Genomic DNA, 56479 nt, shown 5'->3' with positions numbered 1-56479 from the left:
TGGAACGGTCGCGGGTGCCAGCGCGGGAGTGGGCGACAGCGTGGGGGCGGGGCTGAACGCGGGTGCAGACGCGGGAGCGGGTGCTGGCGTGGAGGCGAACGGCCGGATGTGCTCGTGCGTATTCGGCGGTGCGTCCCTGGACATCGCCGGGGTGACGTCGGCCGACGACGCCTCTCCCCTGGCGCCGTGGACGGTGGTGCCGTGGTGCGCGACCAGCGGCCCCGCTCGTGCGGAGGTCTGGCACGAGGCGGTGCTCTACCTCGGCGCCGGGGAGCCGGTCGAGCGACCCGTCGTCACGTGGCCCGGCCCTGCGGCCGACCCCGGGTCCGGCCCGGTTTCCGGCAGCGCGTCCAGCCCCGGGTCCAGTTCCGCGCCCGGCCCGGCTTCTGGCCCCGGGACCGGCCCGGACTCCGATCCGGCCCCTGGTCCGGAGGTCCCGTCGGATGTCCGGATCGTCTGGCCAGACGGGACCGTCGACAACTTCGACGTCTCCCGTCTGCTCGGCTGACCGCCCCGGCACCGACAGGTCCACCACAGAAGGCCAGCCGCCGGGCGTGACCGGCACCGCCTCACCGGCATCGGGGGCCCGGTGAGGCGGCCCGCTGAGGCAGCGCACTTAGGCAGCCCAGCGAGCCAGCCCAGCGAGCCAGCGCGGTGAGGCGGTGCGGGGTGGTCAGGTGGAGGAGTTGCGGACGATCAGTTGGGGGCCTACCACCACGCGATGGGCCGGACGGCGTGGGTCGCGCAGGCGTTCCAGGAGCAGGGTGAACGCGGCGCGGCCGATGGCGGCCTTGGGTGGGCGGATCGCGGTCAGTGGCGGGTCGCACAGCTCGGCCACCTCGTCGTCGTAGGTGACCACGGCCAGGTCGGCGGGCACTCGGATGCCGCGATCCTGGCAGCGTTCGACCAGCGAGATCGCCTCCGGGTCCGAGTGCACGAGCAGGGCGCGCGTGCCCGTGGCCACGCAGGCGTCGAGGAGCTCGTCCAGCGCCCGGCCCCAGCCGGGGTCGCGCCGCTCGACCGTGTGGGCGTCGGGTGTCGCCTCGGTCTCCAGCCCCAACTCCTCGCAGGCCATCCGCCAGCCGGCCCGCACGTGCGGCGACGTCGGGCTGGTGATCGTGGTCATGATGCCGACCCGCCGGTGGCCCAGGACCGCCAGGTGCCGTACGGCCATCGCCGCCCCCAGGGCGTGATCGCTGACGACCGACTCCATGGCCTCGCGGTACGGCCCCACGGTCGCGGCCCGCTCGATGAGCACGACCGGCACGCCGGCCGCCTGCAGCCAGCGGACCAGTTCCTCGCCCTCGTCGCTCTCCGTCGTGGGTGCGACCAGCAGCCCGTCCACCCCCACGGACTCCACCAGCGAGGTCAGCTGCCGCCGTTCGTCGGCCACCTGGTACGTCGCCCCGCGCAGCACGACCCGGACCCCGGCCGCCGCGGCCGCCTCGCGCACGCCGCGGATGACGTCGGGATAGTAGTAGTCGAGCGAGGGCACGACCATGCCCACGGTCAGCTCCGGCGCGTCCCCCGTCTCGGCGGCGACGTCGCGGGCGAACCCGCCGGCCCTCGCCCCGCCCGCTCCCCCGAACCCACCGGCCGGCCCGGTCACGTCCGGGCCGCCTCCGCTGAAACCGCCGGTTCCCGTGAACGTGCCCGCCCCGCCGAGGCCGACCGCCCCGGCGAACGCGCCCGTCCCGCCGTAACCGCCGGCCGACGCCGGGTCCTGGGGGCGTTCGGCGGGGGCGGCGCCGCCGCGGACGCGGCGTACGGCGCCCTCCTCGGCCAGCAGCGTGATGTCGCGCCGGATGGTGATCGCGGAGACCGCCAGCTCGGAGGCCAGGTCGTGCACCCGCATGAGCCCGCGCCGCCGCAGCAGCTCCACCAGCCGCGAGCGCCGCTCATCGGGCAACTGCCCCTGTGTCTCCGGGCCGGCCATGGACACGCCTCCGCCTTGATCGTCTCGAACGGGCCCAGTGCTGTCTCCGGCAGGCGACACGCCGACGGCAACGTTGGTCATACTCCTCCTCGCGACGGCCCATAGTACCGATCGAAAGTGATCGAAGGTGAATTATCCCGGCACACACGTGATGCAATGATCACACATCCGCCGTCCACCTCTGACGGCCAGAGCCGAGCGCGGGCGCCGCGCCGCCCGAACGGCGGGCGCCCCGCCCGCCCGAACGCGGACGGCCCACGCGCCGAGAAGCCCCCATGGTAGGAGGCGTCGGCGGGCGGGCCGCCGGTGGAGACGACTCAGCCGCCCGATCGAGCCGCGGCGTCCTCCAGGCCGAGCAGGCCGACGGCCTCCGCGCGCATCTCGACCTTACGGATCTTGCCGGTGACCGTCATCGGGAAGCTCTCGACGAGGTGCACGTACCGGGGGATCTTGAAGTGCGCCAGGCGGCCGGCGCAGAACGCCCGGACGGATTCGGCGGTGAGCGGCTCGGCGCCCGGGCGCATGACGATCCAGGCCATCAGCTCCTCGCCGTACTTCGCGTCGGGGACGCCGATCACCTGGACGTCGGCGATGTCGGGGTGGGTGTAGAGGTACTCCTCGATCTCGCGCGGGTAGACGTTCTCGCCGCCGCGGATGACCATGTCCTTGATCCGGCCGACGATGTTGACGTAGCCGTCGGCGTCCATGGTGGCCAGGTCGCCGGTGTGCATCCAGCGGGCCGCGTCGATCGCCTCGGCGGTCTTGCCCGGCTCGTCCCAGTAGCCGAGCATCACCGAGTAGCCGCGGGTGCACAGCTCGCCCGGCTCGCCGCGCCGGGTCTCCAGGCCGGTGTCCGGATGTACGATCTTGACCTCCAGGTGCGGCATCACCCGGCCGACGGTCTCGGTGCGGCGGGCCAGGCCGTCGTCCCTGCGGGTCATCGTGGACACTGGGGAGGTCTCGGTCATGCCGTAGCAGATCGCCACCTCGCTCATGTGCATCTCGCTCGCCACCCGCTTCATCACCTCGACGGGGCAGGGCGAGCCGGCCATGATGCCGGTGCGCAGCGACGACAGGTCGAACTCGGCGAAGCGCGGATGGTCGAGCTCGGCGATGAACATGGTCGGCACGCCGTACAGGGAGGTGCACCGCTCGGCCTCGACGGCGCGCAGCGTCGCCTCGGGGTCGAAGCCGGGGGCGGGCAGCACGATGCAGGCGCCGTGGGAGGTGGCGCCGAGGTTGCCCATGACCATGCCGAAGCAGTGATAGAGCGGCACGGGCAGGCACACGCGGTCGATCTCCGTGTAGCCGACGCCCTCGCCGACGAAGTAGCCGTTGTTGAGGATGTTGTGGTGCGACAGCGTGGCGCCCTTGGGGAAGCCGGTGGTGCCCGAGGTGTACTGGATGTTGATCGGGTCGTCGAAGGCGAGCGTGGCGGCGCGCTCGCGCAGCGCGGCGGGGTCGGCGGCGCGACCCTGCCGGACGAGCTCGTCCCAGCCGGGCTCGCCGATGAACACCACCGGCTCGAAGCCGATCTCGGCCAGCATCGCCCGGTAGTCGCTGGTCTTGAACTGGACGGCGCTGACCAGCAGGCGCATGCCGGACTGGCGCACCACGTAGTCCAGTTCGTGGCTGCGGTAGGCGGGGTTGACGTTGACCAGGATGGCGCCGATCTTGGCGGTGGCGTACTGCGTGAGCACCCATTCCGCGCAGTTCGGCGCCCAGATGCCGACCCGGTCGCCCTTGGCGATCCCGCGCGCCAGCAGCCCCAGCGCGACCTCGTCGACGGCGGCGTCGAACTCCGCGTACGTCCACCGCCGCCCGGTGGCCACCTCGACCAGCGCCTCGCGGCCGGCGTACCGGGCCACGGAGCGCGCCAGGTTCTCCCCGATCGTCTCACCCAGCAGCGGAGCGGCGGAGACGCCGGATGCGTACGAGAGCAGTGAGTCAGCCATGATTGGCAGCATCCGACAGGATCGGCCGTCGCGCCACCCCCGTTGAGGGGCGAGCCGGGAAAAGCTCGGTACGCACACGCGAAAGAAGGCCGGCCGGGGTCGGCTCACGCCGGTGGAGCAGTCATCACCGGACCTGCCACCAGGCCTCGACGACGTGGCAGCCCTGCGGCTCACCGGAAACGAGCGAGTACGGTCCCGGATGGCCGGAGGTCTTGGTCTTCCACGGGCCGACGACCGTCCTCGTGTAGGGGTAGTGGGCCGAGTTGCACTTGGCGGCCACCCGGTACGTGCCGAATCCTCCCTGACACACCGCCCCCGCCACGTTCGTCGTCGAGTTGACGAAGCTGCTGCAGGCCCACACTTCGGCGTTCGCCGGCGTGGCGACCCCGGCGAGGGCGATCGTGCCGCCCGCCACCGCGCCCAGGACCCAGGCGAATCTCCGCATTGTGCCTCCTCTGTCTTCTTACGGCTTGGCTTGCACGTTTCATGGTCATCGTGTGCGTGGCCTGGAGACAGGGCGCGAGGAGGGCATCTCGCGGGCATCTTGCGGGCATACGGCGTCCGCCGGCCGGGACCGGATGGGCAGGCGATGCTCGGGGCTCAGGAGCGGTCGGCGGGCTCCAGGGCCGGGCCGAGGTTCTTGCGGTAGATGACGAAGTCGCACGGGGTGGCCAGGTGGGGTGACAGGTGCGGGTAGTCCTGCTCCACCGCGCCGGTGCCCACCGGCCGGTAGCCGATGCGGCCGTACCAGCCGGCCAGGAACTCCTTCGACGGGTGCCGCCACTCGCGCGGCACCAGCAGCTCCAGCTGCATCTCTGCGTGCCCGCGCGACCTGCCGCGCCGCTCGGCGAAGCGGACGAGCTCACGGCCGAGACCGATGCCCCGGTGCCGGGGCGAGGCGGCCAGCATGCCGAACTCGCTCGTGCCGGCGTCGAGCTCCTGCACGCGGACGCAGCCGGCGATCCGCCCGTCCACCAGCGCCACGACGATCTCGTCCGCCGCGACCAATCCGGCGATCTCCTCAGCCGACGTACGGACGGCGCCATCGGCCCACAGTCCTCGCTCCGCGTCCGCGTACACCTCGTTGACCAGCCCGGCCAGCTCGGACATGAGCCCGCCGTCGTCGGCGGCGCCCGCCGGGAGCGGCCGGATCTCGAACTCCGGCGTGTTCGTCATCTATGACTCCTTCACCATCGGTTGCGGGCCTCCTCCGCCCACCCGGTCAGGCCGTCGAGGCCGACCCAGGCGCCGTCGCCGGCCCGTACCCGGCCGCCGAAGTGCCCGAAGCACTGGTGGGTCTCCGAGCCGACGACGCCGAGCTCCGTCCGCGAGACCTTCTCGTGGAACGGGGTGAACTCCACCTCGACCCCGTCCCCCTCGACCCGCCACGGGCGCATCCAGTCGCCGCGGTCGTAGACCCACTCCAGCCGCGCCCCGATCTTGTGCAGCCGGCCGTCCAGGATGAGCGCGTTCTCGGTCAGGCCGGTGCCGTCGGTCCACTTGCCGCCGAGCTGGACGGCCCGCCCGGGGGCGCTGCCGGCGGCCCAGTTCCAGGATACGGAGTACGGCCACTTGCCCCGCCCATGGTCGAGCACCGCGAACGCGCCCGCGCCGACCTCGTGCTCCCGCCCGTCCAGCACGAGCCGCCCGCGCACCGGGCGGCCGACGTCTTTGACCGTGTACTGGAAGCGGCGCGGCCCCCACGGGATCACCACGCCGAGCGACTCGTGCCCGTCCGGCAGCGGGACCTCCAGCTCCGCCGTCACCCGTGGCGCGTGCGCGCGCAGCGACGTCCCGCCGGCCGTCTGCTCGATGACGATGCGCACGCCGCCGCCCTCGACCCTGGCCGTGCCCTGGCCGCTGCGCTCGGGGAAGGCGGCGCCGCGGGCCAGCGGCACCACGGCGTCGTGGCTCACCTCGGCGCCGGTCGCCCGGTCGAGCACGTAGACGCCGTGCACGCCGGCGTAGTCGAGCGAGGACGCCACCAGGGCGATCACGTGGGACGGGGTGACGACGCCCCAGTACTCCCAGCGCTTGGCCCGCCCCCAGCCGCGCAGGTTGGCGCGGTGCAGCGGTCGCCGGGTCCATCCGACGGCGTCCGGGTTGAGCCGGCCGTCGGGCAGGCAGAGATCCACGGGTTCGGTGATCTCCCGCTCGTGGGTCGGCATGGGATGAAAGGTACTAAAGCGGCGGGCGCCGCGTACCGCGGGGGAAGGGGCTCCGGTACGGCTACCCGCTGTGCGCGGGCGGGACGTGGGTGGGCAGCCGCAGCGCGATCACGGCGATGTCGTCCAGGCCCGTGGTGGGCAGCCCGCTGAGCAGCTTGTCGCAGAACTTCTCCACCGGCTCGCGGGCCAGGGTCTCGGCCAGCTCGCGCAGCCGTTCCAGCCCCACGTCCAGATGCTCGCCGGGCCGTTCGACCAGGCCGTCGGTGTAGAGGAGCAGCGTGCTGCGCGGCGGCAGCGGCCGCAGGGCGGAGGCGCACGTCTCGTCGTGGCGGAAGCCGAGCAGGGGGCTGGCCGCGCCCAGCAGGAAGCAGCCGGTGCCGTCGGGGGTGACCAGCAGCGGCGGCAGGTGGCCGGCCACCGCGTAGTTGAGGCGGTAGCCGTCGTGGCACGCCTCGACCCGGGCCAGCACGCAGGTGGCGGTGATGCCCTCGGTCAGGGACTCCATCGCGATGTTGAGCCGGGTGAGTATCTCCCCCGGCGGCTCGCGGCGGTCAATCGCGAGGGCGCGCAGCATGTTGCGGAGCTGGCTCATGACGACGGCGGCGGCGAGGTCGTGGCCGGCGACGTCGCCGATGGCGATGATGACGGCGCCGTCGGGCAGGACGAAGGAGTCGTACCAGTCGCCGCCCACCTCGGCGGCGGCCGGGCTGGCCCGGTAGCGGGCGGCGATGCGCAGATCGGGCAGGAGCGGCGGCTCGGCCAGCAGGCTGTGCTGCAGCGCCAGCGCGATCTGCTGCGCCCGCTGGAAGCGGATGGCGCTGCTCAGCGCGTCGTGCGCGTGGTCGAACATCTGGCTGAGCAGCGCGATGTCCGCCTGGCTGATGGGCGAGCGGTCGCCGCAGGCCACGGCGGTGACCACGGCGGGGACCGCGCCGTCGACCACGACGGGCAGGATGAGCATGCTGTTGACGCCGTTGGCCACCAGCCACGCCTGCGTTCCCGTGGGGGCCAGGTCGGGTGGCGGCTGTCCGGGCGGGAACCGCTTCAGTATCGGCCGCCGCCGTCGCACGGCCGTGACGAAGGCGTTGCCGGGGCCCAGGTACTCCTCGCTGTAGGTGGGCAGCGCGTTGAGGCCGCTGCGTGCCGCGCTGGCGATCCGTTCGGCGACGAAGGGGGTGCCGCCGCGCACGTTGCCGGTGAGGTCGGTGACGAGGTGGACGCCGCAGCCGTCGGCCAGGGCCGGCACGATCACGCCGGTCAGCGCGCCGAGCATGTCCTCCAGGCTCGTCAGGTCGGCCGTCGCCGCGGCGGCCCGGTCGAGCAGCCGCTGGCGGCGCCCCTCCCGCCACTCGTCCTCGACGTCGCTGCAGGCCCCCACCCACTCCACGACCTCGCCGTTCTCGCGGATCGGCACGGCGCGCACGTGGAAGTGCCGGTAGCCGCCGTCGGCCATGCGCAGCAGGTAGGAGTGCTCCCACACGTCCGCGACGGTTTCGACGGCGCGCCACCACGATTCGAGGGTGGCCGCGCGGTCGGCGGGATGGATCATGGCCAGCCAGCCCTGGCCGCGGAACTCCTCCCACGGCTGCCCGGTCACCCGTTCCCAGCTGGGGCTCGCCTCGATCACGTCGCCGTCGGGGCCGGTCACCCAGATGATCTGGGCGCTGATCCGCATGAGGCTGCGGTAGCGTCGCAGGATCCGGCTGCGCTCGTCGGCGATGGCCTGGACCTGCCGGGCGGCGGCGATCTGCTCGGTGACCTCCATGGCGACCACCAGCACGCCGTGGTCGCCAGGACCGAACGTGATCCGCGACAGGCTGGAGGTGAAGAAGCGCTCTTCGCCGTCCCGGCCCACGGGCGCGATGCTGGACGGCGCGGCGGTCAGGACGCACGGTTCGCCGGTGGCGAAGACCTGGTCGAACCGGGGCTGGGCGATGCCGGGGAGGGCCTCCGCGAGCGTGACGCCGAGGGGCGGGTCGCCGAACTGGGCCCGGTAGGTCGCGTTCATGTAGACGAGCCGGTGGCCGGGGCCGCGTGTCACCGCCACGCCGACCGGCGCCGGGTCGAGCACTTCGAACGCCAGGCCGCTCCCCCCGCGGCCGTGGGCAGCTTCCATCGTGACCTCCCCCGAGGGCCACTTCCCCAAGGTGGGGCCTACCCGCGTGCGGCGGGAAGACAACACGGCACGGCCGGTCACGGCGCCGGGACCCGGTCCCGGCACCCGGTGCGTACGGTGCCACAGGAGGGACGGGCGGGACCGCGGCGCTGCGAGGGAGACGGAATGGAAAACCTGCCGGCGAGTTTCGCGAGTCCCCTTTCCGAGGCCAGAATCTTGACCATGACCCCTCACTCTCCGCTCGTCCCCGGTGACCCTTCACGTCTGGGAGGCCGCGAACTCCTGGGCCGGCTCGGCGAGGGCGGCCAGGGCGTGGTGTACCTGGCCGTGGAGCGGGACACGCGGGTGGCGGTCAAGTGGCTGCGCGGCGACCAGTCGGACGACTCGGTCAGCGTGGCGCGGTTCCTGCGGGAGGCGGAGGTGGCCAGGCGGGTGGCGCCGTTCTGCACCGCGGCCGTGCTGGACACGGGGGTGGAGCAGGGGCGGCCGTACATCGTGAGCGAGTACGTCGCGGGCCCCTCCTTGCAGCAGATGGTGCAGCGGGAGGGGCCGCGCTCGGGTGCGGCGCTCGACCGGCTGGCCATCGGCGCCGCGACCGCCCTGGCGGCGATCCACCGGGCCGGCATCGTGCACCGCGACTTCAAGCCGGCCAACGTCATCCTCGGCCCCGACGGGCCGCGCGTGATCGACTTCGGCATCGCCCGCGCGGTCGCCGCCACCTCGACGATCAGTGCCACGCCCGTCGGCACGCCCGCGTACATGGCGCCCGAGCAGATCGCCGGTGACGTGACCGGGCCGGCGGCTGACATGTTCTCCTGGGCCGGCACGATGGTCTACGCCTCCTGCGGGCGGGGGCCGTTCGGCAACGAGGCCGTGCAGCAGGTGATCAGCCAGGTGCTCTCCGCCCCGCCCGACCTGGGGCGGCTGTCGGGGCCGCTGCGCGAGGTGGTGCTGCGGTGCCTGTCGAAGAACCCGGCCGAGCGGCTGACGGCCGAGCAGGTGATCAAGCGGCTGCTGGCGCATCCGGTGCCCGACTCCGGCCTGCTCGCCTCGGGCGCCATGCGGGCCGCGCCGTCCGGCGGCCCCGAGCAGCACGGGAGGTCGCGGGCGTGGCCGGTCACCGCGGGCGTCACGGCGATCGTGGTGGCGCTGGGGGTGTGGGCCGCGGTCGCGCCGCCGTGGGCGGCCCCGCCCGCGAAGCAGGTCGCGGTCTCCAGCCCGGCGGCGACGCCGCAGGTCACGCGGTCCATCGCGGCCGAGACGCCGGTGAAGACGCCGGTGAAGACGACGCTGCCGGGCGGCGCGATCACCCTGTACGAGCACCCGTCGGACCCGATCGCGCTGACCGCGTACGAGGTCTACGAGAAGAAGGCCGACGACGACGTCGACTACGCCAGGCGGTCGCTGCGCGGCGCCTCCTTCGACCGGCACGCGGGCAACTGGGAGTCGCTGGTCTCCCCCGACGGCCGCTATCTGGCGGGGCGGCAGAAGGACTACACCTCGCAGGGCTACGACTCGGTGCTGCTCAACGACAGGACGATGGGGTCGAGCTTCCGGGTCATGACCGTGCGCAAACCGCTGATCAGCACCATCCGCTCCTGGTCGCGTGACAGCTCCCGCCTCCTGCTCAACATCGACAAGAAGGTCAAGGGCGACGACGGCAAGGACGAGTGGATCTCCCTCGGGTTCGCCGTCGTGGACGTGGCGCGGGGCAAGGCGGACGTCGTCGAGGTGGCCGACGAGTCGATCCGCGGCTCCGACTTCGGCTGGGACGCCACCGACACGGGCGTGGTCATCGAGTACGGCGACGACGACGGGCTGCGCCTCTTCGACCGCTCCGGCAAGCGCGTACGAGACCTGCCGGGGGTCGGCTCGACCGCGTCGGGCACCACGGACCTGTTCTCCCCTTCCGGCGCCATGCTCGTGACCGACTGCCCCGAGAGCGACGGCGGTGATCACTGCCTGTGGGACACCCGTACCGGGGCGCAGGTACGCGCGTTCACCTCCGACTGCGACAAGGTGCTCGGCTGGTACGACGAGTCGCACCTGTTCTGCTGGGAGCTGGACAACGCCTCGCTCGACGAGGTGCGGGTGGTGGACTTCGACGGCAAGCTCGTCCGTACGCTGCTCCAGGTGCCGGAGAAGCTCGACCTCACCCCGCTGTTCACCGTCAGGCCGGCCGGCTCCTGAGGCCGGTCAGCCGCCGCCCGGCCGTCCGAGCCGCAGCAGCAGGTCCTTGACCTGCGTGGCCTCATATCGGTCCCTGGCCTCGGCCGGGTCGGAGCAGAGCAGGACGGGCGCGTCCGCGGCCCCCGCGGGCAGCAGCCCGTGCGAGCCGCGCACGGCCCTGGCGCCGGCGTCGAGGCCGACGACGTTCATCAGGTAGCGCAGCCCCAGCTTCTTGCGCAGCAGCGCAACGCCGGCGCGGCGCTTGGCCGCCGCCGGAGCGGCCGGGTCGAAGAAGAGCTCGGCGGGGTCGTAGCCGGGTTTGCGGTGGATCTCGACCAGGCGGGCGAAGTCGGGGGCGCGGGCGTCGTCCAGCCAGTAGTAGTAGGTGAACCAGGCGTCGCGGTCGGCGAGCAGCACCAGCTCGCCCGAGCGCGGATGGTCCAGGTCGTGCGCGGCCTTGCCGCCGGCGTCGAGCACGGTGGCGACGCCGCCGATCGAGGCGCACAGCTTGGCGACGGCGGGCACGTCGGCGGGGTCGCGGACGTAGACGTGCGCGATCTGGTGGTCGGCGACAGCGAACGCCCGCGACGTCCACGGGTCGAGGTACTCCATGCCGTCCTGGGTGTGCACGCGCAGCAGGCCCTCGGCGCGCAGGGCGCGGTTGACGTCCACGGGGCGGGAGACGTCGGTGATGCCGTACTCCGACAGCACCACCACGGTCCGCTCCCCGGCGGCGTCCAGCAGCGGCGCCAGCACGCCGTCCAGCTCGGCGGCCGCGGCGGCGCAGCGCGGGTCGCCGGGGCCGTAGCGCTGCAGGTCGTAGTCGAGGTGCGGCAGGTAGGCGAGGGTGAGGTCGGGGTCGCGGGTGGTCATGATGTGCCGGGTGGCGCCGGCGATCCACCGCGAGGAGGGCAGGCCGGCGCCCGGCCCCCAGTAGGTGAACAGGGGGAACGTGCCGAGCTCGGCGGTGAGCTCGTCGTGCAGCTCGGGCGGGTCGGTGTAGCAGTCGGGGTCCTTGCGGCCGTCGGCACGGTAGATGGGCCTCGGGGTGACCGTCCAGTCGACGTCGGCGCCCATGGCGTACCACCAGCACACGTTGGCGACCGTGTACCCGGGCCCGGCGGCGTGCCACAGCTTCTCCCCGCCGACCAGGGCGTTGTGCTGGCGCCAGAGCAGCACCTCGCCGAGGTCGCGGAAGTACCAGCCGTTGCCGACGATCCCGTGGCCGGACGGGGGCAGCCCGGTGAGGAACGTGGACTGGACCGAGCAGGTGACGGCGGGCAGGACGGTGCCGAGCTCCGCCTGGAAGCCCTGGGCGGCGACGGCGCGCAGGCGGGGCATGTGCGCGAGCAGCCGAGGGGTGAGCCCGACCACGTCCAGGACCAGCAGTTTCGTCATCCGGTCACTCCCAGCTCGCGCAGCTCGGTACGGGCGAATTCCAGCTCGGCGGCGATGCCGGCGGCGAGGTCCGCGGCGGTCGCCGGGCGCAGGGCGGGCGGCAGCACGCTCCAGGTGTAGGTCTCGACGTCGTAGTGGTCGCACAGGGGCTCTGGCCCCCCGGCCAGCTCGGTCAGGGCCTCGCGCAGCACCGGGATGGTGGTGGTCAGCGGCGGGGCGGGGTCGGCGTGCAACGGCACGTGGTAGTGGACCCGCCACGGCGCGGGCAGGCCGCGCTCCAGCGCCTCGTCGAGGTCGTCGGCCGCGTCGCCGGCCGGGGTGCGGGTCTGGTGCAGGAAGCGCGGCTCGGCGTACTCGCGCAGGGCCGCCGGGCTGGCGGTCTCCAGGGCGGCGGACAGCTGCACCTTGACGATGGGCAGGCCGGCCGCGCGCAGCGCCTTCAGCGCGGCGGACGGCTGCTCCCAGGCGCAGGCCAGGTGGGCCAGGTCGAGGCAGAGGCCGAGCCGTTCCGTGTCGGCGCCGGCCAGGTGCGTGATGGCCTGGGCGGTGGTCTCGACGACGCAGCCGGGTTCTGGTTCGAAGCCGACGCGTACGGTCCTGCCGGTGCCCGACTCGATGCCGGCCAGGCCGGCGGCCAGCTCGTCCAGGTGGCGGGCGGCCGCGTCCGCCATGGCGGTGTTCCACGGCTCGCGCCAGGCGAGCGGCAGGGTGGAGACCGAGCCGCGGGCGGCGTCGTCGGGCAGCAGGCCGGCCAGCACGCGGGCCAGGTCGAGGGTGTAGGCGAGCCGGTCGGAGGTGGTCCAGTCGGGGTGGTAGACGGCCTGCTTGACGACCGGGTCGTGGAAGGAGCGGTACGGGAAGCCGTTCAGCGTCACGACCTCCATGCCCCGCACGTCGAGCTCGCGGCGGAGTTTCCGCAGCCGCGCCGGGTCCGCGGTCAGCTCGGCGGCGACCGGCGCGGCCAGCCACAGGCCGAGGCCAAGCACGCCGGTGCCGAGCGCGGCCCTGATGGGGACGGCGTAGGCGTCGAGCTGGGCGATGATGCCGCCGAGGTCCTCGGCCGGGTGCACGTTGGTGCAGTAGCCGAGGTGCAGCGGCATCCCCGAGGGGTGGCGCAGGCGCATCACTCGCCGCCGCGCCTGATCGAGCTGCCCGCGAACGTCGGCTCGGCGAACGACGGTTCGGCGTCGGTGAGGCCGGTCAGGTCGAGCCGTCCGGACTGGGCGTAGAACTCGACGGGGTTGCGCCACATCACCCGGTCCACGTCCTCGTCGCCGAACCCGGCCGCCAGCATCGCCCTGGCGGTCTCCAGCGTCAGCAGCGGGTCGGAGACGCCCCAGTCGGCGGCCGAGTTGATCAGCACGCGTTCGGTGCCGTACCGGCGCAGGATCTCCACCATGCGCGGCGGCGACATCTTCGTCTCGGGGTAGATCGAGAAGCCCATCCAGCAGCCGGTGCCGCTGACGAGCCCGACGGTGACCTCGTTGAGGTGGTCGACGGCCACCCGTCCGGGGTCGATGCCCGAGGCGGCCACCAGTTCCAGGGTGCGCCGGGTGCCGCGGGCCTTGTCGCGGTGCGGGGTGTGCACGAGCGCGGGGAGGTCGTGCTCGATCGCCAGGGCGAGCTGGCGTTCGAACGCGTCGTCCTCCTCGGGGGTCATGGAGTCGTAGCCGATCTCGCCGACCGCGACCACGCGGTCCTTGTCCAGGTAGCGGGGCAGCAGGTCCAGCACGGGGACGCAGCGCGGGTCGCCGGCCTCCTTGGGGTTGAGCGCGATCGTGGCGTGGTGCACGACGCCGAACTGCGCCGCCCGGTACGGCTCCCAGCCGAGCAGCGAGTCGAAGTAGTCGGTGAACGAGCCCGGGTTCGTCCTGGGCTGGCCGAGCCAGAACGACGGCTCCACCACGGCCAGCACCCCGGCGGCGGCCATGCGCGCGTAGTCGTCGGTGGTGCGCGATGTCATGTGGATGTGCGGGTCGAAGATGCGCATCAGGTCTCCTCGCTGGTGAGCCGGCGGAGCAGGGCCGAGGCGTCCGGTGGCATGGGGCGGCCGGCGGCTTCGCGTTCCTCGGCGAAGGCGGCCAGCATCGCGGCCAGCTCCGCGTCGGCCCGCTCGTCCAGCCGGTCCACGGCATCGAGCGGGACGCCGGTGAACACGCACTTGAGCACCGCCTGCCGCCAGGCCGCCTGATCGAGGTGGCGGGCGTAGGGGCCGAGGGCGGCGGCGAGCAGGCGGGCGTCGTTCGTGCGCAGGGCGTCCAGCAGGAGGTGGACGGCGGCCGTGCCGATGGGGAGCAGGGGCAGGGCCTTGAGCACGGCCCGCTTCTCGTCGGCGTCGCCGTACCGGTAGAGGTCGAGTGTCTCGGGGGTGAGGCGGTCCGGCGGGAGCGCGGCCAGCAGCAGCGCGCGTGCGGCCTCGTCGGCGCTCCAGCCGGGCACGCCGGGCAGCGGGGTCCGCCCGGCCCGGCGGCCGGCGGCGGCGAAGGACCGCGCGATGCTGCCTGGCCGGTCGGCGGCGGCCTCGATCGCGCCGTCCAGCCAGGTTCGCTGCGGATGATCACGGAACGCGGCTCGCAACCGCTCGGCCGTCACCTCGGACGCCTGTACGGGCTGCTTCACGTGCGGGCTCCTTCGGGGACGGGCAGGGACTCCTGCGACTCCTGTTCGGCGCGGCGCAGGAAGGACAGGGAGCGGGCCGCCACGTCGGGAGCCGCGTGCGAGTGGCGCGGCAGCTCGACGGCGACCAGGCCCCGGTAGCCGCAGCCGGCCAGGGCGGCCAGCACCGGCGGGAAGTCGATCTCGCCCTCGCCGAACTCCAGGTGCTCGTGCGTCCCCCTGCGCATGTCGTCGATCTGCACGTTCACCAGGTACGGCGCGACGGCCTCGACGCAGGCGGGCACCGGGTCGGGCTCGTTGCAGCGGCAGTGGCCGATGTCCAGGGTGAGGCCGAACCCGTCCGGCTCGCCGAGCGCCCGGCGCAGCGCGTGCCAGCCGGCGATCGTCTCGACCAGCATCCCGGGCTCGGGCTCGAACCCCAGCGGCACGCCGTGCGCGGACTCCATCAGCCGGGCGCAGCCCCGTACCAGCCGGTCCCGGGCCCGCCGCGGCGGCACGTGCGGCGGGCGTACCCCCGACCAGAACGACACCGCCTCCGCGCCCAGGTCGGCGCCGATGCGGGCGGCGCGGCACAGGAAGTCCACCCGCCTGTCGTGGTCGTCGTCGAGCAGGGTGGGGGCGTGCTTGCGGCGGGGGTCGAGCAGGTAGCGGGCGCCGGTCTCGATGACGACGGCCAGCCCGAGCGTACGCAGCCGGTCGGCGACCGCGGCCACCCGCCCGGCCAGGCCGGGGGCGTAGGGGTCGAGGTGGTGGTGGTCGAGGGTGAGGGCGACCCCGGTGTAGCCGAGATCGGCGATGACGTCGAGGGCGTCGGTGAGGCGGTGGTTGGCGAAGCCGTTGGTGCCGTAACCGAATCGGATCATGTCGGGGACAGCTTTCTGGCCAGGCGGCGGGCCACCGGGACCGCCGCGGCGATGGCGAGACCGATGCGCGGCGCACCGGCCCGCGCGACCAGCGCGCCCTGGAGGGCGGGCAGGCCGACGATCCCGGCCGTCACGGCCTCCCGGACGCGCTCCGCCGTGGGCTCGGCTACGGCCCGGGTCTGCGCGGACCCGAACTGCCCCGCGTACCAGAGAGCCAGCCCGGCCCGGACGACGGCGGGCCAGGACTCCCCCAGGGCCCGCCGTGCCAGGCCGACGGCCGAGGTGGGGCCGGGCGTCCCGGAAGGCTCATGACCGTGCGGGACGACGGCGGTCGTCGAGTGGCCCGCGACGGCGGCGGTCAGGGTGAGGGTGGCGGCCAGAGTCGTAGCGGGGGTGCGGCGGGTGGTACCCGCCGTCTCGCCACGGGACAGGGCGGTGAGCAGGTACGTGTGGGCGGCGACGGAGAGGGCGGCGGGCAGCGCGGCGGCGGGCGAGCGGCCGGGGGTGGCGCCCAGCAACACGTCCAGGCCCCGGCAGAGCGCCATCGCGGCCGGTCCAGCTCGGGTGTTCTTGGCGGCCAGATCGTACGCCCAGACGGCGCCGGCCAGCGGCACGGCCACGGCCAGGGCGCGGCGGCCCCCGGTCAGACCCGCCAGGGCGAGGCCCGCGACGGTGAGCCCGGCGGCCACCCCCAGAGCCGTGCCCGGCGCGACCCGCCCCGAGGGGATGGGGCGCTCCGGCCGTTCGACGGCGTCGAGGTGGCGGTCGGCCCAGTCGTTGGCGGCCATGCCGGCCCAGTACAGGCAGATCGACGAGCAGGCCAGCCCGGCCGTCCGCCCGCCGAGCGCCCGCCCTGCGGCGGCGCCGGCGAGCACGTCACCGGGAACCGACAGCGCGGCCGGCGCCCGAACGAGTTCCAGCAGGTCCCGTGGCCCCGCCATGGTCACCCTCCTCACCGCCGGCCACTCGGCCCCCGGCTCGCAGCCTCGTCATGGACAGACACACCCACCGGCAACCGGCCGACGTCACACCCCACTGTCGCCACGCTCCCGGCGCCACGCCCAGCCGTCGTCGCGCGATCGGCGTCCACGGTCGGTGGGCGGGTCACTCCGATGCCTGGGGGGTGAGGGTGTCGACCAGGTCGCACAGGGAGCGCCACTGTTCGGCGAGCCCGTGGGAGACCTCCCCCAGAGGGTCCTTGAAGAAGAAGGCCAGTTCCGTGAGCGGGCCCGAGCGGCCGGCCTGGGCGGCGGCGGTGCTCAGGCGGGCGAGGTCGAGGATGAGGGGGGCGGCCAGGGCCGAGTCGCAGCCGTGCCAGGTGAACTCCATGCGCATCGCCGTCCCGAGGAAGCCCTCGAAGGTGACGAGGTCCCAGGCGGTCTTGAAGTCGCCGAGGTCCTCCAGATAGTCGATGCGCGTGTCGCCCTGCGGCGCGTAGCCGAGCGTCTCGGCCAGCACCCGCTGCTTGCTGGCGGCCTTGGCGGCGTTGGCGCCGGGTCTGGCCAGGTTGGCGCCGTCGCCCCCGCCGAGCAGGTTGACGCCGGACCAGGTGCGCACCCTGAGGTTGCGCTGGGCGAACATCGGCGCGAGCACCGACTTCACCAGGGTCTCGCCGGTCTTGCCGTCGTGCCCGGCGTACGGGAGCCCCCGCTGGAGGGCCAGGTCGGCGAGGGCGGGCAGGCGGGCGCCGGTCGAGGGGGTGAAGTCGACGTACGGGCAGCCGGATTCGAAGGCGGCGTACGCGGTGAGGGCGCTGGGTGGCAGCACCGGGTCGGGCCCGTCGAGGGCGGCCCGGAGCGCGGTGAGTGAGGCGTGGGCGGGATGCGGGGGCGGGACGGGTTCGGTGGACGAGACGTTGATGACGACGACGCGTTCCAGGGCGTGTTCGCGGCGGAAGTGGTCCAGGTCGACGGCGATGGCGGCGGCGGTCTGCGCCTGGGTGGGGGCGGTGGGCACCGGCCGGAGGTCCCGCTCGATGACGGCCAGGTCGCCCTGGACGGCGCGGGCCAGGGCGGCCGGCACCACCCCGGCCTCGGCCAGTTGGGCGGCCTTCTTCTCCAGGGGGACGGAGGTGACGTCGTGGCCTCCGAAGACGAGGTCGCCGATGCCGGGCCGGACGCGGTCGCGCAGGGCGGGTGACTCGAGGACGCAGCCGGTGGGCCCGGTCAGGCCCGCCCGGACGGCCAGCGCCCCGATCATGCTCGTGACGGCGACCGAGCCCCGGGCTCCGATCAGCCATGCTCCCGTTCTCATACAGTCTCCTTCGCGCGCGGGCGGTGCTCGCCGCCCCCGCGGGTGCTGCTCCCGTGGTGGTCGTAGGTGTGTATGGAGACGAAGGAATGATCGGACTAGTGACCAGGATCCGCCCGAATCGGCCGCCGTTCAAGGAGGACACGAATCTTGTTCACATCCCCTCCTGGGGGACTGTCAGCCCTTCAGGCCGCCGCTGAGCAGGTCCAGCCGCCAGAAGCGCTGCAGGAACAGCAGCAACGCGATGAGCGGGATCACCGACACGGCGGCGCCCACGATCGCGATGCCGTAGAGGGCGGGCTCGGACGACCCCTTGGACAGCAGCGTGTAGAGGCCCACGGTGATCGGGAACTTGGACTGGTCGGACAGCATGATGTACGGCAGCAGGAAGTTGTTCCACGTGCCCACGAAGTGCAGCATGAAGATCGTCACCATGCCGGGGACCATCATGGGCAGCCCGATGGAGCCGAAGATGCGATATTCGCTCGCCCCGTCGATCCTGGCCGCCTCCAGGGTGGCGTCCGGCACCGAGGACAGGGCGTACACGCGGGCGAGGTAGATCCCGAACGGCGAGATGAGGCTGGGCAGCAGGACCGACCAGTAGCCGCCGACCAGGTTCAGCTCCGACATGATCAGGTACTGCGGGATGGCCAGGGTCATGCCGGGCACGAGCACGCCGGCCAGGATCGCGTAGAACAGCACGCCGCGGCCCCGGAACTCGTACTTGGCCATGCCGTAGCCGGCCAGGGTCGAGATGAGGGTGGAGGCGGCGGAGCCGGCGACGGCGTACAGGGCGCTGTTGGCCGCCCATCGCACGAACTGGCCGTCGCCGTACGCGAACAGGTCGCGCAGGTTGTCCAGCAGGCCGGTGCCGGGGGCGAAGGTGAAGGTGGAGAAGAGCTCGGCACTGGACTTGGTCGAGGCCACGATCACCCAGGCGACCGGCACCAGGCAGTAGAGCGCGCCGACGAGCAGGACGACGGTGGGCAGGACCTTGGCCCGCTGGTGCGGCAGCGGGTGCGCCTTCATCGCATGCCTCCGAACGCCCGCCGCTGGGTGAGCTTCAGCAGCACGACGGAGACGGCCAGGGTGCCGGCGGCCAGGACGACGGAGGCGGCCGAGGCCAGCGGCAGGTCGTCGCGGAGGAAGGCGTTGCGGTAGATCAGCATCAGGGGCACCCAGGTCTGGGAGATCTCGGTGGTCATCGGTTTGAGCGTGGTCGGCTCGCCGTACACCTGCAGCGTGCCGATGAGCGCGAACAGGCCGGTGAGCACGAGGGCGGGCGCGACCAGGGGGATCTTGACGTGCCAGGCGATCCGCCACTCGGAGGCGCCGTCGATGCGGGCGGCGTCGTACAGCTCGGCGGGGATGCCGCGCAGCGACGTGTAGATGATGATCATGTTGAAGCCGACGCCGCCCCAGATCGCGACGTTGGCCAGCGACGGGTAGATGCCGCCCGTGCCGAGGAACGGGATCTCGCCCAGCCCCAGCTCCCGGGTGAGGAAGCTGAAGGGGCTGGTCGAGGGCAGGTACATGAAGCCCCACAGGAGCGAGGCGGTCACGCCGGGGATGGCGTACGGCAGGAAGATCGCGGTACGCGAGAACCGGCGGCCGCGTGAGCCCGCGTAGTCGAGCAGCAGCGCGAACAGCAGCGCCAGCCCGAGCGTCAGCGGCACGCTGATCAGCCCGTAGAGGGCGAGCCGCCCGAAACCGGCCCAGAACTCGGGGTCGGTCAGCGTCCTGGCGTAGTTGTCCAGCCCGACGAAGACCTCCTGGCGGGTGCCGAAGATGCCGGTGCCGGTCAGCCGCAGGCCGCGGACGCTGAGGTAGACGGCGTAGCCGATCGGCACGGCCAGGAAGGCCACGAAGAGCACCACCGCGGGCGCGACGAACAGGTACGGCGCCCGCGACCCGCGGCGGGCGCCGGCGGGGACGGTCACGAGCCGGCGACCTTGAAGCCCGTGGCCTTCATGTCGTCCACCACGACCTGCTGCGTCTTCTTCAGCGCGTCGGCCAGCGGCGTCTTGTCGCGGACGGCGGCGGCCGCGGCGTCCTGGTAGGCGCTGGCGGCGGTGCCGACGTTCGGGCCCCAGCTGATGTGCGGAATCGTGTTCTGGGCCGCCTTGGCGGCGACCTGCCAGTAGTCCTTCTGCGCGCCGACCAGCTTGGGCGGCTCGCTGGTGCTGGTGGCCTGCTGGCCGGCCAGCGAGGCCGGGTACTCACCGGCGGCGATCTGGAGGTCGTTGGCCGTCTTGTCGGTGTTCATCCAGGCGGCGAACGTGGCGGCGGCCTGGACGTGCTTGGAGTTCTTGGTCACGGCGAGGGCGCTGCCGCCCTGGAAGGCCACGCGGGCGTCGCCGGCGGTCCACTGCGGCAGCGGCGCGATGGCCCAGTCGCCGGCCTGCTTCTCGGCGATGCCGTACAGCACGCCGGGGGCCCACAGGGCGCTCGGCCAGCTGAGGATCTTGCCCTTGTTCAGCTTGTTGTTCCACTCGGGGGTGAGCAGCGGCTCGGCCTTGACCAGGTCCTTGTCGATGAGCCCCTGCCAGAAGCCGGCCACCTCCAGGGAGGCCGGGTCGGCGATGCCCACGCTCCACGTGGTGTCCTGGACCTTCCACCAGGACGCGCCGGCCTGCTGGGCGAGCCCGGCGAAGTTGCCGAACTCGGCGGGGGCGAACGTGGCCAGGTACGCCTCAGGGTCCTTCTTACGCACCTGGGCGGCCACGTCGGCGAAGTCCTGCCAGGTGACGGGGACCTCGATCTTCAGTTCGTCGAAGCGCTTCTTGTTGTAGACGAACACCATCGGCCCGAGGTCCTGCGGCACCCCGTAGACGGCGCCGTCGAAGCTGGTCAGGGTCCACACGTCGGGGCTGAACGCGTCCTTGATCGGGCCGGTGTGGGCGGAGATGTCGGCCAGCGCCCCGGCCACGATCATGGCGGGCAGCGACTCGTACTCCAGGCAGGCGGCGTCGGGGGCGTTGCCCGCGCGGCCGGCGGTGAGCAGCTTGGCCGCCGTGTCGGTGCCGCCGCCCACGTCGGTGTGCTGGACCTGGATGTCCGGGTGGGCCTTGTTGAACGCCGCGACCTTGTCCTTCTGTCCCGAGCCCCAGCACCAGAACTGCAGCGTGACCGGCCCCGACTCGGCCGCCGGCGTGGTGGCGGCCGGGTCGCCGCCGCCGGTGCCCGAGGAGCAGGCGGCCAGGAGAGCCGCCATGCCGAGCGCCACGATCGAGCCGGAGGCCCCTCTGATACGCATCCCGCGTCTCCTTCTCCCGGAGTTGGCTTTGCAGGAAAGTCAACTTAGGGAACAGATGAGCTCCATGTCACTACTTGTGCAGATATTTCAGTACGGTTATGTGAGGGTACTTTCACGCGGCCGACATGTTAGCTTTGCTGCGAAGCCAAGCGAGGGAGGCTGGCGTTGATGGCGGTCAGGCCCCGAAGATGGGGCGGCATGTGGGACGCCCTACCCGACGCCGCGCGCTCCATCGTCAAGGAGCTGATCATTCACGGCCCCCAGTCCAGGACCGCGCTGGCCAAGACCCTGCACCTGTCGACCGGCAGCCTGACCCGGCTGACCAAGCCGATGGTGGACGCCGGGCTGCTCGTCGAGGGTGAGGTGGTGCACGACCCGGTGAACGGCCGGCCCACCCGCCCCCTCGACGTGGCCGCCGCCGAGCACCGCTTCCTCGGGGTCAAGCTCACCGCCGACCGTGTGCACGCCGTCGTGACCGACCTGCGCGCGGAGGTCATCGCCGCCCGCGACGAGCCGATCGCCGACCACGACCCCGAGGCCGTGTGCCGGCAGGCCAAGCGCCTGCTCGATGACCTCTCGAACGGCCTTCCACCACAAGGCCTGCCACAAGAGCGGCCGAACGGGAAGCGCGGCGGGCAGCCGAACGGGCGGCCGGACGGGTGGCGGGCCGGCGCGACCGTCGGCGCCGGTGTCACGGTGGGCGGCAACGCCCGCGCCTCCGCGCAGGTCGGCGGCGAGCCGCTGGTCGACGCCCCCTACCTGGGCTGGTCGCAGGTGGAGCTGGCGCCGCTGATGGAACGGGCGCTGGGCGTGCCGTGCGTGGTCAAGAACGACGTGGCGGCCCTGGCCCACCAGCACCACTGGTTCGGGCCTGGACGCGGCCTGCGTGACTTCGCGCTGATCACGATCGGCGCCGGCATCGGGTACGCGCTCATCGTCCACGATCACCTGGTCGCCGCCACGGAGGCGGACCTCGGCATGTTCGGCCACCTGGTGCTCGACGCCAGCGGCCCCATGTGCCCTGAGGGTCATCGCGGCTGCGCGGCGGCCTACCTGTCGAGCTGGTCCGTCGAGGCCACCGCCGGGCAGGGGCTGCGCCGGGCGGTCACGTACGAGGAGGTCCTGCGGCTGGCCGCGGCCGGCGACCGGGTCTGCCTCAGCGTCGTGCGCGAGGCGGCGGCCGCCCTGGGCCGGCTCATCGCCCACGTCGCCACCGTCTCCATGGTCAAGACCGTCGTCCTCGCGGGTGAGGGCGTGGAGCTGGCCCGGCTGGCCGCAGGCGACCTCGACCGCGCCCTGACCGCCGACCGGCGCGGCGTGCCCGGCTCGGTCGACGTGGTCATCGAGGCCGACGACTTCCGCGAGTGGGCCCGCGGCGGCGCGGTCGTGGCCATCCAGAGTTTCGTCACCGGCAGTGACTAAACGAGCAGACCAGAACGATCAGAAGGACGGACGCGCGTGAAACGGCAATCGGCCAAGCTCTCGGACGCCGACATCTGGGTGGGGGTCAACTTCTGGTCGCGGGCGGGCGGGCCGCTCATGTGGCGCTCGTACGAGCCGGAGATCGTCTCGGCGGAGCTCGCGGTCATGCGTGAGCACGGCATGACCGTCACCAGGAGCTTCTTCTACTGGCCCGACTTCATGCCCGCCCCGGACGCGCTGGACGAGGAGCTGGTGTCCCGCTACGCCGACTTCCTGGACCGGCACCTGGAGCTGGGCATGCGCACGATCCCGACGTTCATCGTCGGCCACATGTCCGGCCAGAACTGGGACCCCGCCTGGCGGCAGGGCCGCGACCTGTTCGGCGACGTGTGGTTCGTGGCCCGCCAGGCCTGGTACGTCCGCGAGCTGACGGCCCGCTTCAAGGACCACCCCGCCGTGGCCGCCTGGCTGCTGACCAACGAGATCCCCATCTACGGCGACTGGCGCTCGCGCGGCATCGGCACCCTCGACCACGAGCAGGTGACGAGCTGGGCCCAGATCCTCATCGACGCGGTCAGGGCCGGCGGCGGCACTCAGCCGGTCTCGGTCGGCGACGGCGCCTGGGGCGTGGAGGTGACCGGCGCCGACAACGGCTTCCGCGTCCGCGAGCTGGCCGGGCTGGTCGACTTCCTCGGCCCGCACGTCTACCGCATGGAGACCGACCCGGTGCGCCAGCACCTCGGCGCGGCGTTCGTCTGCGAGCTGCTCGACCTCGGCGGCAAGCCGGTGATCATGGAGGAGTTCGGCCTTACCGGCGACTACGCGAGCGAGGAGCACGCCGCCCACTACTACCGCCAGGTCCTGCACAACACCCTGCTGGCCGGCGCGACCGGCTGGCTGGCCTGGAACAACACCGACTACGACGACCTGTGGCAGCAGGAGCCCTACAGCCACCATCCGTTCGAGATGCACTTCGGGCTGGTGGACGCGGCCGGGCGGCCCAAGGCGCAGGCCCGCGAGGTGCGCGACTTCGCCCGCGTGCTCGAACGCGTGGACCTGCCCCGCTGCTCCCGCCCCGACGCCGAGGCGGCGCTGGTCGTCTCCTCCTACCTGGAGAGCCGTTACCCGTTCACCCAGCCGGGCGACGCGACGATCGTCTTCGACGTGTGCCGGCAGGCGTACGTGGCGGCCCGCGAGGCGGACCTGACGGTCGGCGTGGCCAGGGAGCGGGACGGCATCCCCGGCGACTGCAAGCTGTACCTGCTGCCGTCGGCCAAGCAGCTCACCGCGCCCGGCTGGCGCGCGCTGGTGGAGCGGGCCCGCGCGGGCGCCACCGTGTACGCCTCCTACTTCGCCGGCGAGCACACCAACCAGCGCGGCTCCTGGTGGCCGGACCTGGACGGCATGTTCGGGGTGCGCAAGCTGTCCCGGTACGGCCTGGTCGAGCCGATCCAGGGCGACCGGCTGACGCTGACCATGACGGCGGACCTGGGCGATCTGCGGGCCGGGGACGAGCTGGTCTTCCCTGTGGCGGGGACGGCGAACTCGCGCTCGTACCTGCCGGTGGAGCCGGACGGGGCGGAGGTGCTGGCCCGGGACGCCGAAGGACGGCCCGCGCTGCTGCGGCACGCCGCAGGCGACGGCTGGATGGTGCTGGCCACCTACCCGCTGGAGTACATGGCGGCGATCACCCCGCACGCCAACCCGGAGGGCACCTGGCGCCTGTACCGCGCGCTGGCCGCGCAGGCGGGTGTGGAGCCGGCGGTCTCGTTCGACACGCCCCTCATGAGCGCGGCCCTGATGCGGCACGAGGACGGCCGGGTCTTCGTGTGGTGCGTCAGCCAGTCGGACGCGGAGATCAAGGCGGCGCCCGTCGTGCGCGAGGGCAGTCTCAGGAACGCGGACGGCTCCCCGGTGAGCGTGGTGGAGCTGCCGCCGTACGGGGTGAGCGTGCTCGAGCTCATGTGATCGCCGGGGCTCCGGCTATGCCAGCATGGCCGGTATGACGATCTTTGTCCATGAGGCAGGACCGGCCGGCGCGCCCGCGGTGGTGCTGCTGCACGCCGCGGGCACCAGCGGCTGGATGTGGGAGAAACAGGTGGCCGCCCTCTCCGCGGACCTGCGCGTCCTGGTGCCCGACCTGCCCGGGCACGGGCGCAGCAACACCCGTGAGTGGGTCTCGTTCGCCGACACCGCCCGCCTGGTCGCCGAGGTGATCGCCGGGCGGGCGCCCGGGGGAGCGGCGCACGTCGTGGGGCTGTCCATGGGCGGGTACGTGGCCGCGCACCTGGCCGCGACCTCGCCCGAAGCCGTCAGCGGCGCGATCGTGAGCGGCATCAACGTGCTGCCGTTCCCGAACCCCGGCCGGTTGCGGCTCATGGGCGCGCTCATCACGCCGGTGATGAAGTGGGGGCCGGTGCTGCGGGCCAACGCCCGCGCGCTCAGGATCCCCGAGGAGGACGTCGCCGGCTACGAGGTGGCCGCGCGAGCCACCACCCGGCAGTCGTTCCGCCGGGTCAGCGACGAGGCGCTCGGGTTCCGGCTGCCCGGCGCGGCCGGGACGTCCCCCTGCCCGGTCCTGGCCGTGGCCGGCGGCGAGGAGCACGAACTGACCAGGGGCTCACTGGCCGAGATCGCCGCCGCGTTCCCGCACGGCGAGGCCCGGCTGGTGCCGGGCGTGGGCCACGGGTGGAGCGGCGAGAAGCCGGAACTGTTCACGGCCATGATCAGAGCCCGCGTCACCGGCGATCCCCTGCCAGGAGAGCTGCAGCCCCTCGGCTGACGGCACCACGACGGCACCACGGCCGGCCCCGGCTCATTGCGGCGGGCCCACGACAGCGGGCTCGGGCGGGCTCGGGCGGGCTCGGGCGGGCTCAGGACGGCGGCCTCTTTTCCGGCACCCTGGCCATGAGCAGGGCGATGTCGTCCTCGGCCGGGGTGTCGCCCACGATGGTGTCGATCACGTGCGCGCACAGGTCGTTCAGGGGGAGCGCGGCGCCGGTCAGGGCGGCGCCCAGCCGGTCCATGCCCACGTCGAGGTCGGCCTGCCGGGTCTCGATCAGGCCGTCGGTGTAGAGGGCGAGCACGGTCCCGGGGGCCAGCTCCAGCTCGCGTGACTCGAAGGAGCCCAGGCCCAGACCGATCGGGGTGCCGCTGGGCAGGTCGGGGAAGTGCACCTCGCCCGACGGCGCCACCACCGCGGGCGGCGGATGCCCGGCCGTGGCCATGGTGCAGCGCCGGGTGGCGGGGTCGTAGACCGCGTACAGGCAGGTGGCGCCCGTGGCGTCGCGCGGCTCGCCGTCGCCGGCCTCCTCCTCGGCCAGGCGCGCGACCAGGTCGTCGAGGCGGGTGAGCAGCTCGTGCGGCGGCAGGCCCAGGTAGGCCAGGGTGCGCACGGCCATGCGCAGGCGGCCCATCGTCGCCGCCGCGTCGATGCCGTGGCCGGTCACGTCGCCGACGACCAGGGCGAGCCGGGAGTCGCTCAGCGCGATCGCGTCGAACCAGTCGCCGCCGACGCCTTCGTGCAGGTCGGAGGGCAGGTAGTGGGAGGCCACCTCCAGCGTGCCGCCGCCGCTCAGGTTGCGCGGCAGCAGGTTGCGCTGCAGGGCCAGAGCGGCGTTGCGCTCGCGGGTGTACTGGCGGGCGTTGTCCACGCTCAGCGCGGCGCGGGCGACCAGCTCCTCGGCCAGGAACAGATCGTCGGTGGTGAACGGCTGCGCGTTCTCGTGCCGGACGAACACGGCGACGCCCAGGAGCTCGCCGCGGGCCTTCATCGGCACGATGATCAGCGAGTGCATGCCGGTGTGGTGGATCATCCGCGCCCGGTCGGGATCCTCGTCGAGCCAGGTGCCGGCGCCGGTGTTCATCACGGGCTCGAAATAACTCTCCCCGCTATCGAGCACCTTGGTGAAGGGCGACGACGGCGGGACGAAGACCGCGTGCCCGCGTGGCCAGAGCGATTCGGGGATGCCGGCGTGGACCGAGGCCACGCCGGCCCGGCGGAAGACGGGGATGCTCGACGGGGTGGCGGTCAGCCGTTGCAGGGGCTCGGTGCCAGGCATGACCGCTTCGCCCAGATCGACCGTGACGTAGTCGGCCAGGATCGGCACGGCCAGGTCCGCCAGTTCCTGCGCGGTCCGCTCGACGTCGAGCGTGCTGCCGATCCTGATGCCGGCCTCGCGCAGCAGCGCCAGGCGGTCGCGGGCCTGGCTATTGGTGATGTCGAGCGCCAGCGAGCAGACGCCGAGCGGCCGGCCCTCCACGCCGTCCAGCCGGAACAGCGAGATGGACAAGGTGAGCTCCCCCCGCCCGTCGGCGGGGAACGCCCGTACCTCGCGGTCGACGGCGGGCTCGCCGGTCTCCAGCACACGGCGCATCGTCCCGCTGACGGTCGTGGTGTCGTACCCGGAGATGGGCTCGTTCAGGCAGGCGCCGATCCGGTAGTGCGGGAAGGCCGCCTCCAGGCTCTCGGCCGCCGAGTTGCGCCACACGCAGCGCAGGTCGCGGTCCCAGAAGGCCATGGCCACGGGGAAGTGGGTGAGCAGCCGCTCCAGCAGCGAACCAGGGCCGCCGAACAGGTCGTCGATCGCCGGGACCAGCGACACGAGCCAGGCGTCGCCCGCCAGCCTGGTCAGCATCTTGCCGCCCTCGGCGCGGACGATGACGGCGTGCCCGTCGCGGCACAGGATCTCGGCCAGGCCGGAGATCCGCTCCTTGGTCTTCAGCCGTTTGAGCCAGGGGCCGCGGTCGGCCGGCGGGAGCAGGCGCGTGCCCGGGCGGCCGAGCACCTCTTCGGCGGTGTAGCCGGTCAGCCGTTCGGCGGCCGTGGTCCAGCCGATGACCGTTCCGGCCGTGTTGATCACGAGGAACGCCGGGACCAGCTCCGCCGCCATGCCGTCGTTCATGCTGGGCTCGAACGGTCTCATCGATCCAGGATATGGCCCTTGACCTGGGATTATTCTCCCTTGACCAACCCTTTGTGGCGATATATGCCGTCTTCAGCCGAGGGCATGATCCAGGTTGAACGCGGCGCTGATGAGCGCGAGGTGCGTGATGGCCTGCGGGAAGTTGCCCAGCTGCTCGCCGGTGTGCCCGATCTCCTCGGCGTACAGGCCCAGGTGGTTGGCGTAGGTCAGCATCTTCTCGAAGGCCAGGCGGGCCTCGTCCACGCGGCCGGCCCTGGCCAGCGCCTCGACGTACCAGAACGAGCAGATCGAGAACGTGCCCTCGGGCCCCTCCAGGCCGTCGGGACTGGCCTCGGGGTCATAGCGGTAGACCAGCGAGTCGGAGACCAGCCCGTCGCCCAGCGCGTCGAGGGTGGACAGCCACTTGGGATCGGTCGGCGAGACGAACTTGGCCAGCGGCATCATCAGGATCGAGGCGTCCAGCACGTCCTCGTCGTAGTGCTGGACGAACGCGTTCAGCTCCTCCGACCAGCCGCGCTGCATGATGTCGCGGTAGATCGTGTCGCGCGCCCGCCGCCAGCGGGGGATGTCGGCGGGCAGGCCGCGCTGGCCGGCCATACGCATGGCGCGCTCGATCGCCACCCAGCACATCAGCCGCGAGTAGACGAAGTTCTTGCGCCCGCCGCGGGTCTCCCAGATGCCCTCGTCGGGCTGGTCCCAGTTGTCGGCGACCCAGTTCACCAGCGTGCACACCTCGTCCCAGCGCTCGCTGGAGATCGGGTGGCCCCACTTGTTGTAGAGGTAGATGGAGTCGATGAGCGCCCCGTAGATGTCGAGCTGGAGCTGTTCGGCGGCGGCGTTGCCGATGCGCACGGGAGCCGAGCCCCGGTGACCCTCCAGGTGGGTGAGCTCCTCCTCCGGCAGGTCGGCGCGGCCGTCGATGCCGTACATGATCTGCATGGGCCCGACGGCCCTGCTGCCGTCGCGGGCCACGTGCGTGGACAGGAAGCCCATGAACGCCTCGGCCTCCTCGGTGAAGCCGAGCCTGAGCAGGGCGTAGACGCAGAACGCGGCGTCGCGCACCCACACGTACCGGTAGTCCCAGTTGCGGCCCCCGCCGAGCTGCTCGGGCAGGCTGGTCGTGGCGGCGGCGACGATCCCGCCCGTCGGGGCGAAGGTGAGCAGCTTCAGCGTCAGGGCGGAGCGGTGCACGACCTCCCGCCACCTGCCCCGGTAGCGGGAGGCGGACAGCCAGCGGCGCCAGAACCGCACCGTGGCCGCGAACTCCCGTTCGGCCACCTCGATCGGGCAGTCGGCCGGGGCGATCTCGTCGCCGATCCGGTCGAGGGCGAGCACGGCCTGCTCACCCTCCTTCAGCTCGAAAGCGCTCCAGGCGTCCCTGCCGTCGTTCTCGACGGGCACGCTCGCCGACAGCGCGAGGGACAGGGACGGCGACTCGAACAGCGTGCGGCCGCCGTCCGTGCGGACCGTGTGGGGCTGGCGGGCGTAGTCGAAGCGCGGCGCCACCCGGGCGCGGAACGGGAGCGTGCCGCGCACGCAGGTGACCCGGCGGATCACCCGGTGCCGGGCGGCCTCGCGGCCGTCGTCCGTGATCGGCATGAAGTCCTGGATCTCGCCCACGCCGTCCTCGGCGAAGAAGCGAGTGATCAGCACGTTGGTGTCGGGAAAGTAGAACTGCTTGGTCGTGGCCGGCACGTCGGCGCACAGCTCGAACGCGCCGCCCCGCTCGGCGTCCAGGATCGAGGCGAAGACGCTGGGGGCGTCGAATCTCGGGCAGCAGTACCAGTCGATGGTGCCGTCGGTGCCCACGAGGGCGACGGTCCGCAGGTCACCGATCAGACCATGCTCACCGATCGGCAGATATCTGTCGTCTCCCCGCATATCCCCAAAGTACGCAGAAAGACGCCCTCGAAGCACCCGGCGGTCGTCAAGAGCGCGCAATCTTCCCGGCTAACCTCGCTCACCGTCCGCCGCCGGACCGGCTCCGCCCTGTTTGACGATCTCCAGCGGGGAAAGCTCGGAGGGGGCCCGCGGATCCCTCCCGAGCCCCTGTCGGGCGAGGCGATGATGATTGACGAGTTCGAACTACGGTGTCCCATCACGGCCGACCTGGCCCTGATCCGGGACCTGGTCGGCATGCACGCGCGTCACTGCGGGCTGCCCGGGCACCGGCTGGAGGACCTCGTGCTGGCCGTGAACGAGGCCGTCACCAACGTGCTCGACCACGGCGGCGGGGCCGGCACCGTCACCGCGCGCCAGGCCGGCGACCGGATCGCGGTGGAGGTCCTCGACCGCGCGGGCAGGCTCACCCACGACCACCTGGCCCGCGCCACCGTCGACCCTGCCGCGACGCAGGGGTACGGGCTGTGGGTGATCCAGCACCTGTGTGACGAGGTCACGCTGCGGCAGACGGATCGGGGCTCGCTTTTGACCTTGTTCGTGCGCCACCGCCCGCCCGCGCCGCGCCGGAACGAGCCCGTCCCTTTCGCCCGCCCGTGGAATGAGCTCGCCTTTACAGTGTAGATCTCACCATGGCGTCAGATGTTCCTGATTTACTGGAAAATGCTGGGACTGTTGGTACGCTCGCGCCATGAGTGACCGGCTGGACGATCTCGAGCGGCGGATCGACGAGCTGCGGGCCGCCGTGCGCACGGCGATGCGGGCCAGGGACGGCGCCACCGCCCGCGCCCTGCGCGCCGAGCTGCGCAGCGCCGAGCGCGCCTGGGACGCCCTGGTCAGCGGCGAGCCGCCGAAGGCCAAGGAGCGCCCGCCCGGCCTGGTCACCGTGCGCGAGCAGGTGCACCAGGGGCTGCGCCTGCTCGGGGCCTCCGCCCAGCCCCGGCTGATCGTGGCCGTCAGCGAGGCGTTCCTCGGCGGCACGATCCGCAGCGGTCAGCTCACCAGCCTGCGCAGGGACGAGGAGCGCTCGTTCAGGTCCTCGCCCTTCGGCCGCCCGTACTACCTGTGCGCCGCGCTCACCGACCGCCTCTCCCCCGCCCGCGGCCTGCTCGCGCTCAGCGCCTGGCCGCTGGAGCGGCGGGTGGTCGGCCCGCTGAGCCCCAGGGTGGACTTCCTGACCGCCGCCATCGCGGTGGCCGGGCAGTCGATGTCGCCGCCGTCGGACGGCGAGCGGGCCGAGCGGTTATTGGCGCGGATGGCCAGGAACATCCCCGGCGCCGGCGAGGCCGTGCTGGGCCCGCCGGACCCCGTACGGGTGATCGAGGCGGCCCGCGCGGAGCTGCGCGTGCACGCGGATCGCGACACGCGGGACCGCGCCGAGCTGGCAGAACGCGCCGCCGCGCAGCTGGATGACGTCACTCGCCTGTTCGGCGCCGCTACGCTGAGCACGATCAAGAAGGAGAAGGCCAAGTGAGCGGCTTGAAGCGCGAAGGCGACCCCGTGCACCGGCTGGAGGCCCTGCGGGGCACCACGCCGCAGCAGCCGCATGACGCCCGCGCGATCGCGGCCCTGGCGGCCAACCCCGGCTGCAGCCGCCGGGCCCTCATGGACGGGGCCGGCATCGACAAGGACGCCGCGGCCCGGCATCTCGGGTTCCCCGCGCCGTTCGGGCAGTCGCCGTTCGCGATCACGCGCGGCAACATGTTCGAGGCGCTGGTCAAGGCCGACGGGTGCGCGGAGCTGCTGCGCATGCTGCGCGAGCTGCTGAATCTGCCCGTCGCCGAGGTGTCCTACCACGACGTGGAGAATGTCGGCGCCCACCTGCGCCACGCCCACACCAGGTCGCTGATCGACCGGGCCGCGGCCGAGGGCCACGACGCGGGCACCCTCTACGACCATCCCCTGCTCAGCCTGGAGATCGCCGGCCACACCGCCTACCTGGAGCCGGACGTGGTGGCCTTCCAGCTCGGCGGGCGCTTCCACATCGTGGAGATCAAGTCGTTCGCGGTGATCGACGGGCAGGCCGACCCGGCGGCGGTGGCCGCGGCGGCGCGGCAGGCGGCGGTCTACGTGCTGGCGCTGCGCACCCTGCTGGAGGAGCTGGGCCACGACCCGCTGAAGGTCTCCCACGACGTGGTGCTGGTCTGCCCGGAGAACTTCGCCAACCGGCCGGTCGCGACCCTGGTCGACGTACGCAGGCAGCTCGCCGTGCTGCGCCGCCAGCTCACCCGGATGACCACCCTCGACCGGCTGCTCGAAGCGCTGCCCGAGGGCCTCAGCTTCGACCTGCTGCCCGGCGAGGACGGCCGGCCCACCAGGCCGGTGGCCGAGCTGGCCGACGCGCTGCACAGGACCACCGCCCGCTACGCGCCCGACTGCCTGTCCACCTGCGACCTGTGCTTCTTCTGCCGCGACGAGGCCCGCCAGGAGGGCGCCTCCGACCTGCTCGGCCGCCAGGTGCGCGACGAGCTGGGCGGCGTCGCCTCGGTGGCCGAGGCGCTGGGCCTGGCCGACGGCACCCGTGACCCCGCCGACGGCCAGGAGGAGATCGCCCGGCTGCTCCGCAACGCCGAACGCCTGCGCCGGGAGTGCCTGACTTGAGCCTGCTGACCTCGCTCGCCCGGCTGCGCGCCCTCGACGAGGGCATCGCCCAGCCCGTCGCGACCGTCAGGCACTGCCACCTGTCGGAGCGGCCGATGGTGTTCATCCCGCTCAAGCTGTCGGGTGAGGCCGCCGCGCCGCTCGCGGCCATGCTCGGCACCGACCGCGAGCGGCCGCGCCTGCTCGTGGTGACCCAGCCGCGCAACCGTGACCTGCGCTTCGCCTGGGCGGCGGAGCTGGCCGGGGTGCTGCTGCCGTACATCGAGGGCTTCCTCAACGACACCGAGACGGTGGAGCGCAAGAACGCCGACCCCTACGAGCGGGCGCTCGACGCGCCGCAGCTGATCGTCCCCAACCTGGCCGGTGTCGCCTTCACCCGGCTGCTCGGGCGCTCGACCCGCTTCCGCCGGGCCGACGGGCCCTATCCGGTGCCGGACATGGTGCCGCTGCTCGGGCGGTGGCTGACGTACTTCGGGGAGCGCGCCTCCTATCCGGGCTCGTCGCTGATGACGGCCGCCACCGAGGAGCTGGGCCGCCACTGGGCCAGCGGGCAGAGCGGGCTGGAGGACGCCAACCTGGCCGCGCTGACCGCCTGGATCACGACCGGGCCGAGCGACGAGGCCGAGGACCCGCTGATCTGGCCGCCCGCCGGGCCCGCGACCGACCCCGGCTTCGACGCCGAGGTGCTCGCCCCCGCCATCGACAGCGAGAAGCCCGAGCGCATCACCGAGGCGCTGCGCACCCAGCTGGAGCCCACCTGGCGGCTCATGTGGCAGGCGATCGACCTGCTCGCCGCCCTGCCCGAGGGGGCGAGCGTGGCGCAGCGGTGGGAGCACGACCGCGGCTCGTTCAGCGCGATGGCCGTGCACATCGCCGAGGGCGCGCCACCGCAGCCCCGCCGCGACGGCGCGATCACCGCCGCCGCCAAGCTGGCCCGCATGGAACGCGCCCAGGCCGGCTACGACGTGCAGCGCGCCTATGACGATCCCCTGGTCATGGCCGAATACCGGCTGAGCGGCGAGGCGTTCGCGGGCGAGGTGGCCGAGACGGTGCCCGACAACACCGAGGGCGAGGGCCGCTCACGCAAGCTGCGCCCGCTCGTGGTGATCAAGACCGACGATCCGGTACGCCTGCCGCCCGGCACCTCGCTCGGCACCCCGCAGCGCCGCGGCCAGGGCGCCGAGCTGGTGGACGCGGGCCAGGGCCTGGTCACCATCAAGATCACCAAGGGGATGGGCCGGGGCAAGACGCCCGCGCCCGGCGCGGTGCCCGAGGTCGGCGAGCGCGTCTGCTACACCTCGCTGACCGACGACTTCCAGGGCTCGCCCGCCCTGCCCGACGCCGAGGCCACGCCGTGGACGCACGGAGGCCCGCCGCAGGAATACGTGCCCGACGACGAGGACGCCCAGGAGGAGTGGTCGTGACCGGCGAGCCGACGATCGGCCCCGAGCAGGTCATCAGGAACGTGCTCGCCGACCTGCCCCGGCACCGCGGCGTGGTGGTCGACTCCCCACCGGGGGCCGGCAAGTCCACCCTCGTGGTGCGCGCCGCCGCCCACATCGCGGCCACCGGCGAGCCGCTGATGATCGTGGCCCAGACCAACGAGCAGGTCGACGACCTGGTGTCCAGGATCAGCGACAAACACCCCCACCTGAGCGTGGGCCGGCTGTCGGCCGGCGGCTACGTGCCGCCGCTGCGCCTGCTGGAGCTGCCCGGCGTCCGCGTCGGCACCCGCATCCAGGACCTGGGCGACCCCGACATCGTCATCGCCACGGCGGACAAGTGGGCGTGGATCGGCGACCGGGTGTGGCCGTGGGCGATCGTGGACGAGGCGTACCAGATGCGCTCCGACAAGCTGCTGCGCATCGCGGGGCTGTTCGAGCGGGCGCTGTTCGTCGGCGACCCCGGCCAGCTCGACCCGTTCTCGATCGTGGACGGCGACCGCTGGTCGGGGCTGTCGTGGGATCCGCTGCAGAGCGCGGTCTCGGTGCTGCTGCGGCACAACCCCGACCTGCCCGTGCACCGGCTGCCGGTCTCGTGGCGGCTGCCCGCGTCGGCGGCGCCCGTGGTGTCGCGGGCGTTCTACCCGTTCACCGGCTTCAGGTCCGGCACCGATCACGGGGACCGGTGGCTGGAGCTGTCGACCGGCGGCATGGGCACCGTGCACGACCGGGCGCTGGAGGAGGCGGCCAGGTCCGGCTGGGCGCTGCTCGAGCTGCCGAACCGGCACACCGTGCGCACCGACGGCGAGGCCGTGCGGGCGGTGGCGCTGCTGGCCGAGCGGCTGCTGCAGCGGGGCGCCGTGTCGGGCTCCGAGCAGGGCGAGCGGCCGGTGACGGCGGACCGGATCGCCGTCGGCGCGGCGCACCGCGACCAGGTGGCCGCCATCAGGGCCGCGGGCCTGCCCGCGGAGATCACCGTGGACACCGCGAACCGGCTGCAGGGCCGCGAGTACGACGTCACGATCGTGCTGCACCCGCTGTCGGGGCGCAGGGACGCCACCGCCTTCCACCTGGAGTCGGGGCGGCTGTGCGTGCTGGCGTCGCGGCACCGGCACGCGTGCGTGGTGGTGGCCAGGGCGGGCATCGCCGAACTGCTGGACGCGCACCCTTCGGCGGAGCCGGTGCAGCTCGGGGTGCCGGTGAAGTTCCCCGACGGGTGGGAGGCCAACCAGTCGGTGCTGGACCACCTGTCGCGGCACCGCGTCTGATCCCGCCGCGTCTGATCCCGCCCCGGCCCGCGTCACCCGCTCATCGCCGCGGGCGGGGTGCGCAGGCTGAGGTCAGAGGCGGCGGCGCCAGACGTCGATGGCCATGACCCGGCGCATGCCCGCCGACTCGTACAGGCCCAGCGCCGGGGTGGTGTTGTTGGAGTCGACGTGCAGGATCGTGCCCTTGCGCCCGGCGGCGGCGTCGGCGGCGAAGGCGTGCCGCAGCAGGAACCTGCCGAGGCCCCTGCCCCTGAACTCGGGCAGCACGGCCAGCGTGGCCACGTAGCCGCAGCCCTCGTCGCTCAGGAACGCGTCGTTGCCGATCACCACCCCGGCCGGGCGGCCGTCGATCCGGGCGAGCGCCAGCTGGCTCCAGTCGGTGGTGCTCATGGCCTCCCGGCGCTCGTGCCACAGCTCGTAGGGCGTCGGCACGAAGCCGAAGTGCTCGGCGAAGCCCTCCTGGTACACGCGGTGCCCTTCGCGCCGTACCTGCTCGTCGAGCCCCGAGTGCATCGTCAGCCCTGGCGGCGCGGCGGGCGGCTGCACCGGCCCGTCATGGTCGATCCGCATGCGGTGATAGCTGGTGCCGGGCTCGAAGCCCCGGCTCCGCATCCGGTCCCGCTTGGCCTCGTCGGCGCGGTAGACGCCGATGTGCAGGGTGACGGCGTCGAGACCGCCTTCTGTACGGTGCTCGGCCGCGCGGGCCAGCACGGCCTCCCACAGCCGTTCCTCCAGCCCGCTCACGCCGGGACGGACGACCACCTCGACGTCGACCAGGTCGCTCTCGCCGTTGCGGATGGCCCAAGCCCAGCCGTCGAGCCGGCCGGCCAGGTCGTGGGCCAGCCAGGCGTCCCGGTCGAGGTCGAAGCCGGGCTCGACGAGATCGTCCGCGATGTCTTCCAGCGTGGAGTCCGATGCCCCGATCACCGCGGTGTCGCTCGTGGCGACGAGCTCGTGGATGGCCTCGGCGTCGTCGGGCCGCGGCCGGGTGATGGTGTGCATGGGAGGGATTGTCCCCGCGCCCGCCGCCGCGCGCCTCCCATTTTCCGCGGGCCTTTCCCCGGGTACGGCCCGGGGTCAGCCCGCCTACCTGGCCGTTCGACAGCTCGGCCGTTCGGCAGCTCGGCGGCCGAGCCGTTCGGCAGCCGGTTCAGCCTGCCGCGGGGGCGACCGTCTTGTCCGCCGGGGAGTCCACCGGGGCGGCGCCGCGCAGCGGGATCTCCTTGACGAACGCCGCCAGCACCGGCACCACGATCGCGAACACGATGGCCCACCAGAACACCCCGGAGATCGAGGTCGCCAGCGACTCCAGCAGCCCGGTGCGCGTCTGGACCGGCATGTTCGCGACCGCCGCCGGGTCCATCCTGGCGCCGGTCGCGGCCAGACGCTCCGCCTCCTGCCGGCCGACCCGCTCGGTCAGCTCCGACAGCAGGTGGTTGTTGAAGATCGCCCCGAACAGCGAGACGCCGAACGAGCCGCCGATCGACCGGAAGAACGTGGAGGCGCTGCTGGCGACGCCCAGGTCGCGCTGCTCGACGCTGTTCTGCGCGATGAGCATCGTGGTCTGCATGAGGAAGCCCATGCCGAGCCCGAGCACCGCGATGAACACGCCGGTCGTCCAGGACGGCGTGGTGACGCCCATGGTGGACAGCAGCCCCATGCCCGCGGTCATGCCCACGCCGCCGATCACCGGGTAGATCTTGTACTTCCCCGTGCTGGTGATGGCCCTGCCCACGAACAGCGACACGACCATGGCCGCGCCCATCATGGGCAGCAGCAGCAGGCCGGAGTTGGTGGCCGAGGCGCCCTGCACCATCTGCTGGAACAGCGGCAGGAAGTTGATCGCGCCGAACATGGCGAAGCCGAGCAGGAAGCCGATGGCCGAGATGAGGGTGAAGTTGCGGTTGCGGAACAGCTGCAGCGGCATGATCGGCTCGGCGACCTTGCGCTCGACCATGATGAAGAGCACGAGCGTGAGAACGGCGAGCGCGGCCAGGCCGAGGATCTGCCAGGAGCCCCAGGCGTACTCGTTGCCGCCCCAGGTGGTGATGAGCACCATCGCGGTGATGCTCACCGAGAGCAGGCCCGCGCCCACCCAGTCGATGCGCACGTCGCCGCGCTCCACCCGCGGCAGGCGCAGCGTCAGCACCAGCAGCACGAGCGCGACCGCGCCGACGGGGAGGTTCACGTAGAAGGCCCAGCGCCAGTCGAGGTGGTCGGTGATGAAGCCGCCGACGAGGGGTCCTGCGAACATCGCCAGCGACATGACGCCGGCCATGATGCCCTGGTACTGGCCGCGCTCGCGGGGCGGGACCAGGTCGCCGATGATGGCCATGACGTTCACCATCAGGCCGCCGGCGCCGAGGCCCTGCACGGCGCGGAAGGCGATGAGCTCGGCCATGCCGCCGTCGGGGCCGCCGAGCAGGTCGGAGCCGGCCATGCCGCAGAGGGCTGAGCCCACCATGAAGATGACGACCGAGATGATGAAGATGTTCTTGCGCCCGTACAGGTCGCCGATCTTGCCCCAGATCGGGGTCGAGACGGTGGTGCCCAGCACGTACGCGGTGACGACCCAGGACAGGTGGGTCAGCCCGCCGAGCTCGCCCACGATGCGCGGCATGGCCGTGCCCACGATCATGTTGTCCAGCATGGCCAGGACCATCGCCAGCATTAAGCCGGGCAGGACGACCATGACCTCGCGGCGTCTTCCGACTGTTTCCGCCACCACACACCCCCGTGTCCACGTACTTACTTGCCGACCGGCAAGCGTAGAATGTAGATACTTACTTGCCGGCCGTCAAGTCGAAAAGGTGCGAAGTGCGGGAAGACACGCGAACCCGGATCCAGGAGATCGCACTGCGGCTCTTCACCGAGCAGGGATACGAGGCGACGTCGCTGCGGGAGATCGCCGAGGAGCTCGGGGTGACGAAGGCCGCGCTCTACTACCACTTCAAGACCAAGGACGACATCGTGACGAGCCTGGTCGACAAGCGCCTCGAGGAGCTGGAGGAGCTGCTGAAATGGGTCAAGAGCCGCCCGCGCACCCCGGAGATGCGCCGTGAGCTGGTCATGCGTTACGCCGACAGCGTCAGGAGCGAGCGGCATCTCGGGATCTCCAGGTTCCTCGAACGCAACCAGACCGCGCTGCGCGACCATCCCACGCTGATCAGGATCCGCGAGCGGATGATCGAGCTGACCAAGCAGATCAGCGAACCGGACGCCACTCCCGCCGAGCGCGTCAGCCACTCGCTGGCCCTGTTCGCCATGCACGCGGGCAAGTGGATGCTCCAGGAGGGCGAACTGTCGGAGGACGAGATCCACAAAGCCTGCCTGGAGGTGGCCTTCCGCCTCCTGGAGCCCGCCGGCTCCGGGGCCCCCGATCGCTGAGGGACGATTGCCGCAGGTGTTTGAGGGCAGGAGCACCGCACGCATCCGGACGGAAGGAGGTGCGGTGGAGGCTACGATGGCGCTCCGACTGCCCAGAGATGCGGCGAGCGTTCCGCTGATCAGGCAGATGCTGGACGGCACGCTGCGGTCGCTAGGCGTCGAGCCGCAGGTCCGCGACGACATCGAACTCATGCTCACCGAGGCGTGCTCCAACGTGATCAAGCACGCGGCGCCGAGCGACGACTACACGGTCAGCGCGTCGGTGCACGACCATCTGTGCGTGATCAGGGTGGTCGACACGGGCGACGGGTTCGACGCCGACAAGGTGTCCATACCCGAACCCGGCTCCGAGCACGGACGCGGGCTGCAGATCATGCGCGCGCTCGCCGACGACATCCGATTCACCAACAGGAGAGAGCACGGAGCGGTGGTCTGCCTGGAGAAGCGCCTGCGGTACGCGCCGGGGGCGGCCGGGCAGCAGCTGATGACCACCTAGGCTCCCTGGCGGGCGGCATCCGGGCACAGGTCGCACGAGCGTCCAGGGCCCGGCCTGCGTAAGCCCCGCCGGCCCGCGCCCCCACCGTCCTTCCCCTGAAACGCCGCACGACCGTCGCTGTCCCGGAGACCTCCGCGGCCGTCATGGCCGGGAGGCCCGGGCTCCGCTCAGCTCCATTCGCAGCCCCGCGGGTGACGTCTCCTCGCCGGGGCTCGTATCGTCCTCCGGCTCCGCTCCCCCTGTGACCGTTTCCGGCTCCGCGGGCGTGGCGGGCTCAGCATCCGCTTCCCCGGCAGCCGGGTTTCCCCGGGTCAGCCGGTTCCACCACCGCTTCCAGTGGGTCAGCGAGGCCGCCATCGCCAGCAGGACGACCATCGAGACGCCCGCGATGAGCAGCACAGACAGGACGATGAGGAGGAGGACGACCGCCAGGGTCCCGAGCGCGCCGAGCAGTGTCATCATTCGGCGTGAAATGCCCACTCACCAGGACTTCATGCCAATAAATAGGGATAGATCGAGCTTACTCCGCCAGACCGTCGCGCTGGTCGAGCCGCCCGGGCAGCACGTCGAGCCGGCGCAGTATGACTCCCTCGCGCAGCGCCCACGGGCACACCTCCAGCCGGTCCACCTCGAACAGGTCCATGGCCGCGTCGGCGACCAGCGCCCCGGCCGCCAGTTGCGCCGCCCGCCCCTCCGACACGCCCGACAGCCGCGCCCGCTCGGCGGAGCCCATGGTGGTGAGCTTGCCGGCCCAGTCGGCCATGTCCTGGCGGGACAGCGAGCGGGAAACGTACGGGCCGTCGCTGGAGGGCGCCGCGCCGGCGATCCTGGCCAGCTGCTTGAAGGTCTTGGAGGTGGCGACCGCGCGGTCGGGCACGCCGTACCTCGCGATGCCGCCGACGTTGCGGGCGATCTCGGCGCGTACGTGCTTGCGCAGCTTGCGCACCTCGTCCGGCGACGGCGGGTCGCCGGTGAACCAGTCGCGCGTGAGCCGTCCCGCGCCCAGCGGCAGCGACACCGCCGCGTCGGGCTCCTCGTCCACGCCGGCGGCGATCTCCAGCGAGCCGCCGCCGATGTCGAAGGCGAGCAGCCGCCCCGGCGACCAGCCGAACCAGCGCCGCACGGCCAGGAACGTCAACCGGGCCTCGTCGCGCCCGGACAGCACCTCGATGTGCACGCCGCAGCGCTCGTCGACCTCCGCGAGGACCTGCTCGACGTTGGCCGCCTCGCGCACGGCGGAGGTGGCGAAGGCCAGCAGCTCCTCCACGCCCTTGTCCTCGGCGAGGTGAACGGCCTCCTCGACGAAGCCGCCGAGCCGTTCGATGCCCTGCGCCCCCAGCCGGTGCTCGTCGTCGAGGTGCTCGGTCAGGCGCAGGTCGACCTTGTGGGAGTAGGCGGGCATGGGCCGGGCGCCCCGGTGGGCGTCGACGACCAGTAAATGGACGGTGTTCGAGCCGATGTCCAGCACGCCGAGTCGCATGAGAAAACGCTACCGTTTTGCGGCTTTTATCGTGAAACGCAGTCGGAAGTGATCGAACGTGACGGGCATCGGGTTCTCCAGGATGACGGACGGCCTGACCGCGCGCTCCCGCAGGAACGCGCCCAGCAGCGCGGCCGAGGTGGCCAGCACCAGATCCTCGCCCGGGCAGCGGGCGAACCCGCCGCTGAAGGGCACCCCCGCCCAGGTCCCGCCGTCGTTCCCGGGTTCCGGCCCGCCTTCGAGCCACAGGTCGGGACGGTAGGAGGCGCCGGGCTCCTCCCTGTTGACGTACGGGCTGTGGATCATCACCGTCGTGCCCGCCGGGAGGTCCCAGGGGTTGGGGCCGGTGACCTCGCGCAGGATGGCGAGCGTGGTGGGCCAGAGCCGCACGGACTCCAGCACGGCCGCCCTCAGCCGGTCGGCCCCCGGCACCCCCGCGTCCCCCGCCGAACCCCGACCCTGGCGGCCCTGATCCGAGGAGCCCCGGTCCTGGCGGCACATGGGCGAGGTCAGGAGGGCCAGGGCGCGGTAGGCGGCCATGGCGCCGGCGTCGTAGGCGAACAGCCAGTGCGGCACCTGCCCCTCGGCGTGCACATCCGCCGCCGCCTCCGCCCTGGCCAGTTCTCCGGCCAGGCTGCCGGGCTCGGCCCTGGCGAGGTGGGCGGCTAGCCGCCGCTGGAACGCGTTGCGCACGTCGGTGCGCTGCCCGCGCAGCCACGCCCAGTTGGCGTCACGGCGCAGCCGGTCGAGCTGCCTGGTGAGGGTCACGTCGTGGCGGGCACCGTCACCGAGCACGACCCGCCGCGCCAGCCGCCAGTGGGCGGCGTGGAAGAGCGGCCAGGTCAGCGTCCCCTGACGGGGCAGCGTGGCTGCCTCCTCCGCGGCGATCTCGGTGACGGGGAGGTGGCCGGTGTGCAGGACCTGTTCGTTCAGGGCGCGGCGGCGGTCGCGGAGGTCGCGTTCTGGGGTGATCAGCACGCCGTCGGGCTGGAAGTGGGCGAGCGCGCCGCGTTTGTCCCTGCTGGCCGGGCTGAACGCCCGGTCCTCCAGCACCGCGCGTACGTCGCGGGAGGCCAGCGGCAGCATCGCCCAGCCGCGCCCTGGCACGGGCACCATCAGCGGCCCGTCGCCATACGTGGCGCGCAGCCGGCGCAGGAGCCGGATCGCACGCTCCTCGGCCCGGCACAGGGCGGCCAGGCGAACCATGGAGGGCCGCCGCACCACGACGCCCTGCGCCAGGGTCGGCAGAACCAGCGTGGCGGCCACGGCCAGCGACTCGGCCGCCGTCACACGCGCCGGCCGTGTGATCGCGGGCATGGTACAGGCACTACCCTTCCTTGGTGTCATGACACGTTTTGGGGGGTCTGTGAGCGCTTGTTGTGGCCCGAGCAGGGAGGCCGCCGACGGACCGGCCGAGGTCACCGGCGGGCCGGTCGAGAAAGCCGGCGGGCCGATCCAGGAGGCCGTCACGATCACGGCGCGGCGGGCGGCGCCGCGCGGGATGGTGCGCGTGCCCGGCGGGACGTACGTCGTGGGCGGGGACGATCCGGACGGACGGCCCGAGGACGGCGAGGGGCCGGTGCGTGAGGTCAGGCTCGATCCCTTCATGATCGATCCAGTGTGCGTGACGAACGCGCAGTTCGCCACGTTCGTGAAGGAGACCGGTTATGTCACCGAGGCCGAGCAGATCGGCTGGTCGTTCGTGTTCCGCCAGTTCGCCAGAGCGGGCGTGATCGACGCGACCGTGCCCGGCGCGCCCTGGTGGGCCGGCGTGGAGGGGGCCACGTGGCGTACGCCTGAAGGCCCCGGCTCCTCCAACGGCGACCGCCAGAACCATCCGGTCGTCCACGTGTCCTGGAACGACGCCACCGCGTACGCCACCTGGGCGGGCAAGCGCCTGCCGACCGAGGCCGAGTGGGAGGCGGCGGCCAGGGGCGGGCTGGAGCGCAAGCGTTACCCGTGGGGCGACGAGCTGGCGCCGAAGGGCCGCAAGCGCTGCAACATCTGGGAGGGTCACTTCCCGTCCGCGCCGAGCAAGGGGACGATGCCGGTCAAGTCGTTCCAGCCGAACGGCTACGGGCTCTACAACGTCTCGGGCAACGTGTGGGAGTGGACCGCGGACTGGTGGGGCACGGAGTGGGAGCCGTACGCCGACAATCCCACGGGGCCGGCGGAGGGGCAGGGGAAGGTGATCCGCGGCGGCTCGTACATGTGCCACGACTCCTACTGCAACCGCTACCGGGTGGCCGCGCGCACCTCCAACACACCGGACTCCTCGACCGGGCACACGGGGTTCCGCTGTGCGGCCATACTCTGATCGCATGTCACGAACCCTGCGACTGCTGATCACCGGCGGCGGCACCGGTGGTCACACCTATCCGGCCCTGACGACCCTGTCGGCCGTCCAGCGACGTCAGGTGCCGCACGACGTGCTCTGGGTGGGCACGGCCAACGGCCTTGAGGCGCGGATCACCGCCGAGCACGGCATCCCGTTCAAGGCGATCACGACGGGAAAGCTGCGCCGCCGCCCCAACCTGAAAGAGCTGGGCACCAACGTCGCCGACGTCTTCCGCATCCCGGTGGGGGTGTTCCAGGCGGTCGGGCACGCCGCCCGCTACCTGCCCGACGTGGTGCTGTCGACGGGGGGCTACGTGGCGGTCCCCATCGGGGTGGCGGCCAAGCTGATCCGCCGCCCGCTGGTCATGCACGAGCAGACCACGGTGGTGGGGCTGGCCAACCGCATCCTGGCCAGGCTGGCGACCAGGATCGCGCTGTCCCACGAGTCGTCGCTCGACTACCTGCCCGCGTCGGCCCGGGCGAAGGCCGTGGTGACCGGCAACCCGGTCAGGCCCGCGCTGCTGCAGGGCAACCGGGCGGCGGCCTACGACCTGTTCGGGCTCACGTTCGAGGTGCCGCTGATCTACGTGACGGGCGGCGCGCAGGGCAGCCGGCAGATCAACACGCTGATCGCGGAGATCCTGCCCCGGCTGCTGCAGCACGCGCAGATCGTGCACCAGTGCGGGCCCGCGCTGATCGACGAGATGCGGGCGGTGGCGCTGCCGCCTGACCTGGCCGACCGCTACCATCCGGTGCCGTACGTGGGCGAGGAGTTGCCCGACCTGTTCGCCGCGGCCGACGTGGTGATCTCGCGCAGCGGGGCCGGCACGGTGTCGGAGCTGACCGCGATCGGCAAGCCCTCCGTGCTGGTGCCGCTGATCCCGACCGGCGGTGACGAGCAGCGCAAGAACGCCGGTTACCTGGCTTCGGCGGGCGCGGCACGGGCGCTGCTCGAACCGCGGCCCACGGGCGACATGCTGCTGGCCGAGCTGATGCCGCTGCTGGCCGATCCGGGGCTGCGGCAGGCGATGGGGCAGGCGGCGGCCGGGCTGGGGCGCCTGGACGCGGCCGACGCCCTGTGCGACCTGCTGCTGGACGCCGCGAACCACCCGGCCGCGGCAGTGCACGCCCCACGCCAGCCGAACCCGTCCTGAGCCCGGCTCACGAGCGGGCGCGGCGGGTGGGCGGCTGAGCCCGGCTCACGGGTCGAGGTAGCGGAAGGCCTCCTGGGCGGAGCTCACGCTCCGCCTCAGTGCCTGCTCAAGCCGGTCGGCGTCCTCGGCCAGGCGTTCCAGCTCCGGCACGGCGAACCCGTCCGCCCCTGTCTCGGCGACCAGTTCCTCGTACTGGTGCAGCCGCCCGCGCAGCTCCTCGATCTGGTGCTGGGCCAGGTACGCCCGCTCGGCGTCCGCCACGTTGGCGGCGTACCGTTCCAGCGCCTCGACCCGGGCCAGCACGGCGTCCTCGCTGCTGTCCAGCGCCCGGGCGAGGGGCGCGGCCACGGCCTCGACCTCGGGCGTGAGCCCCTGCGAGACGGTCTCCCTGTGCTTGGTGCGCAGGGCCGACAGTTTGGCCAGCAGCCGGGCGATCTCCCACTCCTGCGCGGGCAGCATCACCGCGTTGCGCACGTCGTCGAGCAGCCCTTCTGCGTTGACCCTGGACCCGGTGACGGCGGCGATGGCGCGCTGGGCGCGGGCCAGGATGCGGGCGGAGGCCTCGTCGAGGTCGTCGGGGAGCACGTAGCGGCCCTCGTACCAGCGCAGTTGCTCGTAGATCTCCCGCTCGTAGTCGCCGTCGTCCTCGTCCTCCTCCGTCAGTTCGTTGCGGATGGACAGCGCGATCATCAGCGGGATGCCGATCAGCACGAGCAGCAGCAGGCCCACCCCGCGGCCCAGGAAGCCCACTCCCATGAGCAGGCCGAAGAAGGCCACGCCGCCGAGCGAGGCGATCCTGCGGACACGCAGGCCGGAGGCCGATCGCCGCGGCTCGGGGACCCAGCCGTGGCGCATCTTGATCAGTACGCGCCGGCTCTCCCTGAGCAATTGGGCGTCCTCCGGCGGTACTCCGGGGTCTACCACCACATCCGCCACGAATCCGGATCCTAAGGTAATTCAGCCGTTGAGGTGTCGAAATGCTTCGTGCGCGGAGCTGACGCTGTCGCGCAGCGCCTGCTCAAGCCGGCCGGCCTCGTCGGTCAGGCGGTCCAGCTCCGGCACGGCGAAGCCGTCCGCCCCCGTCTCCGCGACCAGTTCCTCGTACTGGTGCAGTTTGGAGCTGAGACGTTCGATCTGGTGCCTGGCCCGGTACGCGCGCTCGGCGTCGGCCACGTGGCCCGCGTACCGCTCCAGTGCCTCCACGCGGGCCAGCACCGCCCGCTCGCTGCTGTCCAGCGCATGGGCGAAGGGCTCGGCCACGGCGGCCACCTCGGGGGTGATGCCCTCCGAGACGACCTCCTGGTGCTCGGCGCGCAGCTCCGACAGCTTGGCCAGCAGCCGGGCGATCTCCCACTCCTGCGCGGGCAGCATCACGCCGTTGCGTACGTCGTCGAGCAGGCCCTCGGCGTTCACGTGGGAGTCCATGACCTGGTCGACGGCGGCCTGGGCGCGGGACATGAGCGCCCTGGCGGGGTCGTCGAGCCGTTCGCGCAGGACGTAGTGGCCCTCGTGCCGGCGGGCGGCCTCGTAGACCTCGCGCTCGCGCTCCCGCCGCCGCTCCGCCTCGGCGTCGGTCCTGGGCCGCAGCAGCACGCTGACGAACAGCAGCGCCGCCCCCGTCATGATCACGGCGAACGGGGTGTAGCGCTCGGCCACGAAGAGCATGAGCCCGTACACGGTCGCGCCGAGGGCCGTCACGACGGCCGCCAGGGTGATCGCGAGCCGGAACGCCCGGCTGGTCATGGGTCCCGTCATGGGCAGGTGGCGCTTGTGCGCGGGCTCCCAGCCGGCGTGGACCCGCAGCAGGATCTTGCGATTGTCGCGGAGAAGGGCCGCGACGTCGCCGGGCACCGCCGGATCGACGATCACCTTCGCAGGACGCCCGGCCACGTTACTGATCCTATGTGCCCTTCTGTCCGGGTGTCAGCTTTCCAGGTAGCGGAACGCCTCGTGCGCGGAGTCCACGCTGCGCCGCAACGTGCGTTCCAGGACGTCGGCGTCCTCGGCCAGCCGTTCGATCTCCGGCACGGCGAGCTTGTCCGCGCCGGACTCGGCCAGCAGTTCCTCGTAACGGGGCAGCCGGGCGCGCAACTCCTCGATCTGGCCGCGCGCGTGGTAGGCGCGCTCGGCCTCCGCGACGTGCCCGGCGTAGCGCTCCAGCGCCTCGACCCGGGCGACCACGGCGGCCTCGCTGTTGGCCAGGGCGCGTTCGAGCGGCTCGATCACCGCGGCCACCTCGGGGGCGATGCCCCTGGCCAGCAGCTCCCTGTGCTCCAGGCGCAGCGCCGACAGCTTGGCCAGCAGCCGGGCGATCTCCCACTCCTGGGCGGGCAGCATGACGGCGTTGCGGGCGTCGTCGAGCATGCCCTCGGCGTTGACGTGGGAGCGCAGGACCGACCCGATGGCGCGCTGCGCCCTGGTCAGGACCGTCCTGGCGTCGTGGTCGAAGTCCTCGGGCAGCAGGTAGCGGCCGTCGTACCAGCGGGCCTGCTCGTAGACGCCGCGCTCGTGCGGGCGGTCGTCCTCGGGGACCTCGCTCATGGACGCGATCTTCACCAGGACGATGAAGACGTACGTGCCGAGCAGCACGAACCCGGCGGGCGCCACCGGCGAGGCGAGCAGGACGGCCATGAGGGCGATCACGACCGGGGTGGCGGCCAGCAGCAGCGCGCTGGACGGACTGCGGCGGCGCTGCGGCGGCGCCGCGGCGCGCGGCACCCATCCGGCCCTGATCCTGGACAGTAAGGAGACGTTGGACCGCAACAGCCCGGCGATCTCCGGCGGCACACCCGGATCGACGACCACACCCACGTTCTGTCCTGGCACCCTGGCGCCCCCAACGCTCGTGATGTGCGCATATTACGTGCCATTTCGGCAGAGTGTCAGCCTCCGAAAGGACAGTCCGATGCAACCGGGACCGCCGGACGGGGCCTCGGGCACATGACGTCCGTCATGCGGGCCCGGCTGACGTACGGCACTACACCCGCCCCCACCTGCACCGTCAGGCTGGGCGCATGAGTGATGTGAAGGGGAACGCGCTGGAACTCAGGGCCGTGACCAAGACCTACGGGCCGGTCACCGCGCTCGGCGGCGTCGATCTGAAGGTCGGCCGGGGCGAGACGGTGGCGGTGCTGGGCCCGAACGGGGCCGGCAAGAGCACGCTGCTGTCCATCGCGCTCGGCCTGCGCGCCCCCGCCTCGGGCACCGCCAGGGTCCTCGGCCGCCCGCCGGACGAGGCGCTGCGGGCGGGCCTGGTCGGGGTGCTGCCGCAGGAGTCGGGGCTGCTGGACGACGTACGGGTGGGCGAGCTGGTGGCCGCCGTCGCCGGGATGTATCCGGACCGGCCGCCGCCGGAGCGGGCGCTGCGGGCGGCGGGCATCGAGGAGCTGGCTCGCCGCCTCGTCGGGCGGCTGTCGGGCGGGCAGCGGCAGCGGGTCAGGTTCGCGCTGTGCGTGGCCGGGGATCCGGAACTGCTGGTGCTGGACGAGCCGACCGTCGGGCTGGACGTCGAGGGCCGCCGGGCGCTGTGGCGCGAGATCAGGGCCAGGACCGGGCGGGGCGGCACGGCCGTCTTCGCCACCCACTATCTGACCGAGGCCGACGACTACGCCGACCGGGTCGTGCTGCTCGCCGGCGGGCGGGTCGTCGCGGACGGGTCGGTGGCCGAGGTGAAGTCCCTGGTCGGCGGGGACGAGGTGCGGTGCGTGCTGGACGGCGCCGACCCTGCCCGGCTGGCGCTCCTGCCCGGAGTGCGTCACGTGAGCGTGGAGGGGCGTGCGGTGCGGTTGCGGACCGTGGATCCGGACGCCACGCTGCGCGCGCTGTTTAGCGCGTACGAGGACGTCACGGGGGTGCGGGTCGAGGGTGTGGACCTGGAGAGCGCGTTCGTGAGCCTGACGGGAGGGCGGAGCTGATGGGATCGGCGGGATCGGGACCAGTGGGATCGAAATCGGTGCGGTCGAGGGGATCGGTGGGGGCGATGGGGTCGTATCTGCGGCTGGAGCTGGTGCGCGGGTTCCGCAACCCGGTGGGGCTGGTCATGCTGACGTTCTTCCCGCTGGGGCTCTACCTGCTGTGGACGAAGGTGCTCGACGTGGTGCCGCGCGACCAGACGGGCGACTTCGCCGCGTACTCGATGGTGTCGATGGCCACGTACGGCGCGATGGGCGGCGCGCTGTTCATCGGGGGCGCCATCGCGATGGAGCGGGGCAGGGGCTGGCTCGACCAGCTCGCGGTGACACCGCTGCCCGCGCACGGCTACGTGACGGCCAAGCTGCTCAGCGGCGCGGCCACGGTGCTGCCGAGCATCGTCGTGGTGCTCGGCGCGGGCGCGCTGCTGTCCGGCGTCCGGCTGCCGGCCGGCACCTGGCCCGTCCTGGTGGTGCTGATCTGGGTCGGTGTGCTGCCTTTCGCGGCGCTCGGCGTCGCCTTCGGCTACACGCTGAAGGGGCAGGTCGCGAACCTGGCCATGATGGTCGTCTACTTCGCCATGTCGGTGCTCGGCGGGCTGTGGCTGCCGGTCCAGGCCATGCCGGCCGGGATGCGGGCGCTGGCCGAGCTCAGCCCGGCCTACCAGGCGGGGTCGCTGGGCTGGCGGGCCCTGGACGGCCTGCCGCCGACCGGGACCTCGCTCGCCGTGCTGACCGCCTGGACACTGCTCTTCTGCGCGCTGGCCGGGTGGCGTTACCGTCGGGCGTTGTGACACCGGTGCGGGAGTTCGACTTCACCAAAAGCCGGGCGGCGGCCAGAGCGGGCGCGTGCGCCTGGCTGCTGCTGATCGGCTGGCCGCTGTGGGTGTTCATGGAACGGGGGCCGGGGCCGCTTGCGGTGATCGCGGCGCTGGGCGGGGTGGCGCTGTTCGCGGCCTGCTGGGTGGCGATCATGTGGCGGATGCTGAGCGCCCGCGCCACGACCGCCAACCCGTGGGCCGTGACCGGGCTGACGGGGTCCTGGCTGGCACTGCTGCCGCTGTTCGGGCAGCCGTGGGCGTACACGTCGTTCGTGTACGCGGTCAGCGCCTTCGCCGCCACCCTGCCCGCCGTGGCCTTCGCCGCCGCGACGGCCGCCGTCGCCGCCGTGGAGGTGACAGCGCTACTGGCGTCGGGGGCGCCGCTGTCCCGGGTCTGGTGGGTGCCGCTCGTCATCGCCGTGCAGGCCGCCGCCGTGCACAGCCTGCGGCACATGGGCCTGCTGGTGGCGCGGCTGGACGCGGCCAGGGCCGAGGTCGCGCGGCTGGCCGTGGAGAACGAGCGGCTGCGCTTCGCCAGGGACCTGCACGACACGCTGGGGCACACGCTCACCTCGATCACGATCAGGAGCCAGCTCGCCGCCCGCCTGGCGCCCGCCGACCCCGGGCGGGCCGCCGCCGAGATGACGGAGGTGGAGCGGGCCGCCCGGCGGGCGCTCGACGAGGTCCGGCGGACGATCACCGGGTACCGGGCGCCGTCGTTGTCGGAGGAACTGGAGGGGGCGACCCGTAATCTGGGGGTGGCCGGGATCGAGGTGACGGTGTCCCCCGCCGACGGGCCCATCCCGGCCGCCGCCGAAGCCCTGCTCGCCTGGTCCGTACGGGAGGCCGCCACGAACGTCCTGCGCCACAGCCGCGCCCGCCACTGCCACATCGCGTTGCGCCTGGACGAGACGTCGGCCGCCCTGGAGGTAACCGACGACGGCCACCCCGCCACGACCGCTGTGCCCGAGGACCACGGCCACCAGAGCACCGCCGCGGGTGAAGATCACGCCACCCCCGCACCGGCCAGGGGTGGTGAGCCGGTGGGGAGTGGGCTGGCCGGGCTGGCTGAGCGGGTCGGGGCCGCAGGCGGGCGGCTGGAGGCGGGGCCGCGACCCGAGGGCGGCTACCTGCTACGGGTGCGCGTCCCGCTGGAGGCGACGCGGGCGGGTGCGGCGTGATCCGGGTGCTGATCGCGGACGACCAGGACCTTGTCAGGGGCGGCCTGGCCGCGTTGCTCTCCCTGGAGGACGACATCGAGGTCGTGGCGGAGGTGGGACGGGGCGACGAGGTGGCCGCGGCGACACGGGAGCACGAGCCCGACGTGATCCTTCTCGACATCGAGATGCCCGGGATGTCCGGCCTGGAGGTCGCCGAGCAGTTGCGCGGTCACCGCGTGGTCATCGTCACCACGTTCGGCCGCCCCGGCTACCTCAGCAGGGCGCTCGACGCCGGCGTGGCCGGTTACGTGGTCAAGGACGCCCCGGCCGCCGAGCTGGCCGCCACCGTACGGCGGGTGCTGGCCGGCGAGCGGGTCATCGATCCCAAGCTGGCCGTGACCGCGCTCACCACCGGCCCCAGCCCGCTCACCCAGCGGGAGGCGGAGGTGCTGCGCGTGGCGGCGGGCGAGGCCACCGTGGCCGACATCGCCAGGCGGCTGTTCCTCACGGAGGGCACCGTGCGCAACTACCTGTCCGCCGCGATCGGCAAGACGGGCGCCCGCAACCGCGCCGAGGCGGTACGGGTGGCGGAGTCCCGCGGCTGGCTCTGATCCGGCGGAAGCGCGCTACGGGTCCCGTCTCCCCGGGGCGGCCAACGCCGTGACGTGACCACACGGCGCGAGCCGGCGCGGCCGGGCCCGGTCAGTCGCCTGGTAGCAGGGCGTTCTGGTGGATCTCCCACAGAGCAGTCTCCGGGATGCCGGCCTTGACCAGTTGCTCCCACGTCTCCATCCGCCCCGCCGGATCGGCGAGCAGGGCCTGGAGCAGCGGTCTGAGCCCGGCGCGGTCGGCGCCCTCCTCGTTCCACATGGCGCCCAATGCCTGGTGCATGGCCGGCGACCGGACGGCGACCGTGCGCACCAGCTCCTCCAGGATGCCGACCCGGTCGGCGTACGGCAGCGCCTGCCCCTCCCCCAGCGCCCGCAGCAGCAGGTCGAGCAGCCGGCGGTGGCGCGGCGCGTGGCCGGTGGCGACCGCGACGACGACGTCCCCCATGCCGGTCGGCTCGGTGCCGCCGCCGAGCACGACGTCCTCCTGCCCGTCCTCCATCACCCGGTGCGCCGACAGGGCGGCGACCAGCCCGGTCCAGCCCTCCTGCCCGAGTTGTCCCTTCCACAGGTGGGTGAGCGAGGACCAGCGCTCCATGTGGTCGGGCCCGGGCAGGATCGCGGAGACCCGTACGGGCGACTCGGAGGCGGCGACGATGAGCAGGGTGAGGTTCGCCGAGTACGCGGCCAGCCGCCGGGTCACCGTATGACGTACCGGGCGGAACCCGGTGAAGTGCCGCCTGGGCCGTTCGTGCAGGGAGCGGCGCAGCAGCCCGGCCAGCAGGTCCGCGCAGCGGGCCCGCACCTCCGAGGGCACCTGGTCCAGCAGCTCCAGGATGAAGCCGACCGTCGGCCCCCGTTCGGCCAGGCACGAGTGGGAGGTGACGGCGTACAGCAGGTCGTCGTCCACGGCCTGGGCCAGGACCAGGGGCTCGTCCCCGGCGAGGCGGCTGCGCCGGTCGAGGTCGCGCAGCGCGTACATGGTCAGCCAGGCCACCAGGAACTCGCCGAACGTGGAGTGCAGGAACGCGTGCCCCTTCCTGCGCACGAAGAAGAAGCGCTCGGTGGCCTTGCGGGCCCAGTCGACGCGCTCCTCCTCGTCGCCCGGCTCCTCCTCGCCGCCGTGGCACAGGGCGGGCAGGTCGCTCTGGAGCGCCTCGTCGGTGATGACCTGGCTACCCCTGGCCAGCATGGACAGGGCGGCGGCGCCGAGCAGCACCAGTTCCTGGTCGATCTCGACCCGGTGGGCGCCGCCGGTCTCGCGTTCGGTGTAGTCGCGCAGCAGGACCTCGTACAGGCGGGCCCGCTGGAGCGGGCCGTGCTCGCGCTGGAGCGCGTTGCCGCCGGCGTCGTAGAGGGCGAGCAGCAGCAGGAGCAGCGGGTGGCGGGCCATCTCGCCGTGCGCGAGCGCGGCCTCCGCGGGCAGCGGTTTCAGGTCGCGCCTGGCGAGCAGGGCGCGGTTGGCCTGGTCCCAGATGTCGAGCCACTGGCGTACCTGGTCGTCGCCGAACGGCTGCAGTTGCAGCGCGAGCAGCCCGGCGGGGAAGCGGACCCGGTCGGCCACCACTGTGCGGCCGGTCACGATCACCGCGACGGGCCTGCCCTGCGCCGCCTCCCTGGCCTGGAACTCGCGCAGGCGCTCCAGGTAGTCGTAGCGGCTGAGCTCGCCCTGCACCAGCTCGTCGAACCCGTCCAGCAGGATCACCGGCATCGCGCCGTCGCCCGCCTCGACCAGGTCGGCGTAGGAGACCTCCTCCCCCAGCACCTCGGCGACGGCCTGCTCGACCTGCTCGACCACACCGGCGCGGGCCCGTACGGCGCGCAGCTCCACCCTGATCGGCAGGAACTCCGACCTGGCCAGCCGCGCGCCCAGCACCTCGGCCAGCTTGGTCTTGCCCGAGCCCGGCTCCCCGAGCACGAGCAGCGGCGCCTGGGTGGCCCGCAACGAGGTGAGGTGGCCGGCCAGGAACGCCTCGGTGTCGGCGAGCAGTTGCTGGTCGTCCCACCAGCTCCGCAGGGCGGGCAGGGAGTCGCGGGTCAGCTCGGCCACCCGGCAGCGCGGGCTCAGGTAGCCCTCGCCCAGCAGCGGCAGCGAGACGTCCTCCGGATGTTTGCCGGCCAGCAGCAGCGGCCGGTCGAGCGCGTTGGCGGCCATCCGCATCCGGTGGATCATGGGACGGTCGCCCACCCGGGGCGGCGCCAGCTCGGCCAGCAGCCAGGCCACCCTCGACAGCGCCGTGGCCGGCGGCGGCGTCTCGGTGACCAGGCTGCGCACCCCGAACTCGTGGCTGTCGAGCGCCAGCGACCGGTAGTCCTCGTCGTAGATGCGCAGCGCGTGCGCGGGCGGCCCCTCGTCGAGCAGGCGGGGCAGCAGGAGCCGGTCGTCGGTGGACAACTCATCCCAGACGGCGAGCCCGCGTACGTAACCGGCTAAAGCATCCGACATGCGCAGGTAGGCACGTTCCACGGCTTGCCGGGTCTCGGCATAGGGCACGTGCGGCTCGGGCGTGGGCAGCCGCGTCAGCAGCAGCGCCGCGACCAGCCCGGCGAAGCGCTCGGCCGTCGGCACGCCGTGGGAGATCTGCTCGCCGCGGTCGAGCTGGTCGAGGGTGAAGGGCAGCTGGGCCTCGCCGAGCGCCTCGAACCAGGCCGCCACCACGACCGCGGCGTGCGCCGCGGCCAGCCGCTGGGTGCGGGTGAAACGGTCGACGCCGGTCTTGAGCTCCGGCATGCGGCGTACGACGTCCTCGCCGTAGGCGATGATGCCGTCGCGCAGGTCGCGCAGGCTCATCGTCAGCCGCGGGCCGCCGGCCAACGCCCAGCCGGTGCGTTCGGCGGCCGAGGCCAGCCCGATCACCTTGACGAGCCTGCCGTCCTTGCACCCGAGGATCCGCAGGGCGTCGGCGTAGCTCGGGGTCTCGATCATGCCTTCTCCCGGGGAGGGGGATGTCCCATCATGCGCTGAACGCCCCGATCAGCGCAGGATCTTGAACCAGGACGATCCGAACGTTACCTGCCTGTCATACTCCTTCAGTACCCGCCAGTATCCGGGCGATCTCCGGCAGCGCCGCCGGATCCTCGATGGTGGAGGGCGTGGTGTACGGGTTGCCGTCGGCGATGTCCCGCATCGTGGCGCGCAGGATCTTGCCCGAGCGCGTCTTCGGCAGCCTGCTCACCACGACGGCGCGGCGGAAGGCGGCGACGGGGCCGATGCGCTCGCGTACGAGGGCGGCCAGCTCTCGTTCCATCTCCTCCTGGCCGCGCTCCGCCCCGGCCTTCAGCACCACGAACCCCATCGGGAGCTGGCCCTTCACCTCGTCGGCCACCCCGATCACGGCGCATTCTGCCACGTCGGGGTGGGCCGCGATGACCTCTTCCATCGAGCCGGTGGACAGCCGGTGTCCTGCCACGTTGATCACGTCGTCGATGCGGCCCATGACGTACAGGTAGCCGTCGTCGTCCAGGTGGCCGCCGTCGCCGGTCAGGTAGTGGCCCGGATAGCGGTCGAGGTAGGAGCGGGCGAAGCGGTCGTCGTCGCGATAGAGGGTCGGCAGGGCGCCGGGCGGGAGCGGCAGCTTGACGGTGACGGCGCCCTCCGTGCCGGGCGGGCAGTCGCGGCCGTCGTTGTCGAGGATGTGCACGTCCCAGCCGGGTACGGCCTTGGTCGGGGAGCCCGGCTTGATCGGCAGCCGTTCGACGCCGACGCAGTTCGCGGCGATGGGCCAGCCGGTCTCGGTCTGCCACCAGTGGTCGATGACGGGGACGCCGAGCAGGTCGGAGGCCCAGTGGTAGGTGTCGGGGTCGAGCCGTTCTCCGGCCAGGAAGAGGTACCGCAGCCCCGACAGGTCCCACTTTTTCGCGAAATTGCCGGATGGGTCCTCTTTTTTGATGGCGCGGAAGGCGGTCGGGGCGGTGAAGAGCGTGCGCACGCCGTACGTGGACACCACCCGCCAGAAGGCGCCCGGGTCGGGGGTGCCGACGGGCTTGCCCTCGTACAGGACGGTCGTGCAGCCCGCCAGCAGCGGCCCGTAGACGATGTAGGAGTGGCCGACCACCCAGCCGACGTCGGAGGCGGCCCAGAAGACCTCGCCGGGGGCGGCGCCGTACACGTGGGACATGCTCCAGCGCAGCGCCACCGCGTGGCCGCCGTTGTCGCGCACGACGCCCTTCGGCGTGCCGGTGGTGCCCGAGGTGTAGAGGATGTACAGCGGGTCGGTCGCGGCCACGCTCACGCACCCGGCCGGCTCGGCCGCGCCCACGGCCCGCACCCAGTCCAGGTCGCGGCCCGGCGTCAGCTCCGCCGGGCTCTCGGGCCGCTGCAGGATCACGCAGTGTCCCGGCCGGTGCTCGGCCTGCTCAAGCGCGGCGTCCAGCAGCGGTTTGTACGCCACCACACGGCTGGGCTCGATCCCGCAGGAGGCCGACAGCACCACCTTGGGCCTGGCGTGGTCGATCCGCACGGCCAGCTCACGGGCCGCGAACCCGCCGAACACCACCGAGTGCACCGCCCCGAGCCGGGCGCAGGCCAGCATCGCGACCACCGCCTCCGGCACCATGGGCATGTAGATCACCACGGTGTCGCCGGCCTCCACGCCGAGGTCGCGCAGCATGCCCGCGGCCTTGCTCACCTCGTCCAGCAGCTCCGTGTAGGTGTAGGTGCGCGTGGTGCCGGTGACGGGGCTGTCGTAGATCAGCGCCGCCTGTGCGCCGCGGCCCGCCGCGACGTGCCGGTCGACGGCGTTGTGGCAGGTGTTGAGCCGGCCGTCGGGGAACCAGCGGCCGCCGGCGTGGACGGTGGCGGGCGCGAGATCCCACTGGATCCCGAGCGCGGCCTCCCCCCAGAACCCCTCGGGCCGCTCGATGCTCCGCCGGTATGCCTCGTCATAAGCGCTCACTTGTCGATCAGAACAGCCGTCAGCCCATGGCGCAAGATAGGAGGGATGAGCGATGACGTGATCCTTACCGTGGTGATGGGGTCGAGGGCGTACGGGCTGGAGACCGACGCCTCCGACACCGACCGGCGCGGCGTGTTCGTGACACCGACCTCGGCGTTCTGGCGGCTGGACAAACCGCCCACGCATCGGGACGGGCCGCTGCCCGAGCAGTTCTCCTGGGAGGTCGAGCGCTTCTGCGGCCTGGCCCTCGACGCCAACCCGACGGTGCTCGAATGCCTGTGGTCGCCGCTGGTGGAGGTGGTCACGCCCGCCGGGCGGCGGCTGCGCGACCTGCGGGGGGCGTTCCTGTCGCAGCGCGCGCACCGCTCCTTCGCCGGGTACGCCGACGCGCAGTTCCGCCGCCTCGACCCCGAGCGGCCGAACGGGAAGCAGGCCATGCACATGGTGCGGCTGCTGCTCAGCGGCCTGCACCTCGTGCGGCACGGGGAGCCGCTGGTCCGCGTGGACGCCCACCGGGAGCGGCTGCTGGCGATCAGGAACGGGCGGATGCCCTGGCCGGAGGTGGACGGCTGGCGGGCCGCGCTCACGGCGGAACTGGCCGCGGCGCCGAGCGTCCTGCCCGAACAGCCGGACCGCGAGCGGGTGGAGGAGTTCCTGGTGGGGGTACGCCAGGAGAACCTGCCGCCGTGCGGCCGGCCCGCGAGATGAGCCTCGCGGGCCGGCGCGATAACGCGTACCTCAGGCGTTCGCGGGGTCGGCCGACAGGACCAGGCGGACCGCGAAGTTGCGGTAGCCGGCGCGTTCGAAAGCCTTGGCCATCGGCACGTTGCCGGCGTCCGTGTCGGCCACGATGCGCCGGACCCCGCGCAGGGCGTGGCTGCGGGTGATCTCGGCGAGGAGGTCGTCCACGTACCCCTGGCCGCGCCGTTCCGGCACCACCCCGAGGTAGCCGACCACGGGCCCGGCGGCGTTGGCCGACGGCAGGGCGACCCCGACGAGCTCGCCGTCCAGGTCGTAGGCCAGCCGCCACCAGTCCCGATCCCCGGGCATGGACCGGTTGTCGCGCACGTCCTCGCGCGCCTGCTCCATCGGGTCCATGACGGCCAGCGCCTGGCGGGTGTGCGCGTCGAGGGTGCCCTGCGCCACCCTGGCGAAGGCGGCCGCGAACACCTCGTCGTCGTCATCGCCGCGGAAGACTAGCCGCGCCGACGGCTCGGGGACGGGCCCGTCCGCCCACTCGTACCGCAGGCGTTCCAGCTCGTCGGTCAGTCCTGCGCGCCCGGCGGCCTCCCATCGCCAGGCCAGGGCGGCGCCTGTCCTGGGCGCCTCGCGCCAGCCGTTGGTGACGAACACGTGGTACGCGGGCGCCGTGCCGAACGCGGCGTGGGCCCGGCGCAGCAGCTCGGCGATCAGGCCGACGCGGTCGGGGACCGAGGGGGCGGCGTACAGGCAGTCGAGCGCGAGCGGCCGGTCCTCCCCGGGGAAGCCCCACCACACGGCGCGGGCCAGGATCTCGCCGCCGGGCTCGTCCTCGGCCAGCCAGATGCGATCGAAACGGTAGGCGCCGCTCTCCAGGAACGACAGCAGCCGGTCGGGATGGGACCAGCTGATGGACTCGTCGACGACGCAACCGAGCAGGCGGTCTAGGTCGTCCTTGACCGCAGTGCGGAAATGCATGATTCCTCCGAGAATCGGAAACGGGCGCCGCGGGCGCCCAGATAGATGCGAAACACTCAGCGCCTCCTTTCTTCCGACTTTTCGGCGTGCGCTGGCACTCTACCGAAATATCGCGACAGGATGGCCTAGTGACCTCCTACGACGACGACACGCTGCCCCTGCAGCCCCCGATCCGGCTGCCCGGCGAGGCCACGCTCGCGGCCGCCGTACGCGCCGCGCCGCTGGCGGACGAGCTGAAGCCGGAAGGCGACGACGCGGAGGTGCTGGCCGCG

Annotated in this window: 49 protein-coding genes (2 of these 49 running past the window's edge); 20 read left to right on the top strand and 29 right to left on the bottom strand. The window is 72.7% G+C overall.

All coding sequences use genetic code 11. The features are described 5' to 3' along the window. Window positions 1-508: the end of a DUF2264 domain-containing protein gene (locus AB0C28_RS08250; RefSeq protein ID WP_358073442.1), read on the top strand. It extends 1745 nt beyond the left edge of the window; 508 of the gene's 2253 nt are visible here — the last part of the coding sequence; its start codon lies off the left edge, out of view; its stop codon occupies window positions 506-508. 165 nt (window positions 509-673) lie between these two features. Here AB0C28_RS08250 and AB0C28_RS08245 read toward each other — a convergent pair whose 3' ends face one another. The 6 genes from AB0C28_RS08245 to AB0C28_RS08220 all read right to left on the bottom strand — a co-directional run bounded on the left by AB0C28_RS08245 (window position 674) and on the right by AB0C28_RS08220 (window position 8175). After that, window positions 674-1936 (bottom strand): substrate-binding domain-containing protein, encoded by a 1263-nt coding sequence (locus AB0C28_RS08245; protein WP_358073594.1) that lies wholly within the window; start codon window positions 1934-1936, stop codon window positions 674-676. A gap of 317 nt (window positions 1937-2253) precedes the next feature. Beyond that, complete coding sequence (locus AB0C28_RS08240) at window positions 2254-3891, bottom strand: AMP-binding protein (RefSeq protein ID WP_357842235.1); 1638 nt, start codon at window positions 3889-3891, stop codon at window positions 2254-2256. 124 nt (window positions 3892-4015) lie between these two features. Continuing rightward, complete coding sequence (locus AB0C28_RS08235) at window positions 4016-4336, bottom strand: hypothetical protein (RefSeq protein WP_357842232.1); 321 nt, start codon at window positions 4334-4336, stop codon at window positions 4016-4018. Between the two features lie 155 nt (window positions 4337-4491). Next, window positions 4492-5067, bottom strand: a complete 576-nt coding sequence (locus tag AB0C28_RS08230; RefSeq protein WP_358073441.1) for a GNAT family N-acetyltransferase — start codon at window positions 5065-5067, stop codon at window positions 4492-4494. Between the two features lie 11 nt (window positions 5068-5078). Next, entirely contained in the window at window positions 5079-6059 is a 981-nt protein-coding gene (locus AB0C28_RS08225; protein WP_357842226.1) for a DUF2804 domain-containing protein, read from the bottom strand. 61 nt (window positions 6060-6120) lie between these two features. Next, window positions 6121-8175 carry a SpoIIE family protein phosphatase gene (locus tag AB0C28_RS08220; RefSeq protein ID WP_357842223.1) on the bottom strand — a complete coding sequence of 685 codons (2055 nt, stop codon included), beginning with the start codon at window positions 8173-8175 and terminating at the stop codon, window positions 6121-6123. Between the two features lie 222 nt (window positions 8176-8397). Here AB0C28_RS08220 and AB0C28_RS08215 point away from each other — a divergent pair, with 222 nt between their 5' ends. Continuing rightward, window positions 8398-10365, top strand: coding sequence for a serine/threonine-protein kinase (locus AB0C28_RS08215; RefSeq protein ID WP_358073440.1), 1968 nt, complete (start codon window positions 8398-8400; stop codon window positions 10363-10365). 6 nt (window positions 10366-10371) lie between these two features. Here AB0C28_RS08215 and AB0C28_RS08210 read toward each other — a convergent pair whose 3' ends face one another. From AB0C28_RS08210 to AB0C28_RS08165, 10 genes are all read right to left on the bottom strand, one after another. Further along, window positions 10372-11742 carry a nucleotide pyrophosphatase/phosphodiesterase family protein gene (locus AB0C28_RS08210; RefSeq protein ID WP_358073439.1) on the bottom strand — a complete coding sequence of 457 codons (1371 nt, stop codon included), beginning with the start codon at window positions 11740-11742 and terminating at the stop codon, window positions 10372-10374. Beyond that, window positions 11739-12866 carry a metabolite traffic protein EboE gene (gene eboE / locus AB0C28_RS08205; RefSeq protein WP_358073438.1) on the bottom strand — a complete coding sequence of 376 codons (1128 nt, stop codon included), beginning with the start codon at window positions 12864-12866 and terminating at the stop codon, window positions 11739-11741. The genes AB0C28_RS08210 and eboE overlap by 4 nt, the downstream gene beginning before the upstream one ends. Next, window positions 12866-13732 carry a TatD family hydrolase gene (locus AB0C28_RS08200; protein WP_357842211.1) on the bottom strand — a complete coding sequence of 289 codons (867 nt, stop codon included), beginning with the start codon at window positions 13730-13732 and terminating at the stop codon, window positions 12866-12868. Before AB0C28_RS08200 ends, eboE begins: the two co-directional genes overlap by 1 nt. Further along, complete coding sequence (locus tag AB0C28_RS08195) at window positions 13732-14361, bottom strand: EboA domain-containing protein (protein WP_357842208.1); 630 nt, start codon at window positions 14359-14361, stop codon at window positions 13732-13734. Before AB0C28_RS08195 ends, AB0C28_RS08200 begins: the two co-directional genes overlap by 1 nt. Continuing rightward, complete coding sequence (locus AB0C28_RS08190; RefSeq protein ID WP_358073437.1) at window positions 14358-15221, bottom strand: sugar phosphate isomerase/epimerase family protein; 864 nt, start codon at window positions 15219-15221, stop codon at window positions 14358-14360. Before AB0C28_RS08190 ends, AB0C28_RS08195 begins: the two co-directional genes overlap by 4 nt. Then, entirely contained in the window at window positions 15218-16162 is a 945-nt protein-coding gene (locus AB0C28_RS08185; protein ID WP_357842202.1) for an SCO3242 family prenyltransferase, read from the bottom strand. Before AB0C28_RS08185 ends, AB0C28_RS08190 begins: the two co-directional genes overlap by 4 nt. Window positions 16163-16325: 163 nt before the next feature. After that, window positions 16326-17474 carry an inositol-3-phosphate synthase gene (locus AB0C28_RS08180; RefSeq protein ID WP_357842199.1) on the bottom strand — a complete coding sequence of 383 codons (1149 nt, stop codon included), beginning with the start codon at window positions 17472-17474 and terminating at the stop codon, window positions 16326-16328. 174 nt (window positions 17475-17648) lie between these two features. After that, window positions 17649-18500: a carbohydrate ABC transporter permease gene (locus tag AB0C28_RS08175; protein ID WP_357842196.1), complete on the bottom strand. Its 852-nt coding sequence runs from the start codon at window positions 18498-18500 to the stop codon at window positions 17649-17651. Further along, window positions 18497-19411: a sugar ABC transporter permease gene (locus tag AB0C28_RS08170; RefSeq protein ID WP_358073436.1), complete on the bottom strand. Its 915-nt coding sequence runs from the start codon at window positions 19409-19411 to the stop codon at window positions 18497-18499. The genes AB0C28_RS08175 and AB0C28_RS08170 overlap by 4 nt, the downstream gene beginning before the upstream one ends. Continuing rightward, window positions 19408-20727, bottom strand: a complete 1320-nt coding sequence (locus AB0C28_RS08165) for an extracellular solute-binding protein (RefSeq protein ID WP_357842191.1) — start codon at window positions 20725-20727, stop codon at window positions 19408-19410. The genes AB0C28_RS08170 and AB0C28_RS08165 overlap by 4 nt, the downstream gene beginning before the upstream one ends. Window positions 20728-20925: 198 nt before the next feature. On the opposite strand from AB0C28_RS08165, the gene AB0C28_RS08160 reads away from it, so the two are divergent. From AB0C28_RS08160 to AB0C28_RS08150, 3 genes are read left to right on the top strand one after another with little or no spacing between them, the layout of a single operon-like run. Beyond that, window positions 20926-22149 carry an ROK family transcriptional regulator gene (locus AB0C28_RS08160; protein ID WP_358073435.1) on the top strand — a complete coding sequence of 408 codons (1224 nt, stop codon included), beginning with the start codon at window positions 20926-20928 and terminating at the stop codon, window positions 22147-22149. A gap of 36 nt (window positions 22150-22185) precedes the next feature. Continuing rightward, the gene (locus tag AB0C28_RS08155; protein ID WP_358073434.1) at window positions 22186-24117 is read left to right on the top strand and encodes a cellulase family glycosylhydrolase; all 1932 of its coding nucleotides are present in this window, start codon (window positions 22186-22188) and stop codon (window positions 24115-24117) included. A 34-nt stretch (window positions 24118-24151) separates the two neighbouring features. Further along, window positions 24152-24931, top strand: coding sequence for an alpha/beta hydrolase (locus AB0C28_RS08150; protein ID WP_357842182.1), 780 nt, complete (start codon window positions 24152-24154; stop codon window positions 24929-24931). Between the two features lie 91 nt (window positions 24932-25022). Here the strand turns inward: AB0C28_RS08150 and AB0C28_RS08145 are convergent, their stop codons facing one another. Continuing rightward, the gene (locus AB0C28_RS08145) at window positions 25023-27074 is read right to left on the bottom strand and encodes a SpoIIE family protein phosphatase (protein WP_357842179.1); all 2052 of its coding nucleotides are present in this window, start codon (window positions 27072-27074) and stop codon (window positions 25023-25025) included. Between the two features lie 72 nt (window positions 27075-27146). Then, window positions 27147-28955 carry a glycoside hydrolase family 15 protein gene (locus tag AB0C28_RS08140; protein WP_357842177.1) on the bottom strand — a complete coding sequence of 603 codons (1809 nt, stop codon included), beginning with the start codon at window positions 28953-28955 and terminating at the stop codon, window positions 27147-27149. A gap of 183 nt (window positions 28956-29138) precedes the next feature. On the opposite strand from AB0C28_RS08140, the gene AB0C28_RS08135 reads away from it, so the two are divergent. From AB0C28_RS08135 to AB0C28_RS08115, 5 genes are all read left to right on the top strand, one after another. Next, on the top strand, window positions 29139-29597 hold the full coding sequence (locus AB0C28_RS08135) for an ATP-binding protein (RefSeq protein ID WP_357842173.1): 459 nt from the start codon (window positions 29139-29141) through the stop codon (window positions 29595-29597). Between the two features lie 67 nt (window positions 29598-29664). Continuing rightward, entirely contained in the window at window positions 29665-30447 is a 783-nt protein-coding gene (locus AB0C28_RS08130; RefSeq protein ID WP_357842170.1) for a hypothetical protein, read from the top strand. Beyond that, window positions 30444-31574: a hypothetical protein gene (locus tag AB0C28_RS08125; protein ID WP_357842167.1), complete on the top strand. Its 1131-nt coding sequence runs from the start codon at window positions 30444-30446 to the stop codon at window positions 31572-31574. Before AB0C28_RS08130 ends, AB0C28_RS08125 begins: the two co-directional genes overlap by 4 nt. Then, window positions 31571-32998 (top strand): hypothetical protein, encoded by a 1428-nt coding sequence (locus AB0C28_RS08120; protein ID WP_358073433.1) that lies wholly within the window; start codon window positions 31571-31573, stop codon window positions 32996-32998. Before AB0C28_RS08125 ends, AB0C28_RS08120 begins: the two co-directional genes overlap by 4 nt. After that, the gene (locus AB0C28_RS08115) at window positions 32995-34284 is read left to right on the top strand and encodes an AAA family ATPase (RefSeq protein WP_357842161.1); all 1290 of its coding nucleotides are present in this window, start codon (window positions 32995-32997) and stop codon (window positions 34282-34284) included. The genes AB0C28_RS08120 and AB0C28_RS08115 overlap by 4 nt, the downstream gene beginning before the upstream one ends. A 72-nt stretch (window positions 34285-34356) precedes the next feature. Here AB0C28_RS08115 and AB0C28_RS08110 read toward each other — a convergent pair whose 3' ends face one another. Continuing rightward, window positions 34357-35286 carry a GNAT family N-acetyltransferase gene (locus AB0C28_RS08110; RefSeq protein ID WP_358073432.1) on the bottom strand — a complete coding sequence of 310 codons (930 nt, stop codon included), beginning with the start codon at window positions 35284-35286 and terminating at the stop codon, window positions 34357-34359. A 148-nt stretch (window positions 35287-35434) separates the two neighbouring features. Then, on the bottom strand, window positions 35435-37009 hold the full coding sequence (locus tag AB0C28_RS08105; protein WP_358073431.1) for an MDR family MFS transporter: 1575 nt from the start codon (window positions 37007-37009) through the stop codon (window positions 35435-35437). Window positions 37010-37101: 92 nt separating this feature from the next. Between AB0C28_RS08105 and AB0C28_RS08100 the strand changes: the two genes are divergently transcribed. Both AB0C28_RS08100 and AB0C28_RS08095 read left to right on the top strand, forming a co-directional pair. Beyond that, a complete protein-coding gene (locus tag AB0C28_RS08100) occupies window positions 37102-37671 on the top strand; it encodes a helix-turn-helix domain-containing protein (protein ID WP_357842152.1) in 570 nt (189 codons plus the stop codon). Window positions 37672-37735: 64 nt separating this feature from the next. Further along, the gene (locus tag AB0C28_RS08095; RefSeq protein WP_357842149.1) at window positions 37736-38167 is read left to right on the top strand and encodes an ATP-binding protein; all 432 of its coding nucleotides are present in this window, start codon (window positions 37736-37738) and stop codon (window positions 38165-38167) included. A gap of 141 nt (window positions 38168-38308) precedes the next feature. Here the strand turns inward: AB0C28_RS08095 and AB0C28_RS08090 are convergent, their stop codons facing one another. Genes AB0C28_RS08090 through AB0C28_RS08080 form a run of 3 tightly spaced genes read right to left on the bottom strand, consistent with a single transcriptional unit; the run spans window position 38309 to window position 40964 of the window. Further along, on the bottom strand, window positions 38309-38629 hold the full coding sequence (locus tag AB0C28_RS08090) for a hypothetical protein (protein WP_357842146.1): 321 nt from the start codon (window positions 38627-38629) through the stop codon (window positions 38309-38311). A 58-nt stretch (window positions 38630-38687) separates the two neighbouring features. Continuing rightward, window positions 38688-39647, bottom strand: coding sequence for a Ppx/GppA phosphatase family protein (locus tag AB0C28_RS08085; RefSeq protein WP_357842143.1), 960 nt, complete (start codon window positions 39645-39647; stop codon window positions 38688-38690). A 9-nt stretch (window positions 39648-39656) separates the two neighbouring features. Further along, entirely contained in the window at window positions 39657-40964 is a 1308-nt protein-coding gene (locus AB0C28_RS08080) for a cytochrome P450 (RefSeq protein WP_358073430.1), read from the bottom strand. Between the two features lie 28 nt (window positions 40965-40992). On the opposite strand from AB0C28_RS08080, the gene AB0C28_RS08075 reads away from it, so the two are divergent. After that, window positions 40993-41964, top strand: coding sequence for a formylglycine-generating enzyme family protein (locus AB0C28_RS08075; protein WP_358073429.1), 972 nt, complete (start codon window positions 40993-40995; stop codon window positions 41962-41964). 4 nt (window positions 41965-41968) lie between these two features. Further along, on the top strand, window positions 41969-43138 hold the full coding sequence (locus AB0C28_RS08070; protein ID WP_357842135.1) for a UDP-N-acetylglucosamine--N-acetylmuramyl-(pentapeptide) pyrophosphoryl-undecaprenol N-acetylglucosamine transferase: 1170 nt from the start codon (window positions 41969-41971) through the stop codon (window positions 43136-43138). A 45-nt stretch (window positions 43139-43183) separates the two neighbouring features. Here AB0C28_RS08070 and AB0C28_RS08065 read toward each other — a convergent pair whose 3' ends face one another. The 3 genes from AB0C28_RS08065 to AB0C28_RS08055 are packed head-to-tail and all read right to left on the bottom strand — an operon-like array spanning window position 43184 to window position 45949. Continuing rightward, a complete protein-coding gene (locus AB0C28_RS08065) occupies window positions 43184-44074 on the bottom strand; it encodes a hypothetical protein (protein ID WP_358073428.1) in 891 nt (296 codons plus the stop codon). 21 nt (window positions 44075-44095) lie between these two features. Then, on the bottom strand, window positions 44096-45028 hold the full coding sequence (locus AB0C28_RS08060; RefSeq protein WP_357842129.1) for a hypothetical protein: 933 nt from the start codon (window positions 45026-45028) through the stop codon (window positions 44096-44098). Between the two features lie 33 nt (window positions 45029-45061). Then, window positions 45062-45949, bottom strand: coding sequence for a hypothetical protein (locus AB0C28_RS08055; protein WP_358073427.1), 888 nt, complete (start codon window positions 45947-45949; stop codon window positions 45062-45064). Window positions 45950-46152: 203 nt separating this feature from the next. Between AB0C28_RS08055 and AB0C28_RS08050 the strand changes: the two genes are divergently transcribed. From AB0C28_RS08050 to AB0C28_RS08035, 4 genes are all read left to right on the top strand, one after another. Beyond that, the gene (locus AB0C28_RS08050) at window positions 46153-47052 is read left to right on the top strand and encodes an ABC transporter ATP-binding protein (protein WP_357842124.1); all 900 of its coding nucleotides are present in this window, start codon (window positions 46153-46155) and stop codon (window positions 47050-47052) included. 65 nt (window positions 47053-47117) lie between these two features. After that, window positions 47118-47840, top strand: coding sequence for an ABC transporter permease (locus AB0C28_RS08045; protein ID WP_357842121.1), 723 nt, complete (start codon window positions 47118-47120; stop codon window positions 47838-47840). Then, entirely contained in the window at window positions 47837-49048 is a 1212-nt protein-coding gene (locus tag AB0C28_RS08040; protein WP_358073426.1) for a sensor histidine kinase, read from the top strand. The genes AB0C28_RS08045 and AB0C28_RS08040 overlap by 4 nt, the downstream gene beginning before the upstream one ends. Beyond that, window positions 49045-49638 (top strand): response regulator transcription factor, encoded by a 594-nt coding sequence (locus AB0C28_RS08035; protein WP_357842115.1) that lies wholly within the window; start codon window positions 49045-49047, stop codon window positions 49636-49638. The genes AB0C28_RS08040 and AB0C28_RS08035 overlap by 4 nt, the downstream gene beginning before the upstream one ends. A 91-nt stretch (window positions 49639-49729) precedes the next feature. Here AB0C28_RS08035 and AB0C28_RS08030 read toward each other — a convergent pair whose 3' ends face one another. Together AB0C28_RS08030 and AB0C28_RS08025 are read right to left on the bottom strand one after the other, a co-directional pair. After that, entirely contained in the window at window positions 49730-52561 is a 2832-nt protein-coding gene (locus tag AB0C28_RS08030; RefSeq protein WP_357842113.1) for an AAA family ATPase, read from the bottom strand. A 94-nt stretch (window positions 52562-52655) separates the two neighbouring features. Continuing rightward, on the bottom strand, window positions 52656-54530 hold the full coding sequence (locus AB0C28_RS08025) for a propionyl-CoA synthetase (RefSeq protein WP_358073425.1): 1875 nt from the start codon (window positions 54528-54530) through the stop codon (window positions 52656-52658). Between the two features lie 45 nt (window positions 54531-54575). On the opposite strand from AB0C28_RS08025, the gene AB0C28_RS08020 reads away from it, so the two are divergent. Next, entirely contained in the window at window positions 54576-55238 is a 663-nt protein-coding gene (locus AB0C28_RS08020) for a nucleotidyltransferase domain-containing protein (protein ID WP_357842107.1), read from the top strand. Window positions 55239-55268: 30 nt separating this feature from the next. On the opposite strand, the gene AB0C28_RS08015 is transcribed toward AB0C28_RS08020, so the two are convergent. Next, entirely contained in the window at window positions 55269-56207 is a 939-nt protein-coding gene (locus tag AB0C28_RS08015; RefSeq protein WP_357842104.1) for a GNAT family N-acetyltransferase, read from the bottom strand. Between the two features lie 128 nt (window positions 56208-56335). Here AB0C28_RS08015 and AB0C28_RS08010 point away from each other — a divergent pair, with 128 nt between their 5' ends. Further along, window positions 56336-56479, top strand: the 5' end (the start) of a protein-coding gene (locus AB0C28_RS08010; RefSeq protein ID WP_357842101.1) for a hypothetical protein. Its footprint extends 786 nt past the window's final position; 144 of the gene's 930 nt are visible here — the first part of the coding sequence; the start codon lies at window positions 56336-56338; its stop codon lies off the right edge, out of view.

It is taken from the genome of Nonomuraea sp. NPDC048892, assembly GCF_040649735.1.
GTDB classification, from domain to species: domain Bacteria; phylum Actinomycetota; class Actinomycetes; order Streptosporangiales; family Streptosporangiaceae; genus Nonomuraea; species Nonomuraea maheshkhaliensis.
Note: the sequence above shows the minus strand (reverse complement) of the source record. Positions and strands in the feature narration are given on the sequence as shown.

What these genes read in the sequence shown, in the direction of transcription:
- AB0C28_RS08245 (WP_358073594.1), bottom strand. Translation starts at nt 1,936, where the DNA reads ATGGCCGGCCCGGAGACACAGGGGCAGTTGCCCGATGAGCGGCGCTCG.
- AB0C28_RS08240 (WP_357842235.1), bottom strand. Translation starts at nt 3,891, where the DNA reads ATGGCTGACTCACTGCTCTCGTACGCATCCGGCGTCTCCGCCGCTCCG.
- AB0C28_RS08235 (WP_357842232.1), bottom strand. Translation starts at nt 4,336, where the DNA reads ATGCGGAGATTCGCCTGGGTCCTGGGCGCGGTGGCGGGCGGCACGATC.
- AB0C28_RS08230 (WP_358073441.1), bottom strand. Translation starts at nt 5,067, where the DNA reads ATGACGAACACGCCGGAGTTCGAGATCCGGCCGCTCCCGGCGGGCGCC.
- AB0C28_RS08225 (WP_357842226.1), bottom strand. Translation starts at nt 6,059, where the DNA reads ATGCCGACCCACGAGCGGGAGATCACCGAACCCGTGGATCTCTGCCTG.
- AB0C28_RS08220 (WP_357842223.1), bottom strand. Translation starts at nt 8,175, where the DNA reads ATGGAAGCTGCCCACGGCCGCGGGGGGAGCGGCCTGGCGTTCGAAGTG.
- AB0C28_RS08215 (WP_358073440.1), top strand. Translation starts at nt 8,398, where the DNA reads ATGACCCCTCACTCTCCGCTCGTCCCCGGTGACCCTTCACGTCTGGGA.
- AB0C28_RS08210 (WP_358073439.1), bottom strand. Translation starts at nt 11,742, where the DNA reads ATGACGAAACTGCTGGTCCTGGACGTGGTCGGGCTCACCCCTCGGCTG.
- eboE (WP_358073438.1), bottom strand. Translation starts at nt 12,866, where the DNA reads ATGCGCCTGCGCCACCCCTCGGGGATGCCGCTGCACCTCGGCTACTGC.
- AB0C28_RS08200 (WP_357842211.1), bottom strand. Translation starts at nt 13,732, where the DNA reads ATGCGCATCTTCGACCCGCACATCCACATGACATCGCGCACCACCGAC.
- AB0C28_RS08190 (WP_358073437.1), bottom strand. Translation starts at nt 15,221, where the DNA reads ATGATCCGATTCGGTTACGGCACCAACGGCTTCGCCAACCACCGCCTC.
- AB0C28_RS08185 (WP_357842202.1), bottom strand. Translation starts at nt 16,162, where the DNA reads ATGGCGGGGCCACGGGACCTGCTGGAACTCGTTCGGGCGCCGGCCGCG.
- AB0C28_RS08180 (WP_357842199.1), bottom strand. Translation starts at nt 17,474, where the DNA reads ATGAGAACGGGAGCATGGCTGATCGGAGCCCGGGGCTCGGTCGCCGTC.
- AB0C28_RS08175 (WP_357842196.1), bottom strand. Translation starts at nt 18,500, where the DNA reads ATGAAGGCGCACCCGCTGCCGCACCAGCGGGCCAAGGTCCTGCCCACC.
- AB0C28_RS08165 (WP_357842191.1), bottom strand. Translation starts at nt 20,727, where the DNA reads ATGCGTATCAGAGGGGCCTCCGGCTCGATCGTGGCGCTCGGCATGGCG.
- AB0C28_RS08160 (WP_358073435.1), top strand. Translation starts at nt 20,926, where the DNA reads ATGTGGGACGCCCTACCCGACGCCGCGCGCTCCATCGTCAAGGAGCTG.
- AB0C28_RS08150 (WP_357842182.1), top strand. Translation starts at nt 24,152, where the DNA reads ATGACGATCTTTGTCCATGAGGCAGGACCGGCCGGCGCGCCCGCGGTG.
- AB0C28_RS08145 (WP_357842179.1), bottom strand. Translation starts at nt 27,074, where the DNA reads ATGAGACCGTTCGAGCCCAGCATGAACGACGGCATGGCGGCGGAGCTG.
- AB0C28_RS08140 (WP_357842177.1), bottom strand. Translation starts at nt 28,955, where the DNA reads ATGCGGGGAGACGACAGATATCTGCCGATCGGTGAGCATGGTCTGATC.
- AB0C28_RS08135 (WP_357842173.1), top strand. Translation starts at nt 29,139, where the DNA reads ATGATGATTGACGAGTTCGAACTACGGTGTCCCATCACGGCCGACCTG.
- AB0C28_RS08130 (WP_357842170.1), top strand. Translation starts at nt 29,665, where the DNA reads ATGAGTGACCGGCTGGACGATCTCGAGCGGCGGATCGACGAGCTGCGG.
- AB0C28_RS08110 (WP_358073432.1), bottom strand. Translation starts at nt 35,286, where the DNA reads ATGCACACCATCACCCGGCCGCGGCCCGACGACGCCGAGGCCATCCAC.
- AB0C28_RS08090 (WP_357842146.1), bottom strand. Translation starts at nt 38,629, where the DNA reads ATGATGACACTGCTCGGCGCGCTCGGGACCCTGGCGGTCGTCCTCCTC.
- AB0C28_RS08085 (WP_357842143.1), bottom strand. Translation starts at nt 39,647, where the DNA reads ATGCGACTCGGCGTGCTGGACATCGGCTCGAACACCGTCCATTTACTG.
- AB0C28_RS08080 (WP_358073430.1), bottom strand. Translation starts at nt 40,964, where the DNA reads ATGCCCGCGATCACACGGCCGGCGCGTGTGACGGCGGCCGAGTCGCTG.
- AB0C28_RS08075 (WP_358073429.1), top strand. Translation starts at nt 40,993, where the DNA reads ATGACACGTTTTGGGGGGTCTGTGAGCGCTTGTTGTGGCCCGAGCAGG.
- AB0C28_RS08070 (WP_357842135.1), top strand. Translation starts at nt 41,969, where the DNA reads ATGTCACGAACCCTGCGACTGCTGATCACCGGCGGCGGCACCGGTGGT.
- AB0C28_RS08050 (WP_357842124.1), top strand. Translation starts at nt 46,153, where the DNA reads ATGAGTGATGTGAAGGGGAACGCGCTGGAACTCAGGGCCGTGACCAAG.
- AB0C28_RS08045 (WP_357842121.1), top strand. Translation starts at nt 47,118, where the DNA reads ATGGGGTCGTATCTGCGGCTGGAGCTGGTGCGCGGGTTCCGCAACCCG.
- AB0C28_RS08030 (WP_357842113.1), bottom strand. Translation starts at nt 52,561, where the DNA reads ATGATCGAGACCCCGAGCTACGCCGACGCCCTGCGGATCCTCGGGTGC.
- AB0C28_RS08020 (WP_357842107.1), top strand. Translation starts at nt 54,576, where the DNA reads ATGAGCGATGACGTGATCCTTACCGTGGTGATGGGGTCGAGGGCGTAC.
- AB0C28_RS08015 (WP_357842104.1), bottom strand. Translation starts at nt 56,207, where the DNA reads ATGCATTTCCGCACTGCGGTCAAGGACGACCTAGACCGCCTGCTCGGT.